This is a genomic window from Micromonospora globispora, assembly GCF_003857015.1.
GTDB classification, from domain to species: domain Bacteria; phylum Actinomycetota; class Actinomycetes; order Mycobacteriales; family Micromonosporaceae; genus Micromonospora; species Micromonospora globispora.
In genome coordinates this window covers 1-46,358 of record NZ_QGGF01000060.1, presented here as the reverse complement: position 1 = coordinate 46,358, position 46,358 = coordinate 1, and the positions used below count along the sequence as shown (strand labels likewise).

Annotated in this window: 42 protein-coding genes and 3 pseudogenes; 23 read left to right on the top strand and 22 right to left on the bottom strand. The window is 68.8% G+C overall.

Annotated elements, in window-relative coordinates:
• Positions 1-284: 284 nt before the first annotated feature.
• On the top strand, positions 285-1,400 hold the full coding sequence (locus DKL51_RS01995; RefSeq protein ID WP_109965486.1) for a MerR family transcriptional regulator: 1,116 nt from the start codon (positions 285-287) through the stop codon (positions 1,398-1,400).
• 55 nt (positions 1,401-1,455) lie between these two features.
• Here the strand turns inward: DKL51_RS01995 and DKL51_RS01990 are convergent.
• The 3 genes and pseudogenes from DKL51_RS01990 to DKL51_RS01980 all read right to left on the bottom strand — a co-directional run.
• A pseudogene (locus DKL51_RS01990) lies at positions 1,456-2,286 on the bottom strand (IS5 family transposase); the annotation flags it as partial.
• Positions 2,287-2,323: 37 nt separating this feature from the next.
• A complete protein-coding gene (locus tag DKL51_RS35545; protein WP_243420750.1) occupies positions 2,324-2,872 on the bottom strand; it encodes an integrase core domain-containing protein in 549 nt (182 codons plus the stop codon).
• A 745-nt stretch (positions 2,873-3,617) separates the two neighbouring features.
• The gene (locus DKL51_RS01980) at positions 3,618-4,355 is read right to left on the bottom strand and encodes a GntR family transcriptional regulator (RefSeq protein ID WP_109965508.1); all 738 of its coding nucleotides are present in this window, start codon (positions 4,353-4,355) and stop codon (positions 3,618-3,620) included.
• 140 nt (positions 4,356-4,495) lie between these two features.
• Between DKL51_RS01980 and DKL51_RS01975 the strand changes: the two genes are divergently transcribed.
• From DKL51_RS01975 to DKL51_RS01915, 13 genes are all read left to right on the top strand, one after another.
• Positions 4,496-5,509 (top strand): Gfo/Idh/MocA family protein, encoded by a 1,014-nt coding sequence (locus tag DKL51_RS01975; protein ID WP_311768018.1) that lies wholly within the window; start codon positions 4,496-4,498, stop codon positions 5,507-5,509.
• A gap of 4 nt (positions 5,510-5,513) precedes the next feature.
• Positions 5,514-6,476, top strand: a complete 963-nt coding sequence (locus tag DKL51_RS01970; RefSeq protein ID WP_109965489.1) for a sugar phosphate isomerase/epimerase family protein — start codon at positions 5,514-5,516, stop codon at positions 6,474-6,476.
• A 2-nt stretch (positions 6,477-6,478) separates the two neighbouring features.
• Entirely contained in the window at positions 6,479-7,447 is a 969-nt protein-coding gene (gene iolC / locus DKL51_RS01965) for a 5-dehydro-2-deoxygluconokinase (protein WP_185734672.1), read from the top strand.
• Positions 7,448-7,449: 2 nt separating this feature from the next.
• Positions 7,450-8,343, top strand: coding sequence for a Cgl0159 family (beta/alpha)8-fold protein (locus DKL51_RS01960; protein WP_221623115.1), 894 nt, complete (start codon positions 7,450-7,452; stop codon positions 8,341-8,343).
• Positions 8,340-9,257, top strand: coding sequence for a 5-deoxy-glucuronate isomerase (gene iolB, locus DKL51_RS01955; RefSeq protein WP_109965492.1), 918 nt, complete (start codon positions 8,340-8,342; stop codon positions 9,255-9,257). Before DKL51_RS01960 ends, iolB begins: the two co-directional genes overlap by 4 nt.
• Positions 9,254-11,200, top strand: coding sequence for a 3D-(3,5/4)-trihydroxycyclohexane-1,2-dione acylhydrolase (decyclizing) (gene iolD, locus DKL51_RS01950; protein WP_109965493.1), 1,947 nt, complete (start codon positions 9,254-9,256; stop codon positions 11,198-11,200). Before iolB ends, iolD begins: the two co-directional genes overlap by 4 nt.
• A complete protein-coding gene (locus DKL51_RS01945) occupies positions 11,197-12,093 on the top strand; it encodes a TIM barrel protein (protein ID WP_109965494.1) in 897 nt (298 codons plus the stop codon). The genes iolD and DKL51_RS01945 overlap by 4 nt, the downstream gene beginning before the upstream one ends.
• 117 nt (positions 12,094-12,210) lie before the next feature.
• Positions 12,211-13,221, top strand: coding sequence for a sugar ABC transporter substrate-binding protein (locus tag DKL51_RS01940; RefSeq protein ID WP_243420751.1), 1,011 nt, complete (start codon positions 12,211-12,213; stop codon positions 13,219-13,221).
• Positions 13,222-13,227: 6 nt separating this feature from the next.
• Entirely contained in the window at positions 13,228-14,283 is a 1,056-nt protein-coding gene (locus DKL51_RS01935; RefSeq protein WP_109946133.1) for an ABC transporter permease, read from the top strand.
• Entirely contained in the window at positions 14,280-15,209 is a 930-nt protein-coding gene (locus DKL51_RS01930) for an ATP-binding cassette domain-containing protein (RefSeq protein WP_109946132.1), read from the top strand. The genes DKL51_RS01935 and DKL51_RS01930 overlap by 4 nt, the downstream gene beginning before the upstream one ends.
• Complete coding sequence (locus DKL51_RS01925; RefSeq protein ID WP_109946131.1) at positions 15,206-16,237, top strand: Gfo/Idh/MocA family protein; 1,032 nt, start codon at positions 15,206-15,208, stop codon at positions 16,235-16,237. The genes DKL51_RS01930 and DKL51_RS01925 overlap by 4 nt, the downstream gene beginning before the upstream one ends.
• Positions 16,234-16,437: a hypothetical protein gene (locus tag DKL51_RS01920; RefSeq protein ID WP_109946130.1), complete on the top strand. Its 204-nt coding sequence runs from the start codon at positions 16,234-16,236 to the stop codon at positions 16,435-16,437. The genes DKL51_RS01925 and DKL51_RS01920 overlap by 4 nt, the downstream gene beginning before the upstream one ends.
• A gap of 38 nt (positions 16,438-16,475) precedes the next feature.
• A complete protein-coding gene (locus DKL51_RS01915) occupies positions 16,476-17,945 on the top strand; it encodes a CoA-acylating methylmalonate-semialdehyde dehydrogenase (protein ID WP_185734673.1) in 1,470 nt (489 codons plus the stop codon).
• A 16-nt stretch (positions 17,946-17,961) separates the two neighbouring features.
• Here DKL51_RS01915 and DKL51_RS01910 read toward each other — a convergent pair whose 3' ends face one another.
• Together DKL51_RS01910 and DKL51_RS01905 are read right to left on the bottom strand one after the other, a co-directional pair.
• The gene (locus DKL51_RS01910; protein WP_109965495.1) at positions 17,962-19,302 is read right to left on the bottom strand and encodes a 6-phospho-beta-glucosidase; all 1,341 of its coding nucleotides are present in this window, start codon (positions 19,300-19,302) and stop codon (positions 17,962-17,964) included.
• Positions 19,299-20,066, bottom strand: a complete 768-nt coding sequence (locus DKL51_RS01905; RefSeq protein WP_109946128.1) for a DeoR/GlpR family DNA-binding transcription regulator — start codon at positions 20,064-20,066, stop codon at positions 19,299-19,301. Before DKL51_RS01905 ends, DKL51_RS01910 begins: the two co-directional genes overlap by 4 nt.
• Before the next feature lie 136 nt (positions 20,067-20,202).
• Between DKL51_RS01905 and DKL51_RS01900 the strand changes: the two genes are divergently transcribed.
• The 5 genes from DKL51_RS01900 (at position 20,203) to DKL51_RS01880 (ending at position 25,279) form a co-directional block, all read left to right on the top strand.
• Entirely contained in the window at positions 20,203-21,387 is a 1,185-nt protein-coding gene (locus DKL51_RS01900) for a carbohydrate kinase family protein (protein WP_109965496.1), read from the top strand.
• Positions 21,384-22,745: an extracellular solute-binding protein gene (locus DKL51_RS01895; RefSeq protein WP_124811659.1), complete on the top strand. Its 1,362-nt coding sequence runs from the start codon at positions 21,384-21,386 to the stop codon at positions 22,743-22,745. Before DKL51_RS01900 ends, DKL51_RS01895 begins: the two co-directional genes overlap by 4 nt.
• Before the next feature lie 109 nt (positions 22,746-22,854).
• On the top strand, positions 22,855-23,673 hold the full coding sequence (locus DKL51_RS01890; RefSeq protein WP_243420752.1) for a carbohydrate ABC transporter permease: 819 nt from the start codon (positions 22,855-22,857) through the stop codon (positions 23,671-23,673).
• On the top strand, positions 23,670-24,500 hold the full coding sequence (locus DKL51_RS01885; protein WP_109946124.1) for a carbohydrate ABC transporter permease: 831 nt from the start codon (positions 23,670-23,672) through the stop codon (positions 24,498-24,500). Before DKL51_RS01890 ends, DKL51_RS01885 begins: the two co-directional genes overlap by 4 nt.
• Before the next feature lie 95 nt (positions 24,501-24,595).
• The gene (locus DKL51_RS01880; RefSeq protein WP_109946156.1) at positions 24,596-25,279 is read left to right on the top strand and encodes an IS6 family transposase; all 684 of its coding nucleotides are present in this window, start codon (positions 24,596-24,598) and stop codon (positions 25,277-25,279) included.
• A gap of 269 nt (positions 25,280-25,548) precedes the next feature.
• On the opposite strand, the gene DKL51_RS01875 is transcribed toward DKL51_RS01880, so the two are convergent.
• The 8 genes from DKL51_RS01875 to DKL51_RS01840 all read right to left on the bottom strand — a co-directional run bounded on the left by DKL51_RS01875 (position 25,549) and on the right by DKL51_RS01840 (position 33,701).
• Entirely contained in the window at positions 25,549-26,712 is a 1,164-nt protein-coding gene (locus DKL51_RS01875; RefSeq protein WP_124811658.1) for an acyl-CoA dehydrogenase family protein, read from the bottom strand.
• A 150-nt stretch (positions 26,713-26,862) separates the two neighbouring features.
• Positions 26,863-28,659: an acyclic terpene utilization AtuA family protein gene (locus DKL51_RS01870; RefSeq protein WP_109946122.1), complete on the bottom strand. Its 1,797-nt coding sequence runs from the start codon at positions 28,657-28,659 to the stop codon at positions 26,863-26,865.
• Positions 28,656-29,102 carry a MaoC/PaaZ C-terminal domain-containing protein gene (locus tag DKL51_RS01865; RefSeq protein ID WP_109946121.1) on the bottom strand — a complete coding sequence of 149 codons (447 nt, stop codon included), beginning with the start codon at positions 29,100-29,102 and terminating at the stop codon, positions 28,656-28,658. Before DKL51_RS01865 ends, DKL51_RS01870 begins: the two co-directional genes overlap by 4 nt.
• Entirely contained in the window at positions 29,102-29,650 is a 549-nt protein-coding gene (locus DKL51_RS01860) for an FAS1-like dehydratase domain-containing protein (RefSeq protein WP_109946120.1), read from the bottom strand. The genes DKL51_RS01865 and DKL51_RS01860 overlap by 1 nt, the downstream gene beginning before the upstream one ends.
• Positions 29,634-30,833, bottom strand: a complete 1,200-nt coding sequence (locus DKL51_RS01855; RefSeq protein ID WP_109946119.1) for a CaiB/BaiF CoA transferase family protein — start codon at positions 30,831-30,833, stop codon at positions 29,634-29,636. Before DKL51_RS01855 ends, DKL51_RS01860 begins: the two co-directional genes overlap by 17 nt.
• Positions 30,834-30,920: 87 nt before the next feature.
• Entirely contained in the window at positions 30,921-31,472 is a 552-nt protein-coding gene (locus DKL51_RS01850) for a 2,4'-dihydroxyacetophenone dioxygenase family protein (protein ID WP_109946118.1), read from the bottom strand.
• 161 nt (positions 31,473-31,633) lie between these two features.
• Positions 31,634-32,998 (bottom strand): MFS transporter, encoded by a 1,365-nt coding sequence (locus DKL51_RS01845; protein ID WP_109946117.1) that lies wholly within the window; start codon positions 32,996-32,998, stop codon positions 31,634-31,636.
• Between the two features lie 148 nt (positions 32,999-33,146).
• Positions 33,147-33,701 (bottom strand): 2,4'-dihydroxyacetophenone dioxygenase family protein, encoded by a 555-nt coding sequence (locus tag DKL51_RS01840; RefSeq protein WP_109946116.1) that lies wholly within the window; start codon positions 33,699-33,701, stop codon positions 33,147-33,149.
• A gap of 163 nt (positions 33,702-33,864) precedes the next feature.
• Here DKL51_RS01840 and DKL51_RS01835 point away from each other — a divergent pair, with 163 nt between their 5' ends.
• Positions 33,865-34,572, top strand: coding sequence for an IclR family transcriptional regulator domain-containing protein (locus DKL51_RS01835; protein ID WP_207783934.1), 708 nt, complete (start codon positions 33,865-33,867; stop codon positions 34,570-34,572).
• A gap of 143 nt (positions 34,573-34,715) precedes the next feature.
• On the opposite strand, the gene DKL51_RS01830 is transcribed toward DKL51_RS01835, so the two are convergent.
• The 3 genes from DKL51_RS01830 to DKL51_RS01820 all read right to left on the bottom strand — a co-directional run bounded on the left by DKL51_RS01830 (position 34,716) and on the right by DKL51_RS01820 (position 38,680).
• On the bottom strand, positions 34,716-34,919 hold the full coding sequence (locus tag DKL51_RS01830) for a DUF397 domain-containing protein (RefSeq protein WP_109946114.1): 204 nt from the start codon (positions 34,917-34,919) through the stop codon (positions 34,716-34,718).
• A 175-nt stretch (positions 34,920-35,094) separates the two neighbouring features.
• Entirely contained in the window at positions 35,095-36,822 is a 1,728-nt protein-coding gene (locus DKL51_RS01825) for a recombinase family protein (protein WP_423790662.1), read from the bottom strand.
• Between the two features lie 556 nt (positions 36,823-37,378).
• Positions 37,379-38,680 (bottom strand): YibE/F family protein, encoded by a 1,302-nt coding sequence (locus DKL51_RS01820; protein WP_243422534.1) that lies wholly within the window; start codon positions 38,678-38,680, stop codon positions 37,379-37,381.
• A gap of 252 nt (positions 38,681-38,932) precedes the next feature.
• Between DKL51_RS01820 and DKL51_RS01815 the strand changes: the two genes are divergently transcribed.
• From DKL51_RS01815 to DKL51_RS01805, 3 genes are all read left to right on the top strand, one after another.
• Positions 38,933-39,367 carry a MarR family winged helix-turn-helix transcriptional regulator gene (locus DKL51_RS01815; RefSeq protein ID WP_243422533.1) on the top strand — a complete coding sequence of 145 codons (435 nt, stop codon included), beginning with the start codon at positions 38,933-38,935 and terminating at the stop codon, positions 39,365-39,367.
• The gene (locus tag DKL51_RS01810; protein WP_243420757.1) at positions 39,364-39,798 is read left to right on the top strand and encodes a hypothetical protein; all 435 of its coding nucleotides are present in this window, start codon (positions 39,364-39,366) and stop codon (positions 39,796-39,798) included. Before DKL51_RS01815 ends, DKL51_RS01810 begins: the two co-directional genes overlap by 4 nt.
• A 61-nt stretch (positions 39,799-39,859) precedes the next feature.
• Positions 39,860-41,182: a transposase family protein gene (locus DKL51_RS01805; RefSeq protein ID WP_207783933.1), complete on the top strand. Its 1,323-nt coding sequence runs from the start codon at positions 39,860-39,862 to the stop codon at positions 41,180-41,182.
• Here the strand turns inward: DKL51_RS01805 and DKL51_RS01800 are convergent.
• The 6 genes and pseudogenes from DKL51_RS01800 to DKL51_RS01775 all read right to left on the bottom strand — a co-directional run.
• Positions 41,169-42,224: pseudogene (locus tag DKL51_RS01800) on the bottom strand (ISL3 family transposase); the annotation flags it as partial. The gene DKL51_RS01805 and the pseudogene DKL51_RS01800 overlap by 14 nt on opposite strands.
• Positions 42,225-42,244: 20 nt before the next feature.
• Complete coding sequence (locus DKL51_RS01795; RefSeq protein WP_109946113.1) at positions 42,245-42,715, bottom strand: hypothetical protein; 471 nt, start codon at positions 42,713-42,715, stop codon at positions 42,245-42,247.
• A gap of 88 nt (positions 42,716-42,803) precedes the next feature.
• Positions 42,804-42,926 (bottom strand): annotated as a pseudogene (locus tag DKL51_RS36065) (DNA-binding response regulator); the annotation flags it as partial.
• Between the two features lie 154 nt (positions 42,927-43,080).
• Positions 43,081-44,715, bottom strand: coding sequence for an Hsp70 family protein (locus tag DKL51_RS01785; RefSeq protein WP_124811657.1), 1,635 nt, complete (start codon positions 44,713-44,715; stop codon positions 43,081-43,083).
• 9 nt (positions 44,716-44,724) lie between these two features.
• Positions 44,725-45,381: a hypothetical protein gene (locus tag DKL51_RS01780; protein WP_109946111.1), complete on the bottom strand. Its 657-nt coding sequence runs from the start codon at positions 45,379-45,381 to the stop codon at positions 44,725-44,727.
• A 637-nt stretch (positions 45,382-46,018) separates the two neighbouring features.
• Positions 46,019-46,358: response regulator transcription factor (locus DKL51_RS01775; RefSeq protein ID WP_148097703.1), on the bottom strand; the 340-nt coding region annotated here is incomplete at its 5' end.

The following is a 46,358-nucleotide window of genomic DNA, read 5'->3' as shown; positions in this document are numbered from 1 at the left end:
CCCCCGGCCCGCAAGCCTCCCGGTGCCCTCACAGGTCACCCACCGGATAGAGCGCCACGTACACACTCAATCACGTCTGCCGGGTGTCCACTCCTGCCGGTCCGGTAGTCATTCGCCAAGTTCGACGTCCATCGAACATCCGGTCATGCCGCCGACCGCGCGCTACGCAGCGTCACGACAACCGGATTGAGGCGGCGCCCGGTCGTGCCGATGAGCGGAAACTCGATCATGTAAGCAGCGAAGCGCTTGCTCCTCACGCGGCGTCATGTCACATAGTCGGTGGCGTGGAGGAGCACCTGACCGTGGGGCGTGTGGCGGAGTTGGCCGGTGTCAGCGTCCGCACACTGCATCACTATGACGAGATCGGCCTCCTGGAGCCGTCCACGCGGACCGCGGCTGGGCACCGGGTCTACTCCCCGGGCGATGTGGAGCGACTCCGGGAGGTGCTCGCCTACCGGCGGCTCGGCTTCGGATTGCGGGAGATCGCGGATCTGGTTGACGATCCGGCCACCGACGCAGTCGCGCACCTGTGCCGGCTGCGCGGCCTGCTGATGGACCAGCGCGACCGCGCTGCTGCCATGGTGACGGCTATAGACAGGGAACTGGAGGCACGCGCAATGGGGATCAGGACGGCGCCAGAGGAGCAACTGAAAGTGTTCGGCGCGCAGTTGTACGACGCCATCGGATCCGCTTACCCCGCGACGCGGCGCACCGAGCCACGGATCGCCGCGCGCATCTGGGATGCGCTGGGGGACGCACGAACGGTGCTGAACGTCGGGGCTGGCACCGGCTCCTACGAACCACCCGACCGCGACGTCACGGCGGTGGAACCGTCGGCGGTCATGCGGGCGCAGCGTCCCCCGGGCGCGGCGCCGTGCGTGGCCGCCGCTGCGGAGAGTCTGCCGTTCGAGGACCAGTCCTTTGACGCCGCGATGGCGGTCAGCACCGTCCATCACTGGCCGGATCCGGTCGCCGGGCTGCGTGAGATGCGGCGTGTGGCCCGCCGCGTGGTGGTGTTCACGTACGACGCCGATGACACCGGCTGGCGTCAGCGGTTCTGGCTCACCCGCGACTACTTACCTGAGTTTGCAGACCTCCTCGTCGACTGGCCGTCCCTGGCCGACCTGACCCGCGCGATCGGAGGACGCGCGGAGCCGGTGCTCGTCCCGTGGGACTGCGCTGACGGCTTCTTCGAGGCATACTGGCGCCGGCCTGAGGCATACCTGGACGAACATGTACGCCGCGCGGTTTCGGTATGGACCAGAGTCGGACCGCAGGCTGAGCAACGGGCAGTCAGCACACTCCGCGAAGACCTTTCCTCAGGCCGGTGGGCCGAGCGCAACCGCGACCTCGTCGCCCTCGACACGGCAGAGCTCGGTCTCCGCCTGCTCGTAGCCTGAACCACCGTGCGCGAGAACGCCGCCAGAGAGCGGGCCGCCGGGATTAGGCCCTGTTTCATAAGCCGGGTCGGAGCCACTCGTTGATCGTGGCGATGTGCACTGTGGCGTGGTAGCGGACGGCGAGTTTGTCATAGCGGGTGGCCAGGGCTCGGTTGCGTTTGAGCTGGTTGATGCCGCACTCGACGGCGTGGCGCTGCCGGTAGGTGATGGAGTCGAAGGTCGGTGGCCGGCCGCCCTGCGAGCCTTTCCTGCGTCGGCTCGCGGCCTGGTCGACCTTGATCGGGATGGTCGCGGCGATTCCGCGGCGGGCCAGGTGCTGCCGGTTGGCGCGGGAGCTGTATGCCTTGTCGGCCAGGATTCGATCCGGTCGTGTGCGGGGCCGGCCGCCACTGGGACGGGGAACCCGAATACCGGCCAGGACCGGGTCGAATTGCGGGCTGTCGCCGCGGTGTCCGGCGGTGAGCACGGTCGACAACGGCTTGCGGCCCTGTTCACAGGCCAGGTGCAGCTTCGTGGTCAACCCACCTCGCGACCGTCCCAACGCATGGTCGTCGGGCTCGTCATCGACACCACCGGGCGACTCGACCTGCAACTCACCACGGGTGCGGGCGCCGGCGGCGTGCTGATGAGCGCGGGCGCTGGTGGAATCAACACTGACGTCCCAGGTGATCAATCCCGCCGCATCGGCGCGTGCCTGCAACCCGGTGACCACGTTCCGCCACACCCCGGCCCGCTGCCACCTGCGGAACAACCCGTAGACGGTCTGCCAGGGCCCGTACAGTGCCGGCACGTCCCGCCACGGCGAGCCGACCCGTGTCCGCCACCGGATCCCGTCGATCAACTGCCGTCTACTCCACTTCGGCGGACGACCCGACCCACCCTGTGGGGTTCCAAAACCCTGCTACGTGGCCTGACTTGGGCTTCTATGCGGCTCGTTCATATTCGGTGATCAGCCCGCCGAGGACGGGCCGGCGTTTGATCCGTTTGTGGGTCAGGTCAACGACGGGACGGTCGGAGCGCGGGGACTGCAACTGCAGGGCTCGGTGTGGTCGCCGCCCGTTGTAGTGACGGGCGTATTCAGCAAGTGTTCTGCGTAGATGTCGTTCGCTGAAGATGAGCATGCGGTCGGTGACCTCGCTGCGGGCGGTGAGGACGAACCTTTCCGCGTAGGCGTTGGATCGCGGGCTGCGCGGTGGGATCTTGTATACCGTGACGCCGGCGTCGGTCAGTACGGTGTCGAAGGCGTCGGTCAACTGCCCGGCCCGGTCCCGGATCAGGAATCTGAACTGATCGACGCGCTCGCCCAGGTCCATGAGCAGATTCCTGGCCTGCTGAACGGTCCACGGCCCGTCGGGGTTGGCGGTGACGCCGAGGATGTGCCCGTACCGGCTGCCGACCTCCAGGACGAAAAACACGTACAAGCGTTGGAGGGTGAGCGCGCAGTCCACATGGAAGAAGTCGCAGGCGAGCATGGTGGACGCTTGGGTGCGCAGGAATCGTCGCCACGTGGTGTGGTCGCGGCGCAGCGGTGCCGGCGGTGTGCCCAGCTGTTGAGGATCCTGCGGATCGTCGACGCGCCGATCCGGTAACCAAGACCGAACAGCTCTCCTTGAATTCGCTGGTAGCCGCAGCCCGGGTTGTCCCGGGCCATGTGCTCGACCAGCGCGGCCAGCGCTGGGTCGATGGGCGGGCGCCCGAGCCGGTGTGGATACGTCCAGTGGCGGGCGACCAGCCGCCGATGCCAGCGAAGGACCGTGGCTGGGGTGACGAGCCGATGGGCCTTCAACGTCCGTGGCAGGAGCCTGATCAGGGCGGCGAGCGCTGCGCGGTCGGCCCAGTTCAGGCGCGGCTTGGGGTTCTGTCGGCGCAGGACCGCGTTCTCGTGACGCAGGACGAGAATCTCCGGGTCCTTGGCTGCGGTGGTCCGAGCGAGCAGGGACACCCAGCCGGCGATCCGGCAGAACACGAGGTAGATCAGGCGGAGCGACATCCCAACGATGGTGTCAGGCATCCCTGATAGGAACCACGTCCGGCCAGGTCAGCCACGATGACCGCGTTTTGGAACCCCGCACGTCACGACGTCCACATCGCAACCACCAAGAAGACCAACAAACCGGGCACCAAGAAAACGAAGACCGCGAATCCCCGACTACGTCGAACAGGTTAAAGATCAAGTTAGGGGCGGCCGGTCGGCCCGGCCATGGGCGTCGTCCCGCGTCACCGCTCGTCGATCATGACCTCGATGCTGTAGTCCTGAGCTCGGTAGCAGTGGTCGCCGTACTCCACCGGGTTGCCTGCCGAGTCGAACGCGCTGCGCGTCATGGTGAGCACGGGCTCGGACGGCTTCAGCCGCAGGTGCCGCCGTTGGGCCGCGGTCGGCGTGCGTGCCCCGATCGTCTGGTGCGCGACGACCGGCCGCACGCCACGATCGCGTAGCAGGGCGTACAGGCCCTGCGCCTCGAGCTGCTCCCGGGTGATGTCGGCGTACGACGGTGGCAGCCAGTTGTGCAGGATGGCCAGCGGGCGGTTGTCGGAGAACCGCAGGCGGACGATCGAGAGCAGTTCGGCGTCGACGGGCAGATCGAGCGACGCTGCCACACGCTCGTCCCGCACCAGTTCGTGCTGCAGGACGGCGGTCGTGGGTCGGGCCGAGTCGCGCTTGAGGTCGTCGTAGAGGCTCGTGAGTTCGGCACGCCGGTGCACCTTGCGGTTGGCGACCGTGGTGCCGAGACCGCGCCGACGCAGCAGCAGGCCCTGGCTGACCAACTCCTGGATGGCCCGGCGCACCGTTGGCCGTGACAGGTTGAGTCGCTCGGCGAGGGCCATCTCGTTCTCGAACGGATCGCCGGGCTGCAGCTGACCACTGCGGATCGCGGCGCGCAGCTGCTCCGCGAGCTGGTGGTACAGGGGCACCGGGGAGGACCGGTCGATCGTGATGCCCACTTGGATGGCCATGGCCGGCACTCTACTCCAAAAGACAGATTGAACTTACGTGAGGATGTTAGGACAAACCCTTGACGAGGCATCGATGTTACGGGCAGGCTACGCCCCACGGCCAGTGGCGGGGCAACGGCGGCCACCGACACGTGGATTGGATGACTCATATGCGCATCGGGCTCGCGGGGGTGGGAAGGATCGGGGCCTTCCATGCCAGGACCCTGGTAGGCCTCGACTTCGTCGACGAGCTCGTCGTGACCGACACCAACGTTCAGGCCGCCCGGGCCCTCGCCGAGGAGCTCGGCGCGGAGGTCGCCGCAGACGCCGAGGCGCTGCTCGCCTCGGGCGTCGACGGTTTCGTGATCGCGACCGCCACCCCCGGGCACGCCCCGCTGCTGTGGCAGGGGATCGCCGCCGGGGTGCCGACCTTCTGCGAGAAGCCCGTCGCGGCCACCCTCGAAGAGACCATCGCGCTGACCGACCTCGTCGCCGCCAGCGGAGTGCCGGCGCATGTCGGCTTCCAGCGACGCTTCGACGTCGGCTACCAGCGCGCGCGGCGCGCGGCGGAATCCGGCGAGCTGGGTTTCATCCACACCATCCGGGCCAACACCCACGACCAGTCCCCGCCGCACGCCTCGTACATCCCGACCTCGGGCGGGATCTTCCGCGACTGCAACGTGCACGACTTCGACATCATCCGGTTCGTCACGGGGCAGGAGGTGGCCTCCGTCTACGCGACGGGTGCGAACAAGGGAGCCGGCTTCTTCTCCGAGGCCGGGGATGTGGACACCGGCGCCGCCCTGCTGACTTTGGACGACGGCACGATGGTCCTCGTCTCCTCGACCCGATACAACGGCGGCGGCCACGACGTGCGCATGGAGGTGTTCGGCGAGAAGGGCACGATCGCGGTGGGGCTGGACCACTCGCTGGCGATGAGGTCCGCCGAGGAGGGGGTCGACTTTCCCCGGGGCCCCCGGAGGTGGTCCTTCATGGAGCGTTTCCTTCCGGCGTACCAGGCCGAGCTCACCGCTTTCGCGGACGTCGCCCGCGGCGAGCGGCCGTCCCCGTGCACCGTCCGCGACGCGCTTGAGGCCTTCCGCGTTGCCGAGGCCTGCGAGCTGTCCCGAGCGGAGCGCCGGCCCGTCGCCCTCTCCGAGATCAAGGGAGTCTGAGGCCATGACCTTTGTCAGCGCCGAACCCACCCCGCCAGGAGCCGCCACCCCGGTGCCCAACCGTATCGCCGGGGCACCCATCTCCTGGGGCGTCTGCGAGGTCCCCGGCTGGGGCTACCAACTGGAACCGAACGTCGTGCTGCGGCAGATGCGCGAACTCGGTCTGGCCGCCACCGAGTTCGGACCGGAGGGCTTCCTGCCCGACGACCCCACGGCCAAGGCCGCGACGCTGGCCGGTTACGGCCTGAAGGCGGTGGGGCAGTTCGTCCCCGTCGTCCTGCACGACCCGGGCCACGACCCGCTACCGGAGGTCGAACGTGCGATGGACGGTCTGGTGGCGGCCAGCGCATCCACGGTGGTCATCGCCGCTGCGACGGGTCAGGAGGGCTACGACGAGCGTCCGGTCCTCGACGAGTCCGGCTGGTCGACTCTGCTGGGCAACCTTGACCGGATCACCGACGCGGCGTCCACCCGCGGACTCGTGGCCACCCTGCACCCGCACGTCGGCACGATGGTCGAGAGCGGCGAAGAGACGGGCAAGGTGCTCGCCGGGAGCCGAATCGGCCTGTGCCTCGACACCGGGCACCTGCACATCGGCGGCGGCGACCCGGTCGCGGTGGCGCAGCAGCACCCCGGGCGGATCGCGCACACCCATCTCAAGGACGTCCGGATCGACTGGGTCCGGCGGGTGCAGTCCGGCGAGGTCACCTACACCGAAGCCGTGGCCGGTGGCATGTACGTCCCGCTCGGCCAGGGTGATGTCGACGTCAAGGCGATCGTGACGGCCCTCGAGGACAGCGGGTACGCGGGGTGGTACGTCCTCGAGCAGGACTGCATACTGGCCGGCTCCCCGGCCACCGGGTCCGCGGAACCAAACCCGGTGGCCGACGTACGGGCGAGCATCGAGCATCTGCTGGCCGTGGCGGACGAGGCGGCCGCGGCCGGACCGAGCGCGGCCGGGGAATGACGATGGTGACGGCAGGAGGCGCGGCGTACGATCTGGTGGCCATGGGTCGGTGCGGGGTGGACATCTACCCGCTCGACCACCGTGTTGGCCTCGAGGACGTCGAGCGCTTCGAGAAGTTTCTGGGCGGGAGCGCGACCAACGTCGCCGTGGCCGCGGCGCGGCACGGACGGCGGGCGGCGCTCATCACGCGTACCGGCCGCGACCCGTTCGGTCGCTACATCCGTCGGTCGCTGCGCGACTTCGGCGTCGACGACGCGTTCGTCACCGAGGTCGACGGCCCCCCGACGCCGGTCACCTTCTGCGAGATCTTCCCCCCGGACGACTTCCCGCTGTACTTCTACCGCTATCCGACCGCGCCCGACCTGATGATCGAGGCGGAGGAACTCCCGCTCGACGCGATCCGCGCGGCCTGGGTCTTCTGGGCCACCGTCACCGGGCTGTCGCAGGAGCCGTCCCGCACGGCGCACTTCGCCGCGTGGCAGGCCCGCGGCCGGCGGTCGCACACCGTCCTCGACCTCGACTACCGGCCGATGTTCTGGCCGCACCCGGCCGAAGCCGGCGACCAGGTCGCCAAGGCCCTGGAGCATGTCACCGTCGCGGTCGGCAACCGCGAGGAGTGCGAGGTGGCGGTCGGCGAGACCGAACCCCAGCGCGCGGCGGACGCCCTGCTCGAGCGCGGGGTGCAGCTCGCCATCGTCAAGCAGGGACCCAAGGGGGTGCTGGCCGCGACCGCCGACGAGCGCGTCGAAGTGCGGCCGTTCCCCGTGACGGTGGTCAACGGCCTCGGTGCGGGTGACGCCTTCGGGGGTGCGCTGGTCCACGGCCTGCTCAACGGGTGGGAGCTGGGTCGCATCCTGCGCTTCGCCAACGTGGCTGGGGCAATCGTCGCGTCCAAACTCGAGTGCTCCAGTGCCATGCCGACCACCGCCGAGGTCGAGGCCGTCCTCGCCACCGCGGGACAGGAGGGATGACCGTGACGACGACCCGTTCGACCATCGCCGATCTGACCGAGATCCGGGTACGCGAGCCGCGGCGGATCATCAACGGCTGGGCCGCCCGCCGGCGCCGGCAGCTCGTCGGCGTGGACGGCAGACTGCTGATCGTGGCCGCGGACCACCCGGCGCGCGGCGCGCTGGGCGTGCGTGACGACCGTCAGGCCATGGCCTCGCGCAGCGAGCTGCTGGAGCGGCTGGCTACCGCGCTGTCCCGCCCCGGCGTCGACGGCGTTCTCGGCACGCCCGACATCCTCGACGACCTGCTCCTGATGGGGGCGTTGGAGGACAAGGTCACCATCGGGTCGATGAACCGAGGCGGCCTGCAGGGCGCGGTCTTCGAGCTCGACGACCGGTTCACCGCGTACACGGCCGACGAGATCGCGGCCCGGGGGCTGGAGGGCGGCAAGATGCTGACCCGGATCTGCCTCGGCGATCCGGGTACGGCAGCCACGCTGCAGGTGAGCGCCCGCGCCATCACCGGGCTCGCCGCCCACGGTGTCATGGCGATGGTGGAGCCGTTCCTCTCGGTTCGGGAGAACGGCCGGGTGCGCAACCTGCTCGACCCCGACTCGACCATCACCTCCATCCACATCGCCGCGGGTCTGGGGGCCACCAGCCAGCACACCTGGCTGAAACTGCCCGTGGTCGACGATCTGGAGCGCGTCATGGACGCCACCACGCTGCCGACGCTTCTGCTCGGCGGTGACCCGAGACGCAACCCGGACGACACGTACGCCGCGTGGGGCAAGGCGCTCGACCTGCCGGCCGTGCGCGGCCTGGTGGTCGGACGGGCGCTGCTCTTCCCGCCGGACGGTGACGTCGCCACCGCCGTCGACATCGCCGCGGAACTCGTGCACGGGGGGCGGCGATGAGCGACAACGGACGCTGGGTGCATCCCTTCGGCAGCTGCGCCGACGGCGACTTCCAGGTGTGCGTCACCGACGCCCTCGACGGCTGGCAGCACACCAGTCTGCGGGTGGCCACACTGGCACCGGCCGTCCAGGTGAGCCTCGACCTCGGCGACAGCGAGGTCATCGTCGTACCCCTGCAGGGCAGCTTCGACGTCACGGCGGTCGACCACACGGGAGAGCGCCACGAGGCCCGGCTCGCCGGACGGACGAGCGTCTTCGTCGGTGCGACCGACGTGGCGTACGTCCCGCGCGGCGCCAGCCTCACGGTGCGCAACGCAGGCGTTGGCCGGGCCAAGGTGGCCCTCTGCGGCGCGACGGCGACGAAACACAGCAGGCCGCTGCCGTTCCGGCACGTGGCCGCCGCGGACGTCCCCGTGGAGCTGCGGGGCGCCGGCCGGGCCTCGCGCGAGGTGCGCAACTTCGGCGTCCCGCAGGTGCTCGACGCGGACTCGATCATCGCGTGCGAGGTCATCACGCCGGCCGGCAACTGGAGCTCCTACCCTCCGCACAAGCACGACGAGGAGCGGGAGGGGGTGGAGACCGAGCTGGAGGAGATCTACTACTTCGAGGTCCGGGCGGAGTCCCCGGCGGACGGAGCTGATCCGGTCGGCTATCAACGCGTGTACGGCACCCGCGAGCGGCCGCTGGACGTCTTCGCCGAGGTCCGCTCGGGCGATGTCGTCCTGGTGCCGCACGGCTGGCACGGCCCCGCGATGGCCCCACCCGGTTACGACCTCTACTACCTGAACGTCATGGCCGGCCCCGGCGCGACCCGGGCCTGGCTCATCTGCGACGACCCCGCCCACGCCTGGTTGCGGGACTCGTGGGCCCAGCAGGATGTCGACCCGAGACTGCCGATCGGAGGACCTCGATGACCGCCGGCGCCGAAACCGTACGCCTGACCGTGGGGCAGGCCGTCGTGCGCTTCCTGGCCAGCCAGTGGACCGAGCGGGACGGCCAGCGCCAGAAGCTGTTCGCCGGGTGCCTCGGCATCTTCGGCCACGGCAACGTCGCCGGCGTGGGCCAGGCGCTGCTGCAGAACGAGCTGGCCGAGCAGGAGGAGCGCCTGCCCTACGTGCTGGCCCGCAACGAGCAGGCCATGGTCCACACCGCGGTGGCCTACGCACGTCAGAAGGACCGCCTTCAGACCTGGGCCTGCACCGCGTCCGTCGGCCCCGGCTCGACGAACATGCTCACGGGAGCGGCGCTGGCCACCGTGAACCGTCTGCCGGTGCTGCTGCTGCCCTCGGGCACCTTCGCCACCCGGGTGTCCGGGCCGGTGCTGCAGGAGCTCGAGGTGCCGCACGCCGCGGACGTCACCGTCAACGACGCCTTCCGACCGCTGTCGCGCTTCTTCGACCGGGTCAACCGGCCGGAGCAGCTGCCCTCGGCCCTGCTCGGCGCGATGCGGGTCCTCACCGACCCGGTGGAGACGGGGGCGGCGACCATCGCGCTGCCGCAGGACGTGCAGGCGGAGGCGTTGGACTGGCCGATCGACCTGTTCGCGCCGCGGGTCTGGCGGGTCGCCCGGCCGGTCCCGGAGGCCGTCGACGTCGCGGACGCGGCCGCGCTGATCCGCTCGGCGCAGCGACCGCTCGTGGTCGCCGGCGGCGGGGTGCACTACTCCGGCGCGGAGGAGGCGCTGGGTGCGTTCTGCGAGGCCACCGGCATCCCGGTCGGGGAGACTCAGGCCGGCAAGGGCGCACTGCCGCACGGTCATCCGCAGGCCATGGGCGCGGTCGGCTCGACGGGCTCGACGGCCGCCAATGCGCTGGCTCAGGAGGCCGACGTCGTCATCGGCATCGGCACCCGCTACAGCGACTTCACCACCGCTTCGCGCACCGCCTTCCAGGATGCGGGTGTACGTTTTGTCAACATCAACATCGCCCGGTTCGACGCTGGCAAGCACGCCGGTCTGCCCCTGGTGACGGACGCCCGCGAGGCCCTCACCGCCCTCACCGCGGCCCTGCGGGGGTATGCGGTGGACCCGGCGTACCGGGACCGGCAGGCGAGGCTGTTCCGCGACTGGGACGTGCGGGTGGAGGCCGCGTACCACCCGCCCGCCGAGGTCACCGACGCGCTCGCCGCCGGCGTCCTCACCCAGGGCACGGTGCTCGGCTGCGTCAACGAGCTGTCCGACCCGAGGGACGTCGTCGTCTGCGCCGCCGGCTCCATGCCCGGCGATCTGCACAAGCTGTGGCGGGTCCGGGACCGCAAGGCCTACCACGTCGAGTACGGCTACTCGTGCATGGGCTACGAGATCCCCGGCGGCATCGGGGTGCGGCTGGCCGACCCCGACCGGGACGTCTTCGTCCTGGTGGGCGACGGCTCCTACCTGATGATGCCGACGGAACTCGTCACGGCCGTGCAGGAACGGGTCAAGGTGATCGTCGTCCTGGTCCAGAACCACGGCTTCCACTCCATCGGCTCACTGTCGGAGTCGGTCGGCTCACAGCGGTTCGGCACCAGGTACCGGTTCCGTAACGACACCACCGGCCGGCTGGACGGCGGGAAGCTGCCGATCGACCTCGCCGCCAATGCCCGCAGCCTCGGCGCGACGGTGATCGAGGTGCGCAGTCGCGGGGAACTCGAGCAGGCGATCAAGGACGCCAAGGCCGCCCCGGCGGACGGCGGTCCCGTCGTCATCCATGTCGAGACCGACCCCACCGTCCACGCCCTCGACAGCGAGTCGTGGTGGGATGTCCCGGTCAGCCAGGTCAGCGACCTCGACACCACCCAGCGCGCCCACGCCACGTACGTCGAGCACAAGGCCACCCAGCGCGCACTGCTGGCGCCGACCGGGAGGACGAAGCGATGAGCAGACCGGCCCTGATCGGCAGCGCCCCGGACAGCTGGGGGGTCTGGTTCCCCAACGACCCCCGACAGACCCCCTGGCAGCGCTTCCTGGACGAGGTCGCCGCGGCCGGCTACACCCGTATCGAACTGGGGCCGTGCGGCTACCTGCCCGCCGACCCGCCCCGACTGCGCGACGAGCTCGAGCAGCGGGGGTTAAGCGTCACCGCCGGCACGATCTTCGAGCACCTGCATCGCGCCGACTCGTGGGACACCACGTGGCAGGACGTCTCGGCGGCGGCCACGCTGACCGCGGCGATGGGCGCCCGGCACCTCGTGGTCATCCCGGACTTCTGGCGCGACCCGCAGACGGTGAAGGTCCTCGAGGACGCGCGACTGACCGACGAGCAGTGGGTGGCGTACGCCGGGCAGATGAACCGGCTCGCGCGGCGCATCCGGGAGGAGTTCGGCCTGCAGATCCAGTTCCATCCCCACGCCGACACCCACGTGGACACGCACGAGAACGTGGAGCGGTTCCTTGACGAGACGGATCCCGACCTGGTGAGCCTGTGCCTGGACACGGGACACATCTCCTACTGCGGTGGGGACAACCTCAAGCTCATCGGCGACCATCCCGAGCGGATCGGGTACGTGCACCTCAAGCAGGTCGACCCCGCTGTCGTGGCCGCCGTGCACGAACAGGGCATCGGCTTCGGCGAGGCGGTGCGGATGGGCGCCATGTGCGAGCCACCGACGGGCATCCCCGACATGCCCCCCATCCTCGACGCCCTGGCGAACCTCGACGCGGATATCTTCGCCATCGTCGAGCAGGACATGTACCCGTGCCCCGCCGACAGGCCCCTGCCCATCGCGAGGCGGACCCTGACGTACCTGCAGTCCTGCGGCCCGCTGCGCTGACCGGCTCCCCTTGGGAGCAGCTGATGGCAACACCGATCACACCAGGCACCACGATCCTCCAACAGGCGGTACCACCGCCTGACCCGTCCCCCCAGATCCGTCCCGACGACGTGGCGGATGAAGAAAGGCAGATACGAGATGATGCGCAGATCCCGCATGTCCCTGCTCGCGGCCGGCGCCGTGACCGCTCTCGCCCTGGCGGCGTGCAGCTCCAGCGGCGGCAAGCAGTCCACCGAGGGTGACGCCGGCAAGGCCGGCACCGCCACCACCCCGAGGATGACCGTCGCCTTCATCACCCACGCGGCCCCGGGCGACACCTTCTGGGACCTGGTCCGCAAGGGCGCCGAGGACGCGGCGAAGAAGGACAACGTCGACCTGCAGTACCAGTCCGACCCGGACGGCGCGAACCAGGCCAACCTCGTACAGTCCGCGATCGACAAGAAGGTCGACGGCATCGCGGTGACCCTGGCCAAGCCCGACGCCATGAAGGCCAACGTGCAGAAGGCCGTCCAGGGCGGTGTCCCGGTCGTCGCCCTCAACGGCGGCATCGACGCGTGGAAGAGCATGGGCGTGCTGGGCTACTTCGGCCAGGACGAGAGGATCGCCGGTCAGGCGGCCGGCGAAAGGCTCACGAAGGATGGCGCCAAGAAGGCGCTCTGCGTCATCCAGGAGCAGGGCCACGTCGGCCTCGAGGCCCGGTGCGACGGCACGAAGTCCACGTTCCCGAACACCGAGAAGATCTACGTCACCGGCACCGACATGCCGAGCGTCCAGGCGGCGATCACCTCGAAGCTCCAGCAGGACAAGAGCATCGACCGGGTGCTGACCCTCGGCGCCCCGTTCGCGCTGACCGCCGTCAAGTCGGTGAAGGACGCCAGCAGCTCGGCCAAGGTGGTCACCTTCGACACCAACAAGGACCTCGTGGGCGCGATCAAGGGCGGCCAGGTCGAGTGGGCGGTCGACCAGCAGCCCTACCTGCAGGGCTACCTCGCGGTTGACAGCCTGTGGCTCTACAAGACCAACGGCAACACCATCGGCGGTGGCGCGGCGACCCTGACCGGTCCCGCGTTCATCGACAACACCAACGTCGCTGCTGTCGAGAAGTTCGCAAGCAACGGCACGAGGTGAGCTGACATGACTGCTACGGCCACGGAGCCGAGCAGGGGGGTGGCGACCCAGGACGACCGGGTCGCCACCCGCCCCCTTGCGGCACGGCTGCTGAGCCGCCCTGAGGTCGGATCGCTCATCGCGGCGATCGTGATCTTCCTGCTCTTCATGGCGGTCGCGGAACCCTTCCGCAACGTCGCCAACGTCGGAACGATCCTCTACGGGGCCTCCACCATCGGCATCATGGCCGTCCCCGTGGCGCTGCTCATGATCGGCGGGGAGTTCGACCTCTCCGCCGGCGTCGCGGTGACCACCTCCGGGCTCTCCGCTTCCCTGCTCGCCTGGAACTTCGGGCTCAACGTCTGGGTCGGCATCCTGCTGGCGCTGGCCGTCTCCGTCGCGATCGGCGCGTTCAACGGGTGGCTGCTGCTCAAGACCGGACTGCCGAGCTTCCTGGTCACGCTCGGCACGTTCTTCATCCTGCAGGGCGTCAACCTCGGCGTCACGCGGCTGCTCACCGGCAATGTCGCCAGCGCCGACATCAGCGACATGGACGGCTTTGCCAGCGCGCAGAACATCTTCGGATCCGAGGTGACCCTCGGGCCGGTCACCCTGAAGATCACCGTCCTGTACTGGGTTCTGCTGACCGTCATCGCCGCCTACGTCCTGCTGCGTACGCGGGCGGGCAACTGGGTGTTCGCGGTCGGCGGCGACGCCGCCGCGGCGCGCGCCGTCGGCGTACCGGTCCGGGCGACCAAGATCGGCCTCTTCGTGGCCGTGGGATTCTGCGCCTGGCTGTCCGGGATGCACCTGCTGTTCCAGTTCAACACGGTGCAGTCCGGCGAGGGCGTCGGCAAGGAGTTCATCTTCATCATCGCCGCCGTCATCGGCGGCTGCCTGCTCACCGGCGGCTACGGCTCGGTGGTCGGCGCGTCGCTCGGCGCGCTGATCTTCGGCATGACCCAGCTCGGCATCAACTACGCCGGCTGGAACCCCGACTGGTTCAGGACGTTCCTCGGGGTGATGCTGCTGCTGGCGACGCTGGTGAACATGTACGTCAAGCGGAGGGCGGATCTGCGATGAGCACCGCGACCACCGAGCGGCACGACGCCGCCGGCCACTCGACCACCCCGATCGTCGAACTCGAGAACGTTGGCAAGAGCTATGGCAACGTCCACGCGCTGCGCGGGGTAAGCCTCAACGTCCGCCAGGGCGAGGTCACGTGCGTTCTCGGCGACAACGGCGCCGGCAAGTCCACGCTGATCAAGATCATGTCCGGCCTGCACGACCACACCGACGGAACGATGAAGCTCGACGGTGTGGTGCGTCGGTTCGGCTCGCCGCGGGAGGCCCAGGCGAGCGGGATCGCCACCGTCTACCAGGACCTCGCGCTCGCGCCGCTCATGTCGGTGTGGCGGAACTTCTTCCTCGGCAACGAACTGCGCAAGGGGCCGTTGCGCACCTTGGACATCGCCCGGATGAAGCGCATCTGTGCGGATGAACTGGGCAAGATGGGGGTGTTCGTCCCCGATCTCGACGGGCCGGTCGCGGGCCTCTCAGGCGGCCAGCGCCAGTGCATCGCGATTGCCAGGGCCATCTACTTCGGGGCGAGGGTGATCATCCTCGACGAGCCGACCGCCGCGCTGGGCGTCAAGCAGTCAGGCGTCGCCCTGCGGTACATCGTCAAGGCTCGCGACGCCGGCCTGGGCGTCATCTTCATCACCCACAATCCGCACCATGCCTACCTCGTCGGCAACCATTTCGTCATCCTCAAGCTCGGTCGGGTCGTGCTGGACGCGCACCGCGACGACCTGACCCTCGAACAGCTCACCACTGAGATGGCCGGCGGCCAGGAGCTTGGGGAGCTCAGCCACGAGCTACGCGGGGTCGACCCAGGCAAGGTCATCGACCCGGGGGAGGTCGAGCACGGTCAGGTCGAAGCCCCCGCGCTGAGCCCCGAGGAACGCAAGGCCGTGGAGCGGGAAGAAGAGGAAGAGCTGAGGGCATGAGTGCATCGCCGCTGCGGGTCGGGATCATCGGCGTCGGCATGATGGGCGCCGACCACGCCGACCGGATCGTGCACCGCATCGCCGGCGCGGAGCTGGTCGCGATCTCCGACCCGGACTCCGAGCGGGCCGGCGACCTGGCCGCGCGCTACGACGGCGTACGCACCGTCGGTGACCCGCTCCAACTCATCGCCGGCTCCGGCGTTGACGCCGTGCTCATCGCCTCGCCCGGCTCTGTGCACGAGGAACAGGTCCTCGCCTGCGTCGAACACGGCAAGTACGCCCTGTGCGAGAAGCCGTTGACGATGGACAGCGAGTCCTCGCTGCGCGTGGTCGAGGCCGAGCGGAACAAGGCCGGGCGGCCGCTGGTCCAGGTTGGCTTCATGCGGCGTTTCGATCCGGAGTACGCCCGGATGAAGCGACTCCTCGACTCCGGTGATCTCGGGCGGATCCTGCTCGTACACAACACACACCGCAACAAGACGCTCCCGAAGTGGTTCCGCTCGGAGATGATCGTCAGCGACTCGCTGGTGCACGAGGTCGACGTGTGCCGCTGGCTCTTCGATGACGAGATCGCCACGATCACCGTCCTCGCGCCGAAGCCGACCAGCAGGGCGGCCGAGGGGATGCTCGACCCACAGGTGGCCATCTTCCAGATGGCCGGCGGCGGCATGGCCACCACCGAGGTCTTCGTCAACAGCCAGATCGGCTACGAGGTCCGCTGCGAAGCGGTGGCCGAACTCGGCAACGTGACCGTCGGCCTGGGGCAGGACGTCTTCGTCCGCAGCGACAACCACTACGGTGGCCACATTCCCGACGACTTCCGCGACCGCTTCGCCCGCGCCTACGACCTGGAGGTGCAGGCCTGGGTCGACGCGTCCCGCCGAGGCGAGGTCGTCGGGCCCACCACCTGGGACGGCTACGCCGCCACGGCGGTGTGTACGGCCGCCCTGCAGTCCCTCGCCACCGGCAGGCCGGTCCGGGTCGACCTGGCCGACCGCGCCGAGGTTCTGCGGGGCGCGGCGACGTGAGGCTCGCCCTTGGCCCGTACCTGTTTCCGCGGGCCTCCCGGTTGGAGCTGCCGGCTCTGGTCGCGGAGCTGGGCTACGCCAGCAGCTTCATGGGCGAGGCCATCCGGGACCGTCTCCGCCCGAGGGCAGCGCCGCTCACCTTCGAATCTCCCTGGACCATCCGGCACACCGCCCCCAGTCTGCACGCGGAAGGACCGTGAGCACCGTGAGCACCGAACCCGCCCGCATCACCCATCTCATGGGGGGTCGCCTCTGGGACGGCACCTCAGAGCGCACCAGCGAGGTCTTCAACCCGGCGTCCGGAGACGTCACGGGCCGCCTCGACCTGGCATCCGCGGACCTCGTCGGCGAGGTCGTCACTACGGCCCGAACCGCGTGGGAGGCCTGGGCCAACACGTCGCTGGCCAAGCGCACACAGGTACTTTTCGCCTTCCGCGAGCTCCTCAACGCCCGAAAGCATGAGATCGCCGCGCTGATCACCGCCGAGCACGGCAAGGTGCTCGACGACGCGCTCGGCGAGGTGACGCGGGGCCTCGAAGTCGCTGAGTTCGCCTGCGGCATCCCGCAGCTGATGAAGGGTGGGTTCACCGAGAACGCCTCCACCAAGGTGGACGTGTACTCGATCCGGCAGCCGCTGGGCGTGGTCGCCGTGATCTCCCCGTTCAACTTTCCCGCCATGGTTCCGCTGTGGTTCATCCCCATCGCCATCGCCTCCGGCAACGCGGTGGTCCTCAAGCCCAGCGAGAAGGATCCGTCGGCGGCCGTGGCCGTGGCCCGCCTCTGGACCGAGGCCGGCCTTCCCGACGGTGTGATGAACGTGGTGCACGGCGACAAGGAAGCTGTCGACGCGCTGCTGACCCACCCTGATGTCAGGGCCGTCTCGTTCGTCGGCTCCACCCCGATCGCCCGGTACGTCTACGAGACCGCGACGGCGCACGGCAAGCGGGTCCAGGCCCTCGGTGGCGCCAAGAACCACATGCTGGTCCTGCCGGACGCGGATCTCGACCTGGCCGCGGACGCCGCCATCAACGCCGGCTTCGGTTCCGCCGGCGAACGCTGCATGGCGATCTCGGCCCTCGTCGCGGTCGACACCATCGCCGACGAGCTCGTCGAGAAGATCACCGACCGGATGCGCAAGCTGCGCACCGGCGACGGCACCCGGGGATGCGACATGGGGCCACTGGTCACGGGCGCGCACCGCGACAGGGTGACCAGCTATGTGGAGGCGGGAGTCGGTGAGGGCGCGGCCCTGGTCGTCGACGGGCGCAAGGACGAGTTCGACGGCGGCGACCAGGGCTTCTGGCTCGGGCCGACCCTCTTCGACAACGTCACCCCGCAGATGTCCATCTACCGGGACGAGATCTTCGGCCCGGTGCTGTCCGTCCTTCGCGTGAAGTCCTACGAGGAGGGGCTGGACCTCATCAACGCCAACCCGTACGGCAACGGCACCGCCATCTTCACCAAGGACGGGGGCGCGGCGCGGCGCTTCCAGAACCAGGTGGAGGTCGGCATGGTCGGCATCAACGTGCCGATCCCGGTGCCGGTGTCCTACTACTCGTTCGGCGGTTGGAAGGACAGCCTTTTCGGCGACACCCACGCCCACGGCATGGATGGCGTCCACTTCTACACCCGCGGCAAGGTCGTGACCTCGCGCTGGCTCGACCCGAGCCACGGTGGACTCAACCTGGGCTTTCCGCAGAACGACTGACGGCTTCAGCAAGGAGTCAGCGGAAGAGCGCATCCACGTCGGGGATGCGCTGCCGGTAGCCGTCGAGGAGCACGTGAGCGGTGGACACCGAGTCCACGAGGGGATGCAATGCGAACGCCTCGAGAGCCAGGCGCGGCGACCGCGTCCGCGCCGCCTGGATCGTGAGCTGCTCGACCGCCTTGACCTGCTGCGCGAGCCCGAGCTGGTGACCCAGGAGCGGGCGCGTCGCCAGCGGGTGGGGGCCGTCGGCGTCCACCATGCACGGCACTTCGATGACCGCTTCCCGAGGCAGCCCGGGCGCGGTGCAACCGTTGCGAACGTTGAGGATCATGGCGCTGCGCTCGTTGCGGGCGATGGCTGCCATGATGGCCAGGGCCACGCCCTCGTAGCCACCACCCTCGACGTCGGCCGCATCGCGCCGCTCGTCGTCGGAGTGCCGGCTCTCCCTCATGTACGTCGCGTCGCGCTCCCGGCGCACGCGCTGCCACTCCTGGTACGCGGACTGCGGGCTGCCGATGACGGCGTCGTAGAAGCGGCGCTGCTGGTCGAGCAGGAACTCCCCGCGCGTGGCCGCGCTGCCCTTGATCGATCTCACCGCGTCGCGGGTGAAGTAGTAGTAGTACAGGTACTCATTCGGGATCGCGCCGAGGGACTGGATCCACTCGGCGCCGAAGAGCCGTCCTTCCTCGATGGTCCCCAGCAGGGCGTCGTCGGCGATCAGTTGGGGCAGAACGTCGGCACCCTCGTGGCTCAGACCGCGGAGCCAGCCAAGGTGGTTCAGGCCGAGGTAGTCTGGCGACGTCCGCCGCGGGTCGTGTCCCAGAGCGCGAGCAGCCCTGCGGCCCAGCCCGATGGGGGAGTCGCAGATGCCCACGACCCGGTCGCCCAGCACCTGCTGCATGGCCTCGGTGATCATGCCGGCCGGGTTGGTGAAGTTGATGACCCATGCTCCCGGGCTCACCGCTGCCACACGTTCGGCGACCTGCACCGCGACCGGTACGGTGCGCAGTCCGTAGGCCACGCCGCCCGGGCCGGTCGTCTCCTGCCCGAGCAGCCCCAGGTCGAGCGCTACCCGCTCGTCCGAGGTGCGCCCGGCGAGGCCGCCGACGCGGATGGCGGAGAACACGAAATCTGCGCCGTTCAGCGCCTCGTCCAGGTCCGTGGTGGTCGTGACTCGGGGAGCACCCGGGTGGCCTGCGGCCATCTGGCTCAGCACGAGCCCGATCGCCGAGAGCCTGTCCTGCGCGACGTCATGCAGCCACACGGACTCGATGCGCCGGTCACTCGTGTCGCGTAACAGGGCACTGTAGACCAGTGGCACCCGGAACCCGCCGCCGCCGAGAATCGCCAGCTTCATGCGACCACCACCTCCACCCCGGACCGGGTACACAGCTCGAACATGTCGGTGTCGGCGCCCGCATTGGTGACGATGGCGTCCAGGTCGCCGACCCCGCACACCCGAAGGGTTCCCGTGCCCGGAAACTTGTGCCGGTCCGTCAGGAGGACGGTGCGGCTGGAGGCGGCGATCAAACCGCGCTTCACAGGAACCTCCACCAGGGTCGTGTCGAGGACCGAGCCGTCGGACCGGACCCCACTGGCCCCCATGAAGGCGATGTCGGCGTGGAGCTGCCGGAGCGTGTCCTCGGTGATGACACCGACCAGGGAGTGATATGCGCGGCGCACCAGACCTCCGAGGAGGACGAGCTCGACCGCGTTGTCATCGCGCAGGACGTCCAGAACCGCGAGGCTGGCGGTGACGATCGTGACCCGCCGGCCTCGCAGCTCCTGGGCCAGGAGCTGTGTTGTCGTTCCAATGTCGAGCAGGACCATGTCCCCGTCCCGCACCATGGCGGCGGCTGCCCGGGCAACCGCCCGCTTGTCCGCCTCGTCGACGGTGGCGACCAGGGCGAACGGCCGGTCGACGTCGGCGTCCTCGGTAACGAAGGACGGAAGGTGCGCGCCCCCGTGGACCCGGGTTAGCTTGCCCTCGGACTGCAGCCGTTTCAGGTCGCGGCGAACGGTCGCCGCGCTGACGCCCAGCGACGATGCGAGCTCCTCGACCGAGATGGCGCCGTTGACCCGTAGCCGCCGCACAATTTCAAGCTGGCGTTGATGACGCACGGCGAGAACATTACCAGTCACCGAGGAGCAATATCGCGCATCGACTGCGCGAGATTGCTTGTTATTGCTTGTGATTGACCCGGACGACTGGCAGGATGTGGCGCGTTGGTAAATTCTTTCCCGAAGGGCGCCCGCCGTGACGGATGTCGTCTACGACCCGCTCGCCGCTCAGCGGACCGCGGATGGCCCGGATTTTGACGTGCTCCTGAGCGGCACGGTCTTCCTCGACATCATCTTCACCGGCCTGAAGACCATGCCGTCGGCTGGGACTGAGGTGTGGGCGGGCGGCATGGGCTCCTGCCCGGGCGGGATCGCCAACCTCGCCGTCGCGTCAAGTCGGCTGGGTCTGCGTACCTCCCTGGCAGCGGCCTTCGGTGACGACGACTACGCCGACTTCTGCTGGCGCACCCTCGCTGAGCAGGAAGGCGTCGATCTCAGTCGTTCGCGTCGTTTTGATGCCTGGCACTCCCCGGTCACCGTCTCCATGGCCGTCGATCGCGACCGCAGCATGGTCACTCATGGCCACCCGGCGCCCATATCCGGCAACGAGATGATCAGGGTGCCGCCGCGAGCGCGTGCGGTCATGGTCGACCTCGGCCACGACGTGGCCTGCGGTACGGACGAGCCCACGTGGGTCGAGGCCGCCCGCACTCAGGGCGCGCTCGTGTTCGGTGACGTCGGCTGGGACCCCACCGGCGAGTGGTCGCCCAGGCTCCTGGACCAGCTTGCCGGATGCGACGCGTTCCTCCCCAACGCCCCCGAAGCGATGGCCTACACCCGGACCGAGACCCCCAACGACGCGCTGTACGCCTTGGCGGACGTGGTTCCCCTGGCGGTGGTGACCAATGGCGCGCAGGGTGCGCTGGCGATCGACGGGACGACGGGCGAGGAGGCGCAGATGCCTGCGTTGCGGGTGCCGGCGCTCGACCCGACCGGAGCGGGCGACGTCTTCGCTGCCGGACTGGTCGTCGGCACGCTCGCCGGGTGGTCACTGCGCAACCGGTTGGCCTTCGCCATCATGTGTTCGGGCTTGGCGGTGCAGCAGTTCGGCGGCTCCCTCGCCGCGCCGGGCTGGGGCGACATCGCCGACTGGTGGCATGCGCTACGCGACAGCCTCGGCGGCGGCTCGTACATGGCGTCGTTGCGCCGGCGCTACGAGTTCCTTGAGCAGATTGTGCCCACGGTGCCGCTCGGTGGGGTCCACCGCGCCGCAGCCACCATCGCGCGGCACGCGGACGTGGAGGGGCGCCAGCTCATGCCCCGGCCACGCCCAGATGCTGTGCAGGGCGTCCATTCACCCTCACCAAGGAGCAGGAGATGAAGTCGTTCAGGTCAAGGACCCTGATCGCGGCCAGCGCGATCGGTGTCCTCGCGGTCACCGCATGCGCCCCCGGATCCTCGAGCCCGTCGCCGTCGGCGAAGCCCAACGCCGCGGTGACCACCGACGCGGCCAAGTTGGGCAACGTCACCCTGATCGTCTGGGACCAGGAGGTCCGCGGTGGACAGGCCGCGCAGATGGAGCAACTCAACAAGGACTTTCAGGCCAAGTACCCCAACATCAAGATCCAGCGCGTGTCCCGCTCCTTCGATGACCTGAAGACCACCCTCCGGCTGGCGCTCAGCGGCAACGAGGCCCCTGACGTCGTAGAGGCCAACAACGGGCGCTCTGACATGGGCGAGTTCGTCAAGGCCGGGCAGTTGCTTCCGCTCAACGCGTACGCCGCCGCCTACGGCTGGGACCGCAGATACCCCGAGTCGGTGCGCCAGTACTCGTCGTACAGCCCGGACGGCAGGACCTTCGGGGAGGGCAACCTCTACGGGCTACCCCAGGTGGGCGAGGTGGTCGGCATCTTCTACAACGCCAAGAAGCTCGCCAAGTTCGGCCTCCAGCCACCCAAGAGCTGGTCCGACTTCGAGAGCGCGATGGCTACCGCCAAGGCCAGGGGCGAGGTTCCGATGATGCTCGGCAACCTCGACAAGTGGCCGGCGATCCACGTGTTCGGCACGATCCAGGGCCGCTCCACCTCGCCCGACGACATCAAGACGCTGGCCTTCGGCCGCAAGGGCGCGTCGTGGAAGACTCCCGACAATCTCAAAGCGGCCCAGGAACTGGTCGACTGGGTCGACAAGGGCTACTTCGAGCCAGGCTTCAACGGAACGGGCTACGACCCCGCCTGGCAGGCGTTCAGCAAGGGCAAGGGCGTCTTCCTCATCGGAGGGACGTGGCTGCAGGCCGACCTCGCCAAGGCCATGGGTTCCGACGTGGCGTTCATGCTGCCGCCGGCGGCGAACGCCGGTGACAAGCCGGTGGCCACCGGTGGCACCGGGCTGCCGTTCGCCATCACCGCCAAGAGCAAGCACCCCGACGCGGCCGCCGCCTACATCAACTTCATCACCAGCGAGCAGGCCATGAAGGTGCTCACCAGCACCGGCAATCTGCCAGTTGCCGACACATCGAGCCAGGACGTCGGCGGCGGGCTGCAGAAGGATGTCTTCACCGCCTTCGGAGACATCGTCAAGACGGACGGGCTCGTGCCGTACCTGGACTACGCGACGCCGACGATGTATGACAGCGTCACCGCCTCGCTGCAGGATCTGCTGGCCAAGAAGAAGACGCCGGAGCAGTTCCTGGACTCGTTGCAGAAGGACTACGGCGACTTCTCCGCATCCAACGGCTGACGGCCGGATGACCGCGACGACAACGCGGGCGGTCCGCGAGCGCAGCCTCGTCGGACCGCCCCGCCGGCCCCGCGGGACCGGATACCTGTACGTCCTGCCTGCCTTCCTCGTGTACGCGGCGTTCCTGCTGTACCCGCTGGCGCGATCGGTCCAGATCTCGTTCTACGACTGGGACGGGCTGACCCTCGGCCGATGGATTGGCCTCGACAACTACGCCGACGTGCTCAGGAACGACGATCTACGGGACGCCTTCGGGCACGCATTGGTGCTCATGGTGTTCTACGCGCTCGTGCCGTTGTGCGTCGGCCTCGTCCTGGCCTCGATCCTCAACCGCGCAAAGGTCCGTGGACTGTCGTTCTTCCGCACCGTGGTGTTCCTGCCGCAGGTCATCGCGATGGTGGTCGTCGCTGTGGCCTGGCGGCGCATCTACGCTCCTGATGGACCGCTGAACTCGCTGCTGCACGCGGTCGGTCTCGGCTCGCTCACCCGTGCCTGGCTGGGCGACTACGGTGCGGCCCTTCCGGCCGTCGGCTTCATCGGCACATGGTTCGAAACCGGTCTGGTGACCGTGCTGCTGCTCGCCGGCATGAGCCGCATCTCCCCAGAGCTGTACGATGCGGTGCGCCTCGACGGAGGCGGTCCGGTCCGGGAGTTCTTCGCCGTCACCCTACCGTCGGTTCGTGGCGAGATCGCTGTGGCGCTGACCCTCACGGTGATTGCCGCACTGCGGACGTTCGACCTGGTGTACGTGACAACCCGCGGCGGCCCGGGCACGTCGACGTCGGTGCCGTCCTACGAGGTGTATCACCGTGCGTTCGAGCTGGGGAAGGTCGGCTCGGCAGCCGCCATCGGGGTCTGCCTGACCATCATCATCTTCGTGATCTCGTTCGCGATCACCCGCGTCGGCGACAGGGACTCCACGTCATGATCTCCCGTGCGGAGCGCTCCGCGAACTACGTCATCCTGGTCCTGTTCGCCGCCTTCGCGCTTGCCCCGATCGGGACCGTCCTGGCCGCTGCGTTGGGCCCGGACGACGCCCCCGGCAGCGGGTCCGGCAGTGCCGCCAGCATCGCCGGATTGCACGTCGGCAACTTCGCAACGGCCTGGCACGTCGGACACTTCGGCACGTACCTGCGGATGAGTCTGCTGGTGTCGGTGTTCGTCGTCACGGTCAGCGTGATCCTGTCCATCCTCAGTGGATACGCGTTGGGAACGATGCGTTTCCGTGGCTCGACTTTGCTGTTCTACGCCTTCCTTCTCGGCATCATGATGCCCAGCGAGGCCATCGTCGTGCCGTTGTACTTCGACCTGAGGACGCTGGGTCTCACCGACACGTTCTGGGCAGTGGCCCTGCCCCAGGTAGCCCAGTCGGTCGCGTTCGGCACGTTCTGGATGAGGGCGTACTTCCGTACCAGCAGTCGGGCGCTGGTCGAGGCTGCGCGCATGGACGGAGCCTCGACTCGCACCATCCTGTGGCGGGTGCTCGTCCCAATCGCCTGGCCCGCCGTCGTCACCCTGATCGTCCTGACGTTCATGTGGACCTGGAACGAGTTCCTCGTCCCCCTGGTCATGGTGACCGCCGAGTCGCTGCGGACCGCACCGCTCGGGCTGGCGTTCTTCCAGGGCCAGTACACCCAGGGGTTCACGCTGCTGGCAGCCGGCGCCGTGATCGTCGCGACGCCGGTCGCCCTGCTCTACCTCTTCCTGCAGCGCAAATTCATTTCGGGCATGCTCGAGGGCGCAGTCAGGGAGTAGCGAGGCCTGCACCCAACCGGGCTCTGTTGCGTTGAGCGTCGGCAAGATCGAGGCAGACTTGAGCAGTGAAGGCGTCGACCCGACCTGACTCGTGGCTGCCTCCGAGGTCGGCTTTCGCCGGGTTCCGGTTCCCGCCGGAGGTGATCGTGGTCGCGTCCGCTGGCCGCTACGGCCTGTCCTATCGCGACGTTGAAGAACCGCTGCTCGAACGTGGCGTCGAGGTCGATCACGTCACCGTCTACCGCTGGGTGCAGCGGTTCACGCCGCTGCTGGCCGACGCCGCTCGGTTCTGCCGGCACTCACCAGGCGACAGGTGGTTCGTTGATGAAACGTACGTCAAGGTGAACGGGGTGTGGCGGTACGTGTACCGGGCGGTCGACCAGTACGGGCAGGTCATCGACGTGCTGGTCTCGGCCCGCCGTGACGCCGGCGCGGCCCGGCGGTTCTTCCGACGAGTGCTGTCGACGTTGAAGGTGACACCCGGCGAGGTGGTCACCGACGCAGCGCCGGTCTACCCCGCCGTGCTCGACCAGTTGGTCCCGTCCGCGTGGCACCACGTCGAGCGGTACGCGAACAATCCGATCGAAGCCGATCACAGCCAGTTGAAACACCGTTTGAAACCGATGCGCGGGCTACGAACGGACAAGACTGCGCAGGTGATCATCGCCGGACACGCGTTCATGCAAAACCTGCGCCGCGGCCACTACGACCTCGCCATCGACGCCCCGCCCGCTTTGCGGGTCGCCGCGGCGCTCACCGAACTCGCCCAAGCGATCTGACCGCGGACCCGACCCGGGTTCAACACGTCCGCCGATCCGACAACGCAACCCGCGCGGGGCAGGCTACGGCTGAACCGTTACTGACGAATTACTGACGCCGCGCGCAAGCACCAGTTACCGGGGCGCCAACTACGTGCCGAGAGGGGCGCAACGGCGGACGGTGTCAGTGCTGGTCGGGGGCCCCGATGTGCGAAGAGGCGACGTTCTTGCCGCGATGGGGAAGGACGAGCCGGAACGACCGGCGGAGGGCGTCGGCGCAGACTCCTGCCTCAGTACGCGCGGGGCAGCCTCAGCGCCTGGGTGGAGATGTAGTTGAGGACCATCTCCTGCGAGAACGGCGCGTTGCGGAGCAGCCGTGCCTCCCGCCAGAGCCGCTCCACGTGGTAGTCCTTCGCGTAGGCGTAGCCACCGTGCGTGGACATGGCCCGGTCGCAGGCATCGAAGCCGGCTTCGGCGCCCAGATACTTCGCCGCGGCGGCCTCCTTGCCACAGTTCTCGTGGTCGTCGTAGAGCTTGGCCGCGTGCATGGCCATCAGCCGAGCGGATTCCAGGCGGATCCACGAGTCCGCCAGCGGGTGGGCGACCGCCTGGTTCTGACCGATGGGCCGGTCGAAGACCACCCGCTCGTTGGCGTACTTCGTCGCCAGCTCAAGTGCCGCCTGACCGAGGCCTACACCCTCCAGGCCAACGACGATGCGCTCGGAGTTCAGCCCGTCGATGAGGTACCTGAAGCCCTGGCCCACCTCACCCACGACTTCGTCGTCACGGACCTCCAGGTCGTCGATGAAGAGCTCGTTGGAGTCGACCGCCGACCGGCCCAGCTTCTCGATCTCCCGGACCGTGATCCGGTCGCGGTCCAGGTCGGTGAAGAAGAGCGTCATCCCGTCCAACGGCTTCTCCTCGTTGCGGACAGACGTGCGCGCCAGCAGCAGGATCTTGTGGGCGTTCTGCGCGTTGGTGATCCAGACCTTCTGGCCGTTGACGACCCAGCCACCGTCGACCTTCTCGGCCTTCGTGGTGATGCGGGAGGTGTCCACACCGGCGGTCGGCTCGGTGACGCCGAACGCCATGAGGATCTCGCCCCGGGCGAGCTTGGGCAGGAACTCCTGCTTCATCTCCTCCGAGCCGTAGCGGATGATCGGGGCGGGTGGGAACAGGTAGAAGTGGATCGCCGAAGCGCCACTCGCGCCGGCACCCGAGGCGGCGATCTCCTGCATCATCACGCCACACTCCGCGAGGCGGAGCCCGAGGCCGCCGTACTCCTCGGGGATGAGCGCTCCGAGCCACCCGCCCTGGGCGAACGCCCTGACGAACTCCCACGGGTACTCGCCCAGCTTGTCCTTCTCCCGCCAGTACCCGTAGTCGAACTTGCGGGCCAACTCTCGGGTGGCCCAGCGGACGACGTCGATGTTGCTCTCGTCGGGGTCGCTCATCGGTGCTCTCCTGCTCATCAGTGGATGGGGATGCGGTCGAGCACATGCCCCGGGCGACCCGAGGTGCCGGGCCCGGACGGCGCGGCTTCGCGCTGACATCGGTGCGTACGAAGCCGCGCCGCTGCCGGGCGGCGCTGTTGGCTTGCTGGGCTACGTCTTGACAAGAGATCGCGGCACCTTGGTGCTGCGTGAGCGCAGCCATTCGCCGAGTGCCTTCGCCTGCGCGTCCAGCCGCAGGGTGGAGGTGGCGCCGGTCCCGAGCAGTCCTCGGAGAACGAAGTTGACCGCGCCGAGGTTGGGCAGTTCGTAGCGCGAGATCGCCAGTTCGCGTGTTTCGGGTAGGAGACGCCGGAGTTCGTCGACGGTGAGGGTCGACCTGAGCCACTCCCATGCTTCCCGGTCGCGTACCCAGACGCCGAGATTCGCGTCGCCGCCCTTGTCGCCAGAGCGGGCATGCACGATCTCACCGAGTGGAACGACGACCAGTTCGTCAGTCCATGGCGCTCGCACCGGTTGCGCGGGCGACGGCTCGGGCTGCGGGGTCACCTCGCCCCCGGCGCCGGGTGGGTTGCCGGGTGCGACGATCTCGGTCCTGCCGTCATGGTGGTGGACCACGTGTTCGAGCATCGCCTGGTCGAGCAGTGCAGGCCAGTAGACACCAAATGCCGACCCTGGTTGGGGCGGGCCGAGGGAGTACAACCCGGGATAGCTGGACAGGGCCAGCTCGACCATCCGCGACGAGAAGGCGCGCCCGGCGGCCCGCTCCGTCCCCTGCACGGTGATCCTGAGCAACTCGGTTCCCGCATTCTGACTATCGGGATCGTGCCTGGCCTGCCCGATACGGTCGATCGCGACCGCGTCGAGCCCGTCAACGGACTGGGCATGGTGGTTGACGGATTGTTCGACGAGGGCGGCCTTGGCGTCGAGGTCCGGGCCCGTGAGCGCGAGGATCAGGCTGTTCGCCCATCCCCCCACCCCGGTGATCGCGACCTTGGTCGTCGCGGGTGGCGCCGTTCCTCGCACGCCGCGGATCTCGACGCGGTCGTCGCCGAGGTCGGTCAGCGTGGCGGTGTCCAGGTGGGTGGCCACGTCGGGGTTGAGGTAGGCGGGTTCACCGATTTCGTAGAGCAGTTGAGCGGTGACCGTGTCCTGGGTGACGGCGCCGCCGGTGCCTGGGTTCTTGGTGATCGCTGAGGAGCCGTCAGCGGCGATTTCGGCGATCGGGAAGCCGGGCTGCACGAGGTCGGCGATGGTACGGAACCCGGAGAAGTTGCCGCCGGTGGCCTGTGGTCCGCATTCGATGACGTGTCCGGCGCAGACCGCGCCGGCGAGGGCGTCGTAGTCATGGGGGGTCCAATTCCACCACCAGGCGGCGGGACCGACGACCAGTGAGGCGTCGGCGACGCGGCCGGTGATGACGATGTCGGCGCCGTTGTCGAGGGCGCGCGCGATGCCGAATCCGCCCAGGTAGGCGTTGGCCGTCAGGGGCTGGTGCGGCCAGGACGACAACGGCTCGCCGCTCGTCAGGTGCGGCAGTGAACAGCCCGCTTGCCGCAGAGCGTCGAGGCAGCCGAAGACGTCGTCGCCGTCGATGTGGGAGACCCGCAGGTCGTGACCGTGGCGGGCGATCAGTTCGCGGGTTGCTGCGGCCAGCCCGGCGGGGTTGAGTCCTCCGGCGTTGACGACGAGCCGGATGCCGTTCGCGACGAGGTGCTCGAGCGCCGCGTCGAGGTGCTGCAGGAAGGTGGCCGCATAGCCCTTGGTGCTGTCCTTGGCGCGCGCCTTCCCGAGGATCAGCATGGTGACCTCGGCGAGGTAGTCACCGGTGAGGACGTCAATGCCGCCGGCTTCGGCCATGTCGGCCATGGCCGAAGCCCGGTCACCGTAGAAGCCGGAGCAGTTCCCGACGCGGATGGGACGCTGCCCCCGTCCTGATGCCGACGTCATGCTGTCGCTCCCGCTGTCGACACAGGAAATCCCTCAGTGGTCACTGCCCCGGTCTTGCTGACCCGCACCGTCCCTTCGAACCCCACCCCGCCCGAGGGGTGCTCCTCGATCAGCTCTAGGGTCATGCTGTCGCCGTCGGCCTCCGTAACCCGGGCGGCGTAGGCCAGCTCGGCCGGCGCGTAGACGGGCTTTCGCAGTCGGTAGTCGAATTTTGTGACGTGCCACTGCGGACCGAGGCCCTCGGTGACGCAGCGTAGCGCGAGCGCTGCCCGGAGGTGGGAGTGCAGCGCGAGACCGGGGTGACCCTCCTCGCGTGCGTAGCGTGCGTCGAAGTGGATGCGGTGCGGGTTCCAGGTGACCGCGCTGTAGCGGAACAACTGAAGGGCCGTGACCGTGTGCCTGAGCCGTGGAAGCACGTCTCCGACCTGGAAGGTGATGGACATCAGGACTCCTGCACGGGGTTGCGCAGTACTACAGTGCGCCGGTTGCGGTTGAGGACGGCACCCTCAGCGGACATGAAGGTGTGGCTGGTGGTGACGAACACGCAGGTGCCAGAGCGGGTCTGTTTGGGAGTGACCGCCTCGAGGGTCGTCTCGAGCACCAGCTCCGTGCCGGCGATCACGGGACTGACCAGCTCCATCTCTTCGCCGGCGCCCATCACGCGCAGCCTGAGGTCGCCGTCACCAAGGGGCATCTCACCGTCATGGGGAGTTCCGTCGGGCTGGAGCTGGGCTTCTGGGGTGCCGATCCCCCACTCCACGATCGCGGCGAGCATGTTCGGTGGCGCCACGACATCGGCGTACCCGGCAGACCGTGCGGCCGCCGGGTCGTAGTGGATCGGATCGGCGGCGCCGATGGTCACTGCGTAGCGGCCGATGGTCACCGCGTCCAGCGTGCCCAGGCTGCGCCGCGCGAGGACGGCTCCGACCCGCGGCTGTGTCTGGGCGTAATACGCCGCCAATGCAGTGTCGGGCTCAGGCACGAAGGACATGCTGGGACTCCTCACCATTGATGTGGGTGTCGGCCGCAATGCCGGTGAGCTCCGCGAGGATCTCCTCCGTCGACTGGCCCAGCGGCGGGGCGGCCCAATGCGGTCCGACCGGCGAGTCGCTGAGCCTCAGCGGACATCCGGGGACCGGCACCCGCCCCCTGGCCGCGTGCTCGACGTACTGGATCATGCCGCGCTGGATCAGGTGCTCGTCCGTGTCAACCTCACGGATGGTCTTGACCGGCGCGCAGGGCACACCCGCGGCCTGCAGGTCGCCTACCAGCTCGGCGCGCGTCCGGGTCCTCGTGCGGGAAGACACCTCCTCGTCGAGCGCATCGATGTTGGCGACCCGGTCCTTCGCCGCGCGGAACCTGGGGTCGTCGATCAGCTCAGGCCGACCCAGCGCGGTTGCCACGCCGCGCCAGTGCCGCTCCGAGATGCAGATGATCGCGAGCCATCCGTCGCTCGTCTCGTAGAGGTTGTACGGCGCGACCGCCATGCCCGCATGCCGGTTCCCGGTACGCTCGGGCAACTGTCGGTCGGGGTGGTTGTGGAGGCCTCCCAGGCTCGACGCCAGCATCGGGTAGACGGTGTCGTGCATCGAGACCTCGACGATCTGTCCCCGTCCCGTGCGTTCGCGCTGGAACAGGGCCGCACTGATCGCCCCGAACAGGTGGATGCCGCCGGAGAAGTCCACGAACGTGGTGCCGGCCTTGGTCGGTGGCCCGTCGGGGTCCCCGGTGGCCGAGGCGCTGCCGGACATCGCCTGCACCGTGATGTCCATGGCCGACATGTGCGCGTAGGGGCCGGTGGACCCGTAGCCCTTGCCCGAGGCCACGATCAGACGCGGGTTGTGCTCGAGGAGACGCGCCGGGCCGAGCTGGAGGCGCTCCATCGTGCCCGGCGCGTAGTTCTCGATGAGTACGTCTGCGGTCTCGACCAGGTCGAGCAGCGCCTGGCGACCGGCGTCGGTCTTCAGGTCGAGCACCACACTGCGCTTGTTGGAGTTGAGCATCACGAACTCGTGGGACTCGATCGGCTCGTGCGAGCGGAAGCGCAACGGCTCACCGCCGGGTGGCTCGACCTTGATGACATCGGCGCCCAGTTGTGCGAGCAGGAGCCCGCAATAGGGGCCGTTGTAGATCTGACCCAGTTCGAGGACCCGGACGCCGTCAAAGGCCGGCATAATCGCTTCTCCTCTTTCGATCTGTTTGCTGAGGGGCGAGCCTCCCCCGGTAAGACCTCTCGCCGGGGGAACCTCGGGACCTTCGGATCAGGCGTTGTTGACTGCGTTGACGCCGCCGTCGATGTAGGGGACCGTGAGGCCCTGCTCCGCCGCCGCGGTCTGGATCAGGTACTGGAGGGCGACCGCGTCCATGACCGAGTGGAAGGTGCCGTCCTCGTTGAAGCTCACCTGCGCGCCCTCGATCCAGGCCAGGGCGATGGTGTCCTCGGTGTTGTCCTCCGGGCAGTAGAACGTGTGCGTCGAGCCGCCGGGCTCGTACAGGTAGGAGCCCGCCACCTGCGGCTGGTCGGGGTACTCGCGGTACAGCCAGCGGCCCTGGATCGTCCACACCTGAGCCGGACCGGTGTGGTAATGCAGCGGCAGCTCGCAACCGGGCGCCAGGGTGGCCAGGAAGACCCACTCGCCCCGCTCGAGGTCCAGGCGCAGCGGCTGGATGTGAATGCCAGGGCCGACCAGGTCCTTGAGCATCGGGATCTGGTCGATGTTGACTGTCAGCAGCTCGCCCTGCGGCAGGGCGACCAGCGGCAGCGGGGCGCCGGTGCCGGTGATGGCCACCCCGGGAGAGAGTGTTGAAGTCATGGGTCGGTCCTCCTGTTGTTGTATTTACGTGCACTGGTGGTCATGTGTGGCGTCGGCGAAGAGGTTCAGCTGATGCTGGGTGATGGCGTGTGAGCCAGGCTGACCCATCGGGTTGCCGACGAGGTCGAGCAGCTCCGCCGGGGTCCGCACGGTGGTTGTCTTCAGTCCTCGGGGTCGACACCGGCGGCAACTACGAGGCCCGGCGCGGCTCCGGCATCTTCGCGCACCTTCTCGGGGGTGACGGTGATGAAGGCCAGCGAGATCAGCGCGAGGCCGGCCAGCGCGGCGATGTAGACGGCCACCGACAGCGAGCTACCGGTCCATTCCAGCAGCAACACCATGATGAAGGGGGCGAATCCGGCGCCGATCGCGTTGGCGATCTGGGCGCCGAGCGAGGCGCCGGAGTAGCGCAGGTGGGCGGGAAACATCTCGGAGAACAGCGCCGCCTGCGGGCCGTACATCATGGCGAGCCCGAGCATGGCGACAAGCAGCGCCAGGATGATCAGCCCCTGGTTGCCGGTCTCCACCAGCGGGAACATCGCGAAGACCCAGACGCCCGTGACCACCGCACCGGCGGCATACACCGGTTTCCGGCCGACGCGGTCGGACAGGCCGGCGAACAGCGGCAGAAACGCGGCCATGGCCCCGACGCTGATGAGAACCGCGGCGAGCATCGAGCCTTTCGAAATTCCGAGGGCCCGGGTGCCGTAGTCGAGCAGGCCGGCGATGAGCATGTAGAAGGCGACGCCGATGACCAAGAAGACGCTCGTTGCCAGCAGCACCGCCTTCGGGTGCTGGCGCAGCACGTCCAGGATCGGGGAGCGGCGCTGCGCCAGCGGTTGCGAGGCCAGCTTCTCCTCCGCGTGCTTGAACTCCGGGGTGTCGTCGATCCGGTGGTGGATGTAGAAGGCGAACGGGACGAACACCGCGCTGAGCAGGAACGGCACCCGCCAGCCCCAGTCCATGAACTGCTCGTCGGAGAGGACCGCGGCGAGGACGAGGAAGACGGCGTTGCCGAGGATCATGCCGATTGGGACGCCGATCTGCACGAGGCTGCCGTACAGCCCGCGTTTGCCCGGCGGCGCGGACTCGGTGGCGAGTAGCATCGCCCCGGCCCACTGGCCGCCGACCGACACGCCCTGGCAGATCCGCAGCACGACCAGAGCGATCGGGGCGAGCACACCGATGGTGTCGTAGGACGGCAGCAGCCCGATCAGCGTGGTGGCCACCGCCATCAGCCCCAGGGCGATCGCCAGCATCGGTTTGCGGCCGACCTTGTCGCCGAAGTGCCCGAAGATGACCCCGCCGATCGGCCGGGCGACGAAGCCGACCCCGAACGTCGCGAACGACGCGAGCACGGCGGCCGCTGGGCTGGCCCCCGGGAAGAACAGCGGGCCGAGCACCAGCGCCGCGGCCGTGGCGTAGATGAAAAAGTCGTACCACTCGATCGACGCGGCGGCCGTCGCCGCGAACGCGATCCTGCGGGCACGGGTGGGCTGGGTGGCGATGGCTTGCTGGGTACTCATGCGACACCTCGTGTTTGGGAAAGCGAAGGTGGATGGTGACCGGTACGGCGGTGCGCGGCATCGCCGGGATCTGTGGTTGCGGCCGGTGCCGCGCTGCAGCGATTGGCGGCCGGTCAACGGCGGTGCCATGGCTGCTCGCCGTTTCCAATCAGGACTTGTTCACACCGTTAGCGGCGCCGCGGATGTAGGGGACGGGACCGGTGCCCTGCACGGCCGACACGGTCTCGGTCCGGTGCTGCGCGGAAACCGCGTCCATGATCGAGTGGAAGGTTCCGTCCTCGTTGAAGTTGATTGCCGCGCCCACGATCCAGGCCAGGGCAATGGTGTCCTCGGTGTTGTCCTCGGGGCAGTAGAAGGTGTGCACCGAGCCGCCGGGCTCGTACAGGTAGGAGCCCGCCACCTGCGGCTGGTCGGGGTATTCGCGGTACACCCAGCGGCCCTGGATCGTCCACACCTGAACCGGACCGGTGTGGTAGTGCAGTGGCAGCTCGGCCCCGGGCGCCAGGATGCCCAGGACGACCCACTCGCCGCGCTCGGGGTCCAGACGCAGCGGCTGGATGTGAACGCCCGGGGCGATAGCGTCCTTGAGCAGCGGGATCTGGTCGATGTTGACGGTCAGCAGCTCACCCTGCGGCAGAGCGACCAGCGGCAGGGGGACGCCGCTGAGGGTAGTGAGCGTCGTGGGGGACAGTGTTGCGGTCATGTTTCCAGCCTTTCGGGTGGAGGTCGTACGTATTTACGTACTGGAAACCGTGTATACGTACGCTAGCGTGACCCACGCCACTTGACAAGACCCCTCGGGACCATTCGGAGGGGGTGCTAGCGTCAGCCGCATGCCTGCCCGCCCGCATCGCACTGTCGACCGAGTGATCGAAATTCTCGAGACCGTGTCCTTGAGCCCACGGGGCGTGACCTTGGCCGAACTGGCAGCCGCCCTGGGCGCGGCGAAGAGCTCCGTGCAGGAGCTGACCAACGGACTTCTCGCCCGCGGCTATCTCATCGAGGAGGAGCACCGGTTCCACCTCGGACCGGGGCCGTTCATCCTCGCCTCGCGCGCGAACAAGCTGGCCGCGCTGTCACTCGATCACCAGTTCGTGGCCGAGCTGGGCAAGGTCCTCGGTTGCACCATCCTCGTCGGAGTGCGCGTCGGGGACGCCATCGTCTTCACTGACCGTGCGGGTGAAGAGTCACCCAGCCTGACGTTCGTCGCGCGCACCCACGCCCGTCGCCCGCTCTACACGAGCGCTGCCGGAAAGATCCTGCTCGCCAACGTCCCCGACGACGAGATGTACCGCCTCCTCGACCTGGCTAGTCCGGAGCAGGCAGGCGAGGTCCGGCAATTCCTCGCCGAGCTCCCCGAGATCCGCTCCCGCCGACTCGCCTTTAACCGCGGAGTCACGTTCGCAGACGCGTTTGTCGTGGCCACGCCCCTGTTGGCAGGCGATGGCAGTTTGATTGCGGCGATAAGTGCAGCCGTCGACCCCGCAAAACCGGATAGCCTCGACAATGTCGGCGAGGAGCTCAAGAAGGCAGTTGCCACTCTCGGCCCCCGATACGGCCCTCAACCGCGCTGAACAAGCTGAGCAGCGAGTGGAGCATCCCGCTTGGAACTCTGACCAATGTGGCGGCGGCGGGCGTCTACCCGAACTCAGGAGTCGTAGAAGGACATAAGCGACGAACAACCCTCCCCGAGAGACGTTTGTCGTTGCGGAGTCGGTTAGCGGGGAAAAATCCCGTTCCTGACAGCGGTGACAAAGGCGATCCAGCCATCCGGGTGGAAGGTCAGGACCGGGCCGATCGGGTCCTTGCTGTCGCATAGCCCGACGACGCCGGGCAGGTTGTCGGCGACCTCGACGCAGTCGTCGCCGTTGCCACCGCTGCGGGTGCTCTTGCGCCAGCGCGCGCCGGTCAGGTCAGTCATGCTGTGCCTCGCTCAAGATTGCTTTGATCATGCGCCTTGATTGTCCCTCATCGAGCGCGAGCGCACTGTGCCCCTGCCACACCTTGTCGTAGGCCGCCAGTTCCTCCCACGCGGCGTGACCATGGCCGAACTGGCAGCCGCCTTGGGCGCGGCTTATCGAGGTAGAGCGCGCCGGTCAGGGACTCGCTGTAGGCGACGGAGGGCTCGGGGACGGCACGACCGCCGTTGCCGGGTGGGAAGTCGAGGATGACGAAGGATCCCGCAACCGCCCTCCTCCGATCGCTTTCGAGGAGTTGCTCACGCAGTCCACAGTGGCTACCTTCAACGCATGCATACCTATTTCCAGCAGGTGTGCTTGGAACTGGTGTTCGCGTCTCGGACACGTTATTTCCACGCGAAGCGTGATGGTTCTTCGTGTTTTGCCTGGTCTCCGTCCCGTTGGGCGGGGATTTTCGCTGTGGTGGCGAGGAAGCTCCCCGCAGGGGTGAGCGTGTAGATCGCGGTGTCGGATTCGCAGGTCCAGGTGTGGTGGTCGCACACGATGATCATGTTGTTCGTTTCGCAGGTAGGCGGTGACGTTCTCCAGGTCGGGGCTGCGCAGCGCGGAGTGGTGGCGGTGGAGCCCGCTGTCGTGGCGGATGCGGTCCAGCAGGTGATCTTCCCGGATGTAGAGGATCTTCGGTCGGGGAGAGGCATTGGTGCGGCTGCTCGTGTAGCCGTGGCGGCAGCGGTAACCGGGACGGCCATGGACCCAGTGGGAGTCCATGATCCGGCCGCAGACGCCACAGCAGACCAGTCCGGCCAGGAGATAGTGGCGAGGAGGGCCGTCCGCGGGGGTGGGCGCGGTGTGGATGGCCTGGGCCGCGATGAACTGCTCCTCGCTGACCAGCGGTGGGTGGGCGATCTGGCGGGAGATGATCCATTGCGGGGCGGCGTTCGCGCGCTGGACCTCGCGGTGCCGCGCGATGGTGCCGTCCGGCTCGACGTCGTCCTGGTCGGTGCGTTGGCGGTTCCACACCTGGCGGCCGGTGTAGCGGGGGTTGGCCAGGATCGCCGCGACGGTGGTGAGCATCCAGCCTTGGCCGCTGCGGTGACGGTTACGTCCCGGGTCGGCGCCGGACGGACACGGCACGCCGTAGTCGTTGAGATCGCGGGCGATGCTGGCCACGCTGCAGCCGGCGAGCCGTTGGGCGAAGATCCACCTCACGTGCGGTGCGGTCGCCGGGTCGGGTTCCAAGCGGTGCAGGCGTCGTCCCCAGGCGGCGTGGGCGCGGTTCGGATGAGGGCCGGCGTCGACGAGTCGGTAGCCGTAGGGCGGCCGGCCGCCGAGATGTCGACCCTGCAGCTCGGCTTGGGCGCGCATGGCCGCGGTGGTGCGATGCCGCGCCCGGGACACCTCCCGCTGGGAGTGCACGCCCAGCAGGTCCAGCAGCGCCACCTGTCGGGGGTTGTCGAAGTCCACCGGCCCGTAGGTCTCGGGCAGCCACAGCTGCACGCCGTGCTTGACGAGGGTGGGGGTCAGCTGTTCGAGCTGCTGGCCGTGGAAAGCGCGTTCGTACTCGCCGACGACGATCGCGTCGAACCCGCGTGCTGGGTCCGCCACGGCGGCGAGCAGCCGTGACGCTTGCGGCCGGTCCGGCCAGGCAACCCGACGGGAGACACCCTCGTCGAAGAACTCGACCACGATCCGACCATGGCCGGCGACAAGGTCCTCGGCGTAGTCGCGCTGCCAAAGGCACGACGACGCCCGATCCTGAAAGTCGACCGTGGACATCCGCCCGTAGAACGCGAACCGCAGCCCATCCGCCAGCGGAATGAACCGCTGCGGCCGGACCTTGCGCTGCTGGACAGCCCACGACGCGAGAGTGGCCTGTCCGGGGATTGTGTTCGCCCGCGTCGCCATAGGACCTCCACGATCGGTACGCCTGTCCGTCATGGCCTCGATGTGTAGGCTAGGTGCAGCGGGCCGGATTGTGGAGTTCTGTCACTCCTTCATGTATTTACGGCGTCCGCTGGTGGTGATGTTGGGCGTTGCCGCTCATGTCAAAGACCAGGTATGCCCACACGCCGAGCAGCCCGAGATCGATGTCACGCAACGTGAAAACGGGTGTGCCCCGGGAACGCCGTCTCGCCTGCGGCTGGCTGGCGACGGGCCGAGCAGGTCACCGGCGGGCCCACCCGCGCCCGAACCTGTGTCAATGCTCGGTCGACGTGGTGGGCCGCTGCCGGCTCGCTCCCCAGGAGGGCGGGAGACGTCAGATCGTTCGCGTGCGCGTGGGCCTCATCATCCGCTGAGGGCCGGACACCACCGAGTGGCGGATACCGGCCGGCGTGAAACCCGACACCCCGGGGTCCGCGCCGGCCGGCCATCAAGGCACTCTCCGCATCAGCACAACGCCCGGTCGGTCACCGCTGAAGGTGCCCTTGGCATCAACAGCCCGGCCGGCACCCCACGGGTGTCACCACCGGGCGTCGTCTTCCGCGAAGGCGACCCAGGGGTCCTCGCGTGGCGGCGCGTGTCGTTCCGGCTGCGCCCGGTCGGCGCCGACCAGGCCGGTGTCACGGGCACGGCTGGCGACAAGGGCCGCGAGGGCGGTGGTGATGGGGACGGCCGTGATCAGGCCGATGGTGCCCACCGCGCTGCGGACGAGTTCCTGGGCGACCAGTTCGCCGGTGAGCAGGTCGCCGACGGGGGTGTTGCCGGCGGCGAAGAGCAGCATCAGCGGCAGGGACGCGCCGGCGTAGGCCAGGACGATGGTGTTGATGACGGAGGCGATGTGTGCCCGGCCGATGCGGGTGCCCGCACGGTACAGCTCCCGGAAGCGGTAGGACGGGTTGGCCGCGGCGAGTTCGGTGACGGTGGCCGACTGGGTCACGGTGACGTCGTCGAGCACGCCGAGGGATCCGATGACGATGCCGGCGAGCAGCAGGCCGCGCATGTCGACGTTCTGGTAGGCGATGGACAGGTAGCTGGCCGTCTCGTCGGCGACCCCGGACAGGTGGGCGGCGGCGGTGGCCGCCCCGGACAGCAGGGCGGTGATGGTGAGGCTGATCAGGGTGCCGGCGACGGCGACGGAGGTGGTCGTGGTGAACCCGTGGGTCAGGTAGAGGACGGTGAGCATGATGGCGGCGGAGCCGACGACGGCCACGAGCACCGGTGACCGGCCGTCGAGGATGGCGGGGATGATGAACAGCAGCAGGACGGCGAAGGTGACGGCGAGGCCGGCGAGCGCGGTGACGCCCCGCCAGCGGGCGAAGGCGATGACGGCGAGGGCGAAGGCCGCGCCGAGCAGCCATAGCTGGTGGGAGCGTTGGAACTCGATGATCGAGTAGCTCTTGCCGCCGCCGGTTGCGTCGTCGAGCAGGAGCAGGGTGACCTTGTCGCCGGCGTGCAGCCGGGGCGCGCCGGGACCGGACGGTATGTCGGTGGTGACGTCGGTGCCGGCCTCCCGGCCGCTGGTGAGGGTGACGGTGACCGATCCGCACGCGATGGTGGGCGTTGGCGGCCCTGACGCCTCCTCGTTCTCGCCTTCGGCTGCGGGACAGGATTGGGGTGAGACCGTGCGGATTTGCCCGAGGACCCGGGGTGGCTCGTCGGTGGCTTCCGCCTGGGGGTGTGGTGCGGCCAGAGCAGCAGCATGCCCACGACGGTGAGCAGCACCGCGGGGGTGAGGAGCAGCAGGGTCAGCCTGCGCCGTGCCGGGGCTGCGGGTTGGCGTCCCTGAGGGTGGTCGTGGCGGTGGGGGAAGCTCACGGGACACTCCTCGGCGGTCAGGGACGCGGGCCGGCGAACCCGGCTTCGTCAGCCCCTCGCGGCGTTTCAGCATGGTCGAGGCGAGCCGGTCGGACAACCCCGACCCGGCGTGGCTCCTCGCCCGGGTCGCGGGGCGCGAAGGAGAAGGGCATCGACAGGCCGTCCGGGTTGGACGTGCTCGAGTACCGAACCCTTGCGAGTTGGGGACCGATTCGGGTCGACTTGCATGAGTTACTACGGCATCGTATAGTCCGAAATCGTGACTTCGTCCTCTACGCCGCCCCAGCAGTCGGCGCTGCTCGCGCTGCAGCGCGCCACTCATGCCACCCTGCAGATACTCACCGCCGAGCTGGTCGACCTCGATCTGACCGCTTCCGAGATCAACGCGATGGCTATCCTCGCGGACGGCCACGGCCGCACCATCTCCGAGCTCGGAACCGCGGCCGGCAGCCGCCCGACCACACTGACCAGCGTGCTGGACCGATTGGAGCGCCGTGGCCACATCACGCGCGGCACTCGCCCGGGCGACCGCCGGGTCGTGGTCATCGGGCTGACCTCCTCCGGCCGCCTCGCCGCCGACACAATCCGCCGGACCCTGATCGAGGTGGAAGCCCGCGCGCTCGGCGGCCTGCCCGCCGAGGCCATCGCCGACTTCCACACCGTCCTGCGCGCCCTGGCTGAGGTGTCCTCATGACCCCAACCGAATCCGGGGCACCCCGGGACACCTGCGTCTTCGATGAGCTGATGGCCGAGGTGACGGCATCCGCCGGCACCTTCGGCCACCGCGAGCACGTCCACCTGACCTGGCTGGCGGTGCGCCGTGTCGGCATGCCCGCGGCCATAGCCCTGGTCAGCGACGGTATCCAGCGCACCGCCCGCTACGCGGGAGTGCCCCAGAAATACCACTCCACCGTCAGCCAGGCCTGGGTGGAGCTGGTGGCCCACCATGCGGCCGAGCACGAGCTGCAGGATTTCGCGGCCTTCGCCGAACGGAATCCCGCGCTGCTCGACAAGCGCCTGCTCACCCGTTTCTACCGCTCCGCGACGCTGGCCAGTGCCCAGGCCCGAACCAGCTGGGTCGAGCCCGACCTTGCCCCGTTCCCTTGGATGGCCCGCAACCGGTAGCGGCCGGAAAACACCGGCTTCACCGGTAGCCACTCCAAGAACCGAACGGACGAGGCGAATTGTGAGTCACGCCTGGGCCCGCGCGGCCCTGTCCCACCCTGCCCTGTCCGGCATCTCCCGCCACCTCGGCGCGTTGCTCGAACAGCTCGCACCGAGGTGGGTCTCGGCACGCGAGTCGGCCTTGCGCGAGCGCCGTGGCGGGGACCGGCAGCGGGCCGCCGGCGCGGGCCCCCGACACCAGTTGGTGTTCACCGACCGGCTGCTGGTCACCCTGGTCCACCTACGCCACCAACTGCCGCACGCGGCTCTGGCCGAGCTCTACGGGGTGGACCGCTCCACCGTCTCCGCCGCGATCCGCGAGGTCAGGCCGCTGCTGACCGCTCGCGGCTTCGCCGTCCCCGACCGGCCGGGCCCGCGGCTGCGGGCCCTGGAGGACCTGTTCGCCTACGCCGACGTCGAGGGCGTCGACCTGCGAATCGACGGCACGGAGGTGCAGGTCCGCCGGCCACGGGCCGGCCGGCCCGGCCGCAAGGCGTTCGTCTCCGGCAGGAAGAAGCAGAACACCATCAAAACCACCACTTTCAGCGACCGGCAGGGCCGCACCCTGTTCTCCGGCGTGATCCGACCGGGCCGGATGCACGACCAGACAGCCGCGCGCACCGAGGGCATCGCCGAGCGGTTCCGCCACTGTCCAAAGGTGAAGGCCGAAGTCGACGAAGGTTACTGGGGCCTGGCCAACGAGTTCCCCAGCCAGGTAACCGCCCCGCCGGGAAAACCCAAGAAGGACGCCTCGCTCGGCGATCACCACAACCGGCGCGAGACGCGCCGCCGCCAGTCCTCCCGCCGGATCTGCGTTGAGCACACCAGCGCCGAGTACAAGCAGTGGCGCCCCCTTCAGCGATACACCGGCCGCCGCGAGACCTACGCGAAACCCACCTGGCGTTCGCCGGGCTGGTCTCCGACCGATCCGCCCTTCGGACCACACGCCACACCGAACTGGTGCTCGCCCGGCAAACCACCTGCTGACCAACCATCAGCCGAAGCACAGGCCGACATGCCCCGACCTCAATCGCTCCCCCCAATTCGTTACGTGCAGTGTTTGAGCACGTCCAGGACGAGTGAGACCCCCCCGCTGCGGTCGCGTCCGCAATCAGGTGGGCGACTCCGCGAGCGAACCGGATCTCGAAGACCTGCCGCCGGTCGAGGATGTACATCAGCATCGCGGCAGATTCGACGGCGGCTCGCGCCACGGTCGAATGGGCGTACATCGGTACCGGCGACTGTGGCTGCGCCAGTAGCAGCGCAATCGCTCGCACATGGTCGGCCACGTTCAGTGCCAGATGCAGGCAGTTCATACTGGCTCTTCGAAGTTAAGCGGGGTTGAGGTGCCCGCGGTGGCGTCGGGTGGTGCCGGTGCGGGTGCGTAGGCGTTGGTTCTCGGGGTTGCGGAAGCCGTAGGCGTCGCGGGCGATGGTCTTGATCACGCGGTTGGTGCCTTCGGAGCCGGCGTTGGTGATTCCGGTGGTCAGGAACGCGTGGATGTGTGGCCACCAGGTCTCGATGGTGGTGGCGAGCCGGTGGAGTTCGGGCAGGTCGGTGGCGGCGCAGCGGGTGTAGAAGCGGTGCAGGAGCCGGTGGATGTGTTCCCGGTCGGGCTGGGTGCGGGCGGTCGCGAGGAGGTCGATTAGGTCTTCTTTCGCGTTCCACGCGGCAAGGATCGGGGCGCCGATCGTGGTGGGCAGGGTTTCGAGGGTGTCGACCAGGCGGTCGACGTGCTTGCCGGGCATGCGGGCGGCGGAGCGGGTCAGCCGGTTGCGCATCCGCCATTCGGGATCGGTGCCGCGTCCGCGGCGTCCGCGTCGGGTCAGGGTCATGCGGCGGCGGACCTCGGTGACGGCCCGGTTGGCCAGTTGCACGATGTGGAAGTGGTCGACCACCAGCAGCGCGTGTGGCAGCACCTGGCGGATGGCGGCCTTGAAGACGGTGCACATGTCGATCGCGACCGCCTGGATCTGGTCGCGCCAGGCCTGCGGGCGATCCCTCAGCCAGCCGGTGACCGTGGCGGTGGTGCGGCCTTCGACCTGGGCGAGCAGGCCTTGCCCGCCGGACAGATCCACGAAGCCGACGTGCCACCGGTCGGCGGTGGTGGTCCACGAGCCGGCCTGCTCGTCCCAGGTCCAGCGCGGCTTGCCCCGTCGGACCTCGTCGATGCCCAGCACCGTGACCGGGTCCGGCTCGGCTGGCGGCACCCTGCCCGCGTGGGCGGTGAACGCGTCGGCGACGACCGGCCATGAGATGCCGTGGTCGCGGGCGGCCTGCACGATCGTGCGGCCGTCGTCGGCGACCGCCGCCCCGGCCGCCTGCCGCAACCGGGTGGTGAGCCGGGACCGAGCAGGTACCCGAAGCATTCGCCACCGACCCCGGATCGCTGAACCTCTGACCGGTTTCAGTCGACGCGCAGGCTCACCAGCCAGGCCTTGAGCTCCTGTTCGACGTATTGGTGGGATTCCTGGTCGGCGACCATGAGCAGGTAGGTGTTCTGCCCGGCGGGCACCCCGCGGACGGTGAAGAAGAACCGGCAGGTGCCGTCGGTGAGTGCGCGGGGGTCGGTCAGCTTCCCGGCGGCAAACCCGCCGGCGGTTGCGATGAGCACCGGCGCACTGTCCCTGACGTCGGCGTAGCCGCCTGTGCCGGCGCAGCCGAGGTGGTCGTCCCGGGTGAAGGAGGCTCCGTCGCCGAGTACCACCGCGCCGGTGACGACGAAGGTGCCGGTGTCGGTCGGCCGGCTCGCCGCGGCGGGGGTGCGGGGTCCGCTGTTGTTTAGGAACATGGTGACGGCGAGTCCGAGCCCGGCGGCGGCGCCGGCCCACATCCAGACCGGACGCCGTGCGGTCGTCTCCGGGTGCAACGGCTGCATGGAATCCCCGTTGGGTCAGGCCCGCCGGTGTGTGGCGGGACGTCGGGGGGAGTGTGGTCGAAGATCGTTTATCCGCGCAACCCCTTCCCGGTGTCGCGGGGCGCGCCCCGAGGTAGGTGAGGACCGCGAGGACGCGGCGGTTGGTGTCGTCGCTGGGTGGCAGGTCCAGCTTGGTCAGGATGTTGCCCACGTGCTTGCCGACCGTCGCCTCCGGGCACCCCGGAGGTTCCCGACCGTCGCCTCCGGGTACCCCGGAGGTTCCCCACCCTGTTCGACGCCATCCTCAAGGACGTGGAGATCGAGGTCCTGCTCAGCGGCGTTCAGATGCCGAGAATGCCGCTTCCTCGACCAGCCGGCTCGACGGATCAGCTCTCGGGTTTGCGTTCGGCGTTCCAGGGCGTCGGCGGCTTTGTCCCCTGGACGCTCTCGAGCACTAGGAGCGCATCGTCGCGACTTCCGACCGGCCACCACTGGACCTGAAGCTGCACCTTCTCGCCGGAGCCGTGTCGAATCATGATCCGACCGTTGCAGTGGAGCTCGAATGCCATGCTGCGACCGAACGTCAGGCTCACACCGTCCATCACCTGATCGTCGAGCGCGAGGCCGAGCGGCTCGCCCGACGCGGATCGGATCCGGAGTCGACCGTTCCCCTGCGTCGGCCCGGGGAAGTCGCGTCCGCTCCGCGTGAACCCAAGCTCGGACTCACCATTCAGGACCTGCCACGGCTCGTAGAGTGCGGTGTATCCCGCGTACAGCGTCTCGCGCTGAAGCTGGCCGCCCTCATCCCACTCCACCACGAAGTCAAAGCCGGGCCGGTGCAGGTTGAGCCGGTCGTATCCCGTGGTGTCCGCCAAGCCGGCGACAATCGCCTCGTCCGAATAGACCCCTACGTAGTCAAAGACCTGCGCCCTGGGGAAGAGGGCTCCGATCCGTTCACGGACGTACGGGATCCGGCTCATCCCACCGGTGAGTAGGACGTAGTCGATGTCGTCGCGCAGTTCGTCCGGTCCCAGCGTACGCAGCTCGGCGGGCGACCGATTGCCCCGTCCGGTCAGCCGTGAAGCGCGCACCGCCGCCCAGACCAGCCGCTCGGCGTCGTCCAACTGCGGACGGAACGACTCCTCCAGCTGTTCCCGCGTGTACGTCACGACCGGAACCTGCCCGATCTGACGGGTGGGCAGCACGACGCGCTGCTCCGGCAACCGCGAAAGTCCAATTTTCGCCTCACGTGCTGCCCGGTGGATCAGGGCGCGGAAGAGTGCCGGATGAGGTGAGTCCTGGGCATGGAACCCGCGCCGGAGCAGCTCCTCGGTCAGGTCGGCGGCGATCGCGTCATCCAGGGCGTCCCCGGCGTGGGCTGTACCGAGCGCCGACAGCACCGATATCTCGGGGCGGGCTCCGCCCTCGACGTCGAGGACGGCGATGTCGAGAGTGCCCCCACCCATGTCGAAGACCAGCAGGCGCCCCTTCGGTCGCCCGTCATAGGCGAGGAAGCGGTGGGTCAGCCAGGCGACGCCCGCTGCGGCCGGTTCGTCAACGAGGGTGGAGTCGTCGATCGGCAGGCCGGCCTTCGCCGCGAGGGTGAGGAGCCGCTCCCGCTGCTGACCGTTCCACATCGCCGGACAGCCCAGGCGCAGATCGCGTTCATCGGTCAACGGCCGGCCGAGGGCTGCCGCCGCCCGCTTGCCGATCTCGGAGAGGACGGCGACGAGCACCTCATCGGCCGCGACCTCGCGCGGGCCGTCCCCACCTGGCAGCGAGACCACGCTACGGTCCTCGGTGATGGCGCGTTTGATCGAGCGGATCACCTGATCGTCGGGGAGCGCAGCGGCGTCCTCACCCACCAGCAGGGTCGCCCCCCGGTAGCCGACGAGGGACGGAAACCACCGGGTCGTGCGGCCCAGGGGTGCGATCTCCACCGGCCGGCGCCCGGCCCGCGTAGCGACGAGAGACGTACACGTCCCGAAATCGACTCCGACCGCGCGACCGTGCAAACCCATGCCGTCCTCCTACGCTTGCGAGACCAGGGCCTTGTGGATGAGGATTTCTCCCCCCGTCGGGTGCCACCGGTAGCCAGGCCGGATGACCATCACCTCCGCACCGGCCAGGGGACCGCCGACGATCGGATCGTGCTGCGCCGGGTCGAATGACACCTTCGCGCCCGCCAGCCCGACCGGCTCCAGTGCTTGTGCTGCAACGAGTGCCCGTACCCGTTCAACGAGCAGCTCCGGTTCGAGGTGATTCGCTGCGATTTCCTCCATTTCGGCGGCGAGATCCGCCAACGCCCGGATGGTGTCGATCTGAAGCTGTCGGTCCTGGGCCGCCCGTACCGACGTCGCCTCGGCGTACTCGACGCGCAGCGCTTCCTCCAACTGGTCGCAGCGGTCGGCCAGCTCGGCGACCCGGCGCTCGGCTGCTTCGGCTCGCCCCTCGGCCGCCGACAGCTCAGTCCGCAGTCGATCGACCTCGCGTTGCATCGCGTCTACCCGGCCGTCTCGCGCCAGGGCAGCCAGCCATTCGGCGACGGTCGCGTCGGCGGCGGCGACGCGCCCGAACGCCGCGACGAATGCCTCGGCGGGAAGGTCCGCGACGAACTCACGGGGCAACCCCAGGAGAAACGCCAACCGGGTACGGGATGAGACCCTCAGCAGCGCCTTGACCACCATCCGCCTTTTGAGTCGATCGGCGATCGTGGGCCGGGAGGTCAGCGCGTCGAGGACCTCGCCGCGGTTTCCGGCCAAGGACCTGTGCTTCTCGACCAGCCCGTCTCGTCCCGCGGCTTGTACACCCAACCCTCAACCCCCTGCACTCGCCCTGTTGGCCGGCACACCCGTATCCTGCACCGTTAAATCAGCATTAACAGCCTCAACACGCCCGGATCAGCCCACATGTCGCCATGATGCGAAGGGTCTGTAAGAAGAACCTCTTGTGCAGAGACGGTGGTGGGGCAGTCTCAAGTGGATGGTGCTGGTGCGGCAGTCTGACGCCGGTGTGTCTCCGATCTGATCAAGACGTTGTTCCCCCAGCTGGCCTCGCTCGTGACCGAGCAGGTGGTTGAGCAGGGGCGGATGGTGTGCGTCCGGGCGCGGACGCCGGCGACGGCGGTGGCGTGCCCAGGCTGTGGGCACCTGATCCTGCCGCCGCGCGACGACGCGATCGGGCCAGGGACTCGACAGCTGCGTTATTAGGAAACGATGGTTATCTGAAGGCCACGCTACTCGCACATACCCCCGGGGAGTATACGCGAGAGGGGTCGGTGAGTGACAGCGACTGATGCGGTCTTCAGGTGCAAGGCCATGCCGGTCACAGGTCGAGCGGGAGAGCAGTGAGCTCGGCGCGGGAGCTGACGCCCAGTTTGGAGTAGCAGTTTCTCAAGTGAAAGTCGACGGTGCGTGGACTGACGAACAGCTGCGCGGCCACGTTCCGGTTCGACAGGCCCTGCCGGACCAGGGCAGCGACCTGGCGTTCCTGCGGGGTCAGCTCGTTTGCGGTGGTGACGTCGCGGCGGCGGGCGGTTTCCCCGGAGGCGCGCAGCTCCTGCGCGGCCCGCTCTGCCCACGGGGTGGCGCCGAGGTCCTCGAACAGCGCCAGCGCGGTGCGCAGGTGCTCGCGGGCGTCGACCCGGCGGCGGGCGCGGCGCAGG

Coding starts and splice junctions, on each gene's coding strand:
- DKL51_RS01855 (WP_109946119.1), bottom strand. CDS start 30,833: ATGCCGGCCTTTGACGGCGTCCGGGTCCTCGAACTGGGTCAGATCTAC.
- DKL51_RS01915 (WP_185734673.1), top strand. CDS start 16,476: ATGGGGGGTCGCCTCTGGGACGGCACCTCAGAGCGCACCAGCGAGGTC.
- DKL51_RS01945 (WP_109965494.1), top strand. CDS start 11,197: ATGAGCAGACCGGCCCTGATCGGCAGCGCCCCGGACAGCTGGGGGGTC.
- iolB (WP_109965492.1), top strand. CDS start 8,340: ATGAGCGACAACGGACGCTGGGTGCATCCCTTCGGCAGCTGCGCCGAC.
- DKL51_RS01795 (WP_109946113.1), bottom strand. CDS start 42,715: ATGCAGCCGTTGCACCCGGAGACGACCGCACGGCGTCCGGTCTGGATG.
- DKL51_RS01870 (WP_109946122.1), bottom strand. CDS start 28,659: ATGACGTCGGCATCAGGACGGGGGCAGCGTCCCATCCGCGTCGGGAAC.
- DKL51_RS01975 (WP_311768018.1), top strand. CDS start 4,496: ATGACTCATATGCGCATCGGGCTCGCGGGGGTGGGAAGGATCGGGGCC.
- DKL51_RS01825 (WP_423790662.1), bottom strand. CDS start 36,822: ATGGCGACGCGGGCGAACACAATCCCCGGACAGGCCACTCTCGCGTCG.
- DKL51_RS01935 (WP_109946133.1), top strand. CDS start 13,228: ATGACTGCTACGGCCACGGAGCCGAGCAGGGGGGTGGCGACCCAGGAC.
- DKL51_RS01845 (WP_109946117.1), bottom strand. CDS start 32,998: ATGAGTACCCAGCAAGCCATCGCCACCCAGCCCACCCGTGCCCGCAGG.
- DKL51_RS01895 (WP_124811659.1), top strand. CDS start 21,384: ATGAAGTCGTTCAGGTCAAGGACCCTGATCGCGGCCAGCGCGATCGGT.
- DKL51_RS01840 (WP_109946116.1), bottom strand. CDS start 33,701: ATGACCGCAACACTGTCCCCCACGACGCTCACTACCCTCAGCGGCGTC.
- DKL51_RS01980 (WP_109965508.1), bottom strand. CDS start 4,355: ATGGCCATCCAAGTGGGCATCACGATCGACCGGTCCTCCCCGGTGCCC.
- DKL51_RS01885 (WP_109946124.1), top strand. CDS start 23,670: ATGATCTCCCGTGCGGAGCGCTCCGCGAACTACGTCATCCTGGTCCTG.
- DKL51_RS01970 (WP_109965489.1), top strand. CDS start 5,514: ATGACCTTTGTCAGCGCCGAACCCACCCCGCCAGGAGCCGCCACCCCG.
- DKL51_RS01865 (WP_109946121.1), bottom strand. CDS start 29,102: ATGTCCATCACCTTCCAGGTCGGAGACGTGCTTCCACGGCTCAGGCAC.
- DKL51_RS01940 (WP_243420751.1), top strand. CDS start 12,211: ATGAAGAAAGGCAGATACGAGATGATGCGCAGATCCCGCATGTCCCTG.
- DKL51_RS01780 (WP_109946111.1), bottom strand. CDS start 45,381: ATGGTGGTCAAGGCGCTGCTGAGGGTCTCATCCCGTACCCGGTTGGCG.
- DKL51_RS01860 (WP_109946120.1), bottom strand. CDS start 29,650: ATGTCCTTCGTGCCTGAGCCCGACACTGCATTGGCGGCGTATTACGCC.
- DKL51_RS01785 (WP_124811657.1), bottom strand. CDS start 44,715: ATGGGTTTGCACGGTCGCGCGGTCGGAGTCGATTTCGGGACGTGTACG.
- DKL51_RS35545 (WP_243420750.1), bottom strand. CDS start 2,872: ATGCTCGCCTGCGACTTCTTCCATGTGGACTGCGCGCTCACCCTCCAA.
- DKL51_RS01930 (WP_109946132.1), top strand. CDS start 14,280: ATGAGCACCGCGACCACCGAGCGGCACGACGCCGCCGGCCACTCGACC.
- DKL51_RS01910 (WP_109965495.1), bottom strand. CDS start 19,302: ATGAAGCTGGCGATTCTCGGCGGCGGCGGGTTCCGGGTGCCACTGGTC.
- DKL51_RS01810 (WP_243420757.1), top strand. CDS start 39,364: ATGACCCCAACCGAATCCGGGGCACCCCGGGACACCTGCGTCTTCGAT.
- iolD (WP_109965493.1), top strand. CDS start 9,254: ATGACCGCCGGCGCCGAAACCGTACGCCTGACCGTGGGGCAGGCCGTC.
- DKL51_RS01850 (WP_109946118.1), bottom strand. CDS start 31,472: ATGACTTCAACACTCTCTCCCGGGGTGGCCATCACCGGCACCGGCGCC.
- DKL51_RS01875 (WP_124811658.1), bottom strand. CDS start 26,712: ATGAGCGACCCCGACGAGAGCAACATCGACGTCGTCCGCTGGGCCACC.
- DKL51_RS01925 (WP_109946131.1), top strand. CDS start 15,206: ATGAGTGCATCGCCGCTGCGGGTCGGGATCATCGGCGTCGGCATGATG.
- iolC (WP_185734672.1), top strand. CDS start 6,479: ATGGTGACGGCAGGAGGCGCGGCGTACGATCTGGTGGCCATGGGTCGG.
- DKL51_RS01830 (WP_109946114.1), bottom strand. CDS start 34,919: ATGACTGACCTGACCGGCGCGCGCTGGCGCAAGAGCACCCGCAGCGGT.